This window comes from Gaetbulibacter sp. M235, from assembly GCF_043876835.1.
GTDB lineage: Bacteria > Bacteroidota > Bacteroidia > Flavobacteriales > Flavobacteriaceae > Yeosuana.
This window is the reverse complement of record NZ_JBAWJZ010000002.1, coordinates 288,357-346,027: the sequence shown is the minus strand read 5'-3', so window position 1 is coordinate 346,027 and position 57,671 is coordinate 288,357. Positions and strand designations below refer to the sequence as shown.

At 31.4% G+C, this 57,671-nt stretch carries 56 protein-coding genes, 1 tRNA gene and 1 riboswitch (2 of these 58 cut by a window edge); of the genes, 34 read left to right on the top strand and 23 right to left on the bottom strand.

The features are described from left to right. Window positions 1-671 carry the 5' portion of a tRNA pseudouridine(38-40) synthase TruA gene (gene truA, locus V8G69_RS04270; protein WP_394880569.1) on the bottom strand. Its footprint begins 73 nt before the window's first position, so the window shows 671 of its 744 coding nt (coding positions 1-671); its start codon is at window positions 669-671; its stop codon lies off the left edge, out of view. 76 nt (window positions 672-747) lie between these two features. Here truA and V8G69_RS04265 point away from each other — a divergent pair, with 76 nt between their 5' ends. Beyond that, on the top strand, window positions 748-1,245 hold the full coding sequence (locus tag V8G69_RS04265) for a metallophosphoesterase family protein (RefSeq protein ID WP_394880568.1): 498 nt from the start codon (window positions 748-750) through the stop codon (window positions 1,243-1,245). Window positions 1,246-1,302: 57 nt separating this feature from the next. On the opposite strand, the gene V8G69_RS04260 is transcribed toward V8G69_RS04265, so the two are convergent. Continuing rightward, on the bottom strand, window positions 1,303-1,713 hold the full coding sequence (locus tag V8G69_RS04260) for a DUF4293 domain-containing protein (RefSeq protein ID WP_394880567.1): 411 nt from the start codon (window positions 1,711-1,713) through the stop codon (window positions 1,303-1,305). A 198-nt stretch (window positions 1,714-1,911) separates the two neighbouring features. On the opposite strand from V8G69_RS04260, the gene rho reads away from it, so the two are divergent. Next, a complete protein-coding gene (gene rho / locus V8G69_RS04255; protein ID WP_394880566.1) occupies window positions 1,912-3,594 on the top strand; it encodes a transcription termination factor Rho in 1,683 nt (560 codons plus the stop codon). Window positions 3,595-3,724: 130 nt separating this feature from the next. Here rho and rpsT read toward each other — a convergent pair whose 3' ends face one another. From rpsT to proS, 3 genes are all read right to left on the bottom strand, one after another. Further along, on the bottom strand, window positions 3,725-3,979 hold the full coding sequence (rpsT, locus tag V8G69_RS04250) for a 30S ribosomal protein S20 (protein ID WP_394880565.1): 255 nt from the start codon (window positions 3,977-3,979) through the stop codon (window positions 3,725-3,727). A gap of 24 nt (window positions 3,980-4,003) precedes the next feature. After that, a tRNA-Glu gene (locus tag V8G69_RS04245) sits at window positions 4,004-4,075 on the bottom strand. Window positions 4,076-4,224: 149 nt separating this feature from the next. Next, window positions 4,225-5,703: a proline--tRNA ligase gene (gene proS, locus V8G69_RS04240; RefSeq protein ID WP_394880564.1), complete on the bottom strand. Its 1,479-nt coding sequence runs from the start codon at window positions 5,701-5,703 to the stop codon at window positions 4,225-4,227. Window positions 5,704-5,802: 99 nt separating this feature from the next. Between proS and V8G69_RS04235 the strand changes: the two genes are divergently transcribed. The 8 genes from V8G69_RS04235 (at window position 5,803) to V8G69_RS04200 (ending at window position 13,876) form a co-directional block, all read left to right on the top strand. Further along, window positions 5,803-6,906 (top strand): hypothetical protein, encoded by a 1,104-nt coding sequence (locus tag V8G69_RS04235; RefSeq protein WP_394880563.1) that lies wholly within the window; start codon window positions 5,803-5,805, stop codon window positions 6,904-6,906. 28 nt (window positions 6,907-6,934) lie between these two features. Further along, window positions 6,935-8,449 carry an OmpP1/FadL family transporter gene (locus V8G69_RS04230; RefSeq protein ID WP_394880562.1) on the top strand — a complete coding sequence of 505 codons (1,515 nt, stop codon included), beginning with the start codon at window positions 6,935-6,937 and terminating at the stop codon, window positions 8,447-8,449. Window positions 8,450-8,621: 172 nt separating this feature from the next. Continuing rightward, on the top strand, window positions 8,622-9,302 hold the full coding sequence (folE, locus tag V8G69_RS04225; protein WP_394880561.1) for a GTP cyclohydrolase I FolE: 681 nt from the start codon (window positions 8,622-8,624) through the stop codon (window positions 9,300-9,302). Window positions 9,303-9,320: 18 nt separating this feature from the next. Beyond that, window positions 9,321-10,802, top strand: a complete 1,482-nt coding sequence (cysS, locus tag V8G69_RS04220) for a cysteine--tRNA ligase (protein WP_394880560.1) — start codon at window positions 9,321-9,323, stop codon at window positions 10,800-10,802. Between the two features lie 59 nt (window positions 10,803-10,861). Beyond that, window positions 10,862-11,083 (top strand): membrane protein insertion efficiency factor YidD, encoded by a 222-nt coding sequence (yidD, locus tag V8G69_RS04215; protein WP_394880559.1) that lies wholly within the window; start codon window positions 10,862-10,864, stop codon window positions 11,081-11,083. Window positions 11,084-11,414: 331 nt separating this feature from the next. Next, window positions 11,415-11,987: a Crp/Fnr family transcriptional regulator gene (locus V8G69_RS04210; RefSeq protein ID WP_394880558.1), complete on the top strand. Its 573-nt coding sequence runs from the start codon at window positions 11,415-11,417 to the stop codon at window positions 11,985-11,987. 55 nt (window positions 11,988-12,042) lie between these two features. After that, on the top strand, window positions 12,043-12,771 hold the full coding sequence (locus V8G69_RS04205; protein ID WP_394880557.1) for an MBL fold metallo-hydrolase: 729 nt from the start codon (window positions 12,043-12,045) through the stop codon (window positions 12,769-12,771). A gap of 97 nt (window positions 12,772-12,868) precedes the next feature. Continuing rightward, window positions 12,869-13,876, top strand: a complete 1,008-nt coding sequence (locus tag V8G69_RS04200) for a hypothetical protein (protein WP_394880556.1) — start codon at window positions 12,869-12,871, stop codon at window positions 13,874-13,876. A gap of 157 nt (window positions 13,877-14,033) precedes the next feature. Here the strand turns inward: V8G69_RS04200 and V8G69_RS04195 are convergent, their stop codons facing one another. After that, window positions 14,034-15,494 (bottom strand): aminoacyl-histidine dipeptidase, encoded by a 1,461-nt coding sequence (locus V8G69_RS04195; RefSeq protein WP_394880555.1) that lies wholly within the window; start codon window positions 15,492-15,494, stop codon window positions 14,034-14,036. A 72-nt stretch (window positions 15,495-15,566) separates the two neighbouring features. On the opposite strand from V8G69_RS04195, the gene V8G69_RS04190 reads away from it, so the two are divergent. Continuing rightward, entirely contained in the window at window positions 15,567-16,637 is a 1,071-nt protein-coding gene (locus tag V8G69_RS04190) for a DUF3810 domain-containing protein (protein WP_394880554.1), read from the top strand. A gap of 8 nt (window positions 16,638-16,645) precedes the next feature. Here the strand turns inward: V8G69_RS04190 and V8G69_RS04185 are convergent, their stop codons facing one another. Both V8G69_RS04185 and V8G69_RS04180 read right to left on the bottom strand, forming a co-directional pair. After that, entirely contained in the window at window positions 16,646-17,431 is a 786-nt protein-coding gene (locus V8G69_RS04185; RefSeq protein ID WP_394880553.1) for a DUF6503 family protein, read from the bottom strand. Between the two features lie 114 nt (window positions 17,432-17,545). Beyond that, window positions 17,546-20,158, bottom strand: coding sequence for a T9SS type A sorting domain-containing protein (locus V8G69_RS04180; RefSeq protein WP_394880552.1), 2,613 nt, complete (start codon window positions 20,156-20,158; stop codon window positions 17,546-17,548). 37 nt (window positions 20,159-20,195) lie between these two features. Here V8G69_RS04180 and V8G69_RS04175 point away from each other — a divergent pair, with 37 nt between their 5' ends. The 4 genes from V8G69_RS04175 (at window position 20,196) to V8G69_RS04160 (ending at window position 25,542) form a co-directional block, all read left to right on the top strand. Then, window positions 20,196-20,996: a TrmH family RNA methyltransferase gene (locus V8G69_RS04175; RefSeq protein WP_394880551.1), complete on the top strand. Its 801-nt coding sequence runs from the start codon at window positions 20,196-20,198 to the stop codon at window positions 20,994-20,996. A gap of 113 nt (window positions 20,997-21,109) precedes the next feature. After that, entirely contained in the window at window positions 21,110-22,342 is a 1,233-nt protein-coding gene (locus V8G69_RS04170; protein WP_394880550.1) for a M48 family metallopeptidase, read from the top strand. Window positions 22,343-22,756: 414 nt separating this feature from the next. After that, window positions 22,757-24,655 carry a DEAD/DEAH box helicase gene (locus V8G69_RS04165; RefSeq protein WP_394880549.1) on the top strand — a complete coding sequence of 633 codons (1,899 nt, stop codon included), beginning with the start codon at window positions 22,757-22,759 and terminating at the stop codon, window positions 24,653-24,655. Window positions 24,656-24,768: 113 nt separating this feature from the next. Continuing rightward, window positions 24,769-25,542 carry a carboxypeptidase-like regulatory domain-containing protein gene (locus V8G69_RS04160; RefSeq protein ID WP_394880548.1) on the top strand — a complete coding sequence of 258 codons (774 nt, stop codon included), beginning with the start codon at window positions 24,769-24,771 and terminating at the stop codon, window positions 25,540-25,542. A gap of 7 nt (window positions 25,543-25,549) precedes the next feature. Here V8G69_RS04160 and V8G69_RS04155 read toward each other — a convergent pair whose 3' ends face one another. Then, window positions 25,550-26,077, bottom strand: a complete 528-nt coding sequence (locus tag V8G69_RS04155) for an SRPBCC family protein (protein WP_394880547.1) — start codon at window positions 26,075-26,077, stop codon at window positions 25,550-25,552. A gap of 184 nt (window positions 26,078-26,261) precedes the next feature. Between V8G69_RS04155 and V8G69_RS04150 the strand changes: the two genes are divergently transcribed. Next, window positions 26,262-26,942: an NAD-dependent deacetylase gene (locus V8G69_RS04150; RefSeq protein ID WP_394880546.1), complete on the top strand. Its 681-nt coding sequence runs from the start codon at window positions 26,262-26,264 to the stop codon at window positions 26,940-26,942. On the opposite strand, the gene V8G69_RS04145 is transcribed toward V8G69_RS04150, so the two are convergent. Together V8G69_RS04145 and V8G69_RS04140 are read right to left on the bottom strand one after the other, a co-directional pair. After that, window positions 26,937-27,545: a YkgJ family cysteine cluster protein gene (locus V8G69_RS04145; RefSeq protein WP_394880545.1), complete on the bottom strand. Its 609-nt coding sequence runs from the start codon at window positions 27,543-27,545 to the stop codon at window positions 26,937-26,939. The genes V8G69_RS04150 and V8G69_RS04145 overlap by 6 nt on opposite strands. A 97-nt stretch (window positions 27,546-27,642) precedes the next feature. Further along, complete coding sequence (locus V8G69_RS04140; RefSeq protein WP_394880544.1) at window positions 27,643-29,280, bottom strand: ABC-F family ATP-binding cassette domain-containing protein; 1,638 nt, start codon at window positions 29,278-29,280, stop codon at window positions 27,643-27,645. 129 nt (window positions 29,281-29,409) lie between these two features. On the opposite strand from V8G69_RS04140, the gene V8G69_RS04135 reads away from it, so the two are divergent. Both V8G69_RS04135 and V8G69_RS04130 read left to right on the top strand, forming a co-directional pair. After that, the gene (locus tag V8G69_RS04135) at window positions 29,410-29,856 is read left to right on the top strand and encodes a KTSC domain-containing protein (protein WP_394880543.1); all 447 of its coding nucleotides are present in this window, start codon (window positions 29,410-29,412) and stop codon (window positions 29,854-29,856) included. Window positions 29,857-29,929: 73 nt separating this feature from the next. Beyond that, window positions 29,930-30,493, top strand: coding sequence for a hypothetical protein (locus V8G69_RS04130; RefSeq protein WP_394880542.1), 564 nt, complete (start codon window positions 29,930-29,932; stop codon window positions 30,491-30,493). Here the strand turns inward: V8G69_RS04130 and V8G69_RS04125 are convergent. From V8G69_RS04125 to V8G69_RS04115, 3 genes are all read right to left on the bottom strand, one after another. Beyond that, on the bottom strand, window positions 30,490-32,058 hold the full coding sequence (locus V8G69_RS04125; RefSeq protein WP_394880541.1) for a serine hydrolase: 1,569 nt from the start codon (window positions 32,056-32,058) through the stop codon (window positions 30,490-30,492). The genes V8G69_RS04130 and V8G69_RS04125 overlap by 4 nt on opposite strands. A 40-nt stretch (window positions 32,059-32,098) precedes the next feature. Next, complete coding sequence (locus V8G69_RS04120; RefSeq protein ID WP_394880540.1) at window positions 32,099-33,325, bottom strand: glycosyltransferase; 1,227 nt, start codon at window positions 33,323-33,325, stop codon at window positions 32,099-32,101. Between the two features lie 72 nt (window positions 33,326-33,397). Next, window positions 33,398-33,871, bottom strand: a complete 474-nt coding sequence (locus tag V8G69_RS04115; RefSeq protein ID WP_394880539.1) for a heme-binding domain-containing protein — start codon at window positions 33,869-33,871, stop codon at window positions 33,398-33,400. A 41-nt stretch (window positions 33,872-33,912) separates the two neighbouring features. Here V8G69_RS04115 and V8G69_RS04110 point away from each other — a divergent pair, with 41 nt between their 5' ends. Beyond that, the gene (locus V8G69_RS04110; RefSeq protein WP_394880538.1) at window positions 33,913-34,482 is read left to right on the top strand and encodes an adenylosuccinate lyase; all 570 of its coding nucleotides are present in this window, start codon (window positions 33,913-33,915) and stop codon (window positions 34,480-34,482) included. Window positions 34,483-34,495: 13 nt separating this feature from the next. On the opposite strand, the gene V8G69_RS04105 is transcribed toward V8G69_RS04110, so the two are convergent. Then, window positions 34,496-35,476, bottom strand: a complete 981-nt coding sequence (locus V8G69_RS04105) for a DUF1028 domain-containing protein (RefSeq protein WP_394880537.1) — start codon at window positions 35,474-35,476, stop codon at window positions 34,496-34,498. Between the two features lie 137 nt (window positions 35,477-35,613). On the opposite strand from V8G69_RS04105, the gene purB reads away from it, so the two are divergent. Continuing rightward, entirely contained in the window at window positions 35,614-36,957 is a 1,344-nt protein-coding gene (gene purB / locus V8G69_RS04100) for an adenylosuccinate lyase (protein ID WP_394880779.1), read from the top strand. A gap of 2 nt (window positions 36,958-36,959) precedes the next feature. Next, window positions 36,960-37,136: a hypothetical protein gene (locus V8G69_RS04095; protein WP_394880536.1), complete on the top strand. Its 177-nt coding sequence runs from the start codon at window positions 36,960-36,962 to the stop codon at window positions 37,134-37,136. 64 nt (window positions 37,137-37,200) lie between these two features. Here the strand turns inward: V8G69_RS04095 and V8G69_RS04090 are convergent, their stop codons facing one another. The 4 genes from V8G69_RS04090 to V8G69_RS04075 are packed head-to-tail and all read right to left on the bottom strand — an operon-like array spanning window position 37,201 to window position 39,340. Further along, window positions 37,201-37,746: a DUF4252 domain-containing protein gene (locus V8G69_RS04090; protein WP_394880535.1), complete on the bottom strand. Its 546-nt coding sequence runs from the start codon at window positions 37,744-37,746 to the stop codon at window positions 37,201-37,203. A 17-nt stretch (window positions 37,747-37,763) separates the two neighbouring features. Beyond that, window positions 37,764-38,324: a DUF4252 domain-containing protein gene (locus V8G69_RS04085; protein ID WP_394880534.1), complete on the bottom strand. Its 561-nt coding sequence runs from the start codon at window positions 38,322-38,324 to the stop codon at window positions 37,764-37,766. Window positions 38,325-38,364: 40 nt separating this feature from the next. Beyond that, the gene (locus tag V8G69_RS04080; RefSeq protein WP_394880533.1) at window positions 38,365-38,844 is read right to left on the bottom strand and encodes a hypothetical protein; all 480 of its coding nucleotides are present in this window, start codon (window positions 38,842-38,844) and stop codon (window positions 38,365-38,367) included. Continuing rightward, entirely contained in the window at window positions 38,831-39,340 is a 510-nt protein-coding gene (locus V8G69_RS04075; RefSeq protein ID WP_394880532.1) for an RNA polymerase sigma factor, read from the bottom strand. The genes V8G69_RS04080 and V8G69_RS04075 overlap by 14 nt, the downstream gene beginning before the upstream one ends. Before the next feature lie 146 nt (window positions 39,341-39,486). Between V8G69_RS04075 and V8G69_RS04070 the strand changes: the two genes are divergently transcribed. Together V8G69_RS04070 and V8G69_RS04065 are read left to right on the top strand one after the other, a co-directional pair. Next, complete coding sequence (locus V8G69_RS04070) at window positions 39,487-40,995, top strand: S41 family peptidase (RefSeq protein ID WP_394880531.1); 1,509 nt, start codon at window positions 39,487-39,489, stop codon at window positions 40,993-40,995. A gap of 70 nt (window positions 40,996-41,065) precedes the next feature. After that, the gene (locus V8G69_RS04065; protein WP_394880530.1) at window positions 41,066-42,550 is read left to right on the top strand and encodes a S41 family peptidase; all 1,485 of its coding nucleotides are present in this window, start codon (window positions 41,066-41,068) and stop codon (window positions 42,548-42,550) included. 49 nt (window positions 42,551-42,599) lie between these two features. On the opposite strand, the gene V8G69_RS04060 is transcribed toward V8G69_RS04065, so the two are convergent. Continuing rightward, window positions 42,600-44,537, bottom strand: a complete 1,938-nt coding sequence (locus tag V8G69_RS04060) for a TonB-dependent receptor plug domain-containing protein (protein ID WP_394880529.1) — start codon at window positions 44,535-44,537, stop codon at window positions 42,600-42,602. Window positions 44,538-44,603: 66 nt separating this feature from the next. Further along, window positions 44,604-44,798: riboswitch (cobalamin riboswitch) on the bottom strand. A 210-nt stretch (window positions 44,799-45,008) separates the two neighbouring features. Between V8G69_RS04060 and V8G69_RS04055 the strand changes: the two genes are divergently transcribed. From V8G69_RS04055 to V8G69_RS04030, 6 genes are all read left to right on the top strand, one after another. Then, the gene (locus tag V8G69_RS04055) at window positions 45,009-46,163 is read left to right on the top strand and encodes an ABC transporter substrate-binding protein (RefSeq protein WP_394880528.1); all 1,155 of its coding nucleotides are present in this window, start codon (window positions 45,009-45,011) and stop codon (window positions 46,161-46,163) included. Next, window positions 46,164-47,195: a FecCD family ABC transporter permease gene (locus V8G69_RS04050; protein WP_394880527.1), complete on the top strand. Its 1,032-nt coding sequence runs from the start codon at window positions 46,164-46,166 to the stop codon at window positions 47,193-47,195. Next, the gene (locus V8G69_RS04045; protein ID WP_394880526.1) at window positions 47,196-47,990 is read left to right on the top strand and encodes an ABC transporter ATP-binding protein; all 795 of its coding nucleotides are present in this window, start codon (window positions 47,196-47,198) and stop codon (window positions 47,988-47,990) included. It abuts the gene before it with no gap. A gap of 86 nt (window positions 47,991-48,076) precedes the next feature. After that, window positions 48,077-49,399: a DNA recombination protein RmuC gene (gene rmuC, locus V8G69_RS04040; protein WP_394880525.1), complete on the top strand. Its 1,323-nt coding sequence runs from the start codon at window positions 48,077-48,079 to the stop codon at window positions 49,397-49,399. 11 nt (window positions 49,400-49,410) lie between these two features. After that, window positions 49,411-49,755 (top strand): 6-phosphogluconate dehydrogenase, encoded by a 345-nt coding sequence (locus V8G69_RS04035; RefSeq protein ID WP_394880524.1) that lies wholly within the window; start codon window positions 49,411-49,413, stop codon window positions 49,753-49,755. Between the two features lie 9 nt (window positions 49,756-49,764). Beyond that, complete coding sequence (locus V8G69_RS04030) at window positions 49,765-50,307, top strand: acyl-CoA thioesterase (protein ID WP_394880523.1); 543 nt, start codon at window positions 49,765-49,767, stop codon at window positions 50,305-50,307. Here the strand turns inward: V8G69_RS04030 and V8G69_RS04025 are convergent. From V8G69_RS04025 to V8G69_RS04015, 3 genes are read right to left on the bottom strand one after another with little or no spacing between them, the layout of a single operon-like run. Further along, on the bottom strand, window positions 50,304-52,814 hold the full coding sequence (locus tag V8G69_RS04025; RefSeq protein WP_394880522.1) for a TonB-dependent receptor plug domain-containing protein: 2,511 nt from the start codon (window positions 52,812-52,814) through the stop codon (window positions 50,304-50,306). The genes V8G69_RS04030 and V8G69_RS04025 overlap by 4 nt on opposite strands. After that, window positions 52,798-53,706 (bottom strand): FecR family protein, encoded by a 909-nt coding sequence (locus V8G69_RS04020; RefSeq protein WP_394880521.1) that lies wholly within the window; start codon window positions 53,704-53,706, stop codon window positions 52,798-52,800. The genes V8G69_RS04025 and V8G69_RS04020 overlap by 17 nt, the downstream gene beginning before the upstream one ends. Window positions 53,707-53,753: 47 nt before the next feature. Beyond that, window positions 53,754-54,278 (bottom strand): RNA polymerase sigma factor, encoded by a 525-nt coding sequence (locus V8G69_RS04015; protein ID WP_394880520.1) that lies wholly within the window; start codon window positions 54,276-54,278, stop codon window positions 53,754-53,756. Between the two features lie 110 nt (window positions 54,279-54,388). Between V8G69_RS04015 and V8G69_RS04010 the strand changes: the two genes are divergently transcribed. The 5 genes from V8G69_RS04010 to V8G69_RS03990 form a co-directional block, all read left to right on the top strand. Continuing rightward, entirely contained in the window at window positions 54,389-55,462 is a 1,074-nt protein-coding gene (locus V8G69_RS04010) for a hypothetical protein (protein ID WP_394880519.1), read from the top strand. A 152-nt stretch (window positions 55,463-55,614) separates the two neighbouring features. Then, window positions 55,615-55,992: a hypothetical protein gene (locus tag V8G69_RS04005; RefSeq protein WP_394880518.1), complete on the top strand. Its 378-nt coding sequence runs from the start codon at window positions 55,615-55,617 to the stop codon at window positions 55,990-55,992. 18 nt (window positions 55,993-56,010) lie between these two features. Continuing rightward, entirely contained in the window at window positions 56,011-56,583 is a 573-nt protein-coding gene (locus V8G69_RS04000; protein WP_394880517.1) for a T9SS type A sorting domain-containing protein, read from the top strand. Window positions 56,584-56,598: 15 nt separating this feature from the next. Continuing rightward, window positions 56,599-57,447: a DUF5777 family beta-barrel protein gene (locus V8G69_RS03995; protein WP_394880516.1), complete on the top strand. Its 849-nt coding sequence runs from the start codon at window positions 56,599-56,601 to the stop codon at window positions 57,445-57,447. Between the two features lie 10 nt (window positions 57,448-57,457). Further along, window positions 57,458-57,671, top strand: partial view of a hypothetical protein gene (locus V8G69_RS03990; protein ID WP_394880515.1) — the 5' portion only. Its footprint extends 149 nt past the window's final position; only the first 214 of its 363 coding nucleotides appear in the window; the start codon lies at window positions 57,458-57,460; its stop codon lies beyond the right edge, outside the window.

The following is a 57,671-nucleotide window of genomic DNA, read 5'->3' as shown; positions in this document are numbered from 1 at the left end:
TCACTCCTGTCTTTAGATTTTATAATAGTGTGCAAATCTGAAATTTCCATTTTACCAATACCAATATTAATCATTGTACCAACAATGGCACGAACCATGTTACGCAAAAACCTATCTGCTTTAATGACGAAATGAAGCTCGTCTTCCTTAATTTGCCATTCAGCTTTCATAATCTCACAATTATACGTTTTTACATCGGTATTTGTTTTTGAAAAGCATTGAAAATCTTTATACTGAAATAAAATCTTTGATGCCTCATTCATTTTCTCAATATCCAGGTCTTTTGTAAAAAAATAAGCATTTTCAAAATTGAAGGCATTTTTTTTAAAAGCAATTCTATATCTGTACGTTCTGCTTGTCGCATCAAAACGTGCATGAGCTTCGGCTTTTACTTTAAAAATATCATGAATCGCGATGTCCTTTGGCAAAAAGGAATTTAGCTTAAAAACTAGATCTTCTAAATCAAATATAATTTCAGAATCAAAATGAGCAAACATTTGCAAAGCATGCACACCTGTATCTGTTCTTCCTGCACCAACAATAGCCATTTTATCTTTCAAAATGGTAGATAAAGCATTTTCTAAAACTTCTTGTACAGAAATAGCCTTAGGTTGATTTTGCCAACCATGATAGTCTTTGCCATTATAAGAAAGTTCAATAAAATACCTCAATCTAATTTGATACTTTTGTTAAAAACAACAAAGATAAATAGATTTACGAGTTTAGATTTACCATTAACACTTTATAATGATAAAAATATTATTGCTTTCTGATACCCATAGCTATATAGATGACGATATTTTGAAATATGTAAAAGAAGCAGATGAAGTTTGGCATGCCGGTGACATTGGAGATATTGTTGTAACTGATGCTATCAAGAAAATTAAACCTTTAAAAGCGGTTTTTGGCAATATTGACAATGCATCTATTCGCTCAGAATTTCCAGAGCATAACCGGTTTATGTGTGAAGATGTCGATGTATGGATTACCCATATTGGTGGATACCCAAAAGCTTATGATGTTAGAGTTAGAGAAGCCATAAAGAAAAATCCTCCAAAACTATTTATTTGCGGACATTCACATATTTTAAAAGTAATACCCGACAAACAATTAAATTTGTTGCATATGAATCCTGGTGCAGCTGGTAAACATGGATTTCATAAAGTAAGAACCATGCTTAGGTTTACTATTGACGGAGCAAAAATTGATAATTTGGAAGTTATAGAGTTTAGTAAACGTTATTAAAAAACCCAAAGCTTTCACTTTGGGTTTTAACGCACTAATACTACTAAGATGTTAGGTTTATCGCAATCGATCTACAGATTTTACGAGATCTTCATCCTTCTTAATGGCCTTATTGGCTAAGGCCAAAAACACGATAGAAATAACAGGAAGAAACATCCCAATACCTTTCTCAGAAACAATAGTTTCTCCAGATACATTTAGAGATTGATACACAAAAAATCCTAGTAAAAAAAAGTTTAATATGATGTTAAGTCGCCCCAAAACAAATTGAAGTTTCCTTTTTTTAAACATAAAAATCGATATTAAAGACAGTATTGCAGAACCTAAGAACAAACTTAAATACAATACTTCTTTAAAAGCATACACTATAGTTCCGTCTTTTGTTTCCCACAATGGAAATACAAAAATGAGTCCAGCAGAAATTCCTGCTGCCAAAATAAGATATATAGTTTGTATGCGTTGTAACATTTGCTTTTAAAAAACTAGATGGCAAAAATAATAGTTTCTTTTATAAAATACACTTAAATAATAAAAATAAAGTTGTATTATTGCAGTAATAATTCTCAACAACCACTACGGTAGGTTGTTAATTCTTCAGATTAAAAATCATTTTTTTCAGAACAACTCAAATTATATTCAAAATTATAATATTCAAGTAAACATCAAATGTTTGAAATTTCACAATTAAACGAAAAAAAACTCTCTGACTTACAGGAGATTGCACAAAAATTGAACGTTCCAAAATATCGTTCATTAAAAAAATCAGATTTAGTTTATCAAATTTTAGATCATCAAGCTACCAACCCAAAATCTGTAGCTGAAGTTATAAAACCAACAGAACCAAATAATGAAAATAAAACTGCTGCAAACAAACCAGCAGAAAATAGAGACAAAAAGCTTAGAGCTCGAATTAAAAAGCCAGTTAAAAATGTCGCAAATAAGACTGCTGAATTGCCTTTTGAAAATAAAGTTCCTGAAATTCAGGATAAACCAGCTGCACCAGTTATAGAAAAAAAGATTGACGAAAAACCAAGTTCAGATTCAGCAGCTAGGCCAACTAACGAAAACAAACCAAAGGACAATCAAAAAGCCCATCCAAAAAGAGAACACAATCCCCAACAAAAAAACCCAAATAAAAATCCAAATGCTGGAAATAGTAGCAATGGGAATAATAGCAATGTAAATAATGGCAATAAAGATAACAGAAACCGTTATCGTGAGCCTGATTTTGAATTTGATGCCATTATTGAAAGTGAAGGTGTTTTAGATATTATGCAAGATGGATATGGTTTTTTACGTTCATCTGACTATAATTATTTATCATCTCCAGACGATATTTATGTGTCTCAATCTCAAATCAGACTATTTGGGCTAAAGAAAGGTGACACCGTTCTTGGTCATGTAAGACCTCCGAAAGAAGGCGAAAAATATTTCCCTTTAATTAAGGTTATTAAAATTAATGGTCAAAGTCCAGATGTTGTTAGAGATCGTGTGTCATTTGAGCATTTAACACCATTATTCCCAAAAGAAAAATTCAATTTAGCTGAAAAACAAAGCACCATTTCTACTAGGATTATGGATTTGTTCTCTCCAATTGGAAAAGGACAAAGAGGTATGATTGTGTCACAGCCTAAAACCGGTAAAACCATGTTACTTAAAGATGTCGCAAATGCTATTGCTGCCAATCATCCAGAAGTATATTTAATGATTTTATTGATTGACGAACGTCCAGAAGAAGTAACAGATATGCAACGTAATGTACGCGGTGAAGTTATTTCATCCACTTTTGACAAAGAAGCTCATGAGCACGTAAAAATTGCTGATATTGTTCTTGAAAAAGCAAAACGATTGGTAGAATGTGGCCATGATGTTGTTATTCTGTTAGACTCAATCACACGTTTGGCAAGAGCATACAATACCGTGCAACCTGCTTCTGGTAAAATATTAAGTGGTGGTGTTGATGCCAACGCACTTCATAAACCAAAGCGTTTCTTTGGAGCTGCTAGAAATATTGAAAATGGAGGTTCCTTAACAATTATAGCAACTGCTTTAACTGAAACAGGCTCAAAAATGGACGAAGTGATTTTTGAAGAATTTAAAGGAACAGGTAACATGGAATTACAATTGGATAGAAAAATATCTAACCGTAGAATTTTCCCTGCTATCGACCTTACTTCTTCTAGTACTCGTAGAGATGATTTGTTACTAGATGCCAACACCATTCAAAGAATGTGGGTAATGCGCAAATATTTAGCAGATATGAATCCTGTTGAAGCTATGGAATTTATAAATGATCGCTTTAAACAAACCAGAAATAATGAAGAGTTTTTAGTATCTATGAATGGTTAATTAAAGTTCATTCTAAAAAAAATGCTTTGAGTTATCAAAGCATTTTTTTTTGTGCTATACTATTCAAAATTTGTCAAATAAAAAACCTCTCAAAAAGAGAGGTTCTTCAATATTATTTATCTAAAATTAATTATGCTAAAGAAGCTATATGCTTAGCTAAACCAGATTTAAGGTTAGCAGCTTTATTAACATGAATAATGTTTTTCTTTGCTAATTTATCTAACATAGATGAAACTGAAGGAAAAAAAGTCTCTGCCTCATTTTTATCAGTTAATTCACGTAATTTTTTAATAGCATTACGAGTTGTTTTATGCTGATATTTATTTACTAAACGTTTAGTTTCGTTACTTCTAATTCTTTTTAACGATGACTTATGATTTGCCATTTTAAATTTTGTTTTTTTTAATTGTAGCCCGTAGGGGAGTCGAACCCCTCTTACCAGGATGAAAACCTGGCGTCCTAGCCGATAGACGAACGGGCCATTTGTTTATAACTATGTAAATTTATTTTTCATTAATCTAAACTTACAGTGCTTTTCAAATAACTCTCAATGTTTCCATTGCGGATGCAAAAATACAACTATTTTTAAATGTCGCAATAGCTAGATAATATTTTTTTAAAAAAATATTATTAATACGCTTTTGCGAACAATACTCTACGTTTTGAAGGCAATCCTGAGAACACACAAACGCCTTCTTCTTCCTTGGTTTCCAATGGAATACATCTTATAGTAGCTTTTGTTAGCTCTTTTATTTTAGCTTCTGTCTCATTTGTGCCATCCCAATGTGCGGAAATAAATCCTGCTTTTGTTTCTAAAATAACCTTAAATTCTTCAAAAGTATTCACTTCTGTTATGTGAGTATCTCTATATTTTAATGCTTTATTAAATAAAGCTTGTTGTATTTCTTCTAATAATTCTTGTACAGTAGGTATTAAACTATCTAAAGAAACTGCTTCTTTTGTTAAAGTATCTCTTCTTGCAATTTCAACAGTTCCATTTTCTAAATCTTTTGGGCCAATTGCAATACGCAACGGTACACCTTGCAATTCGTGTTGTGCAAATTTAGCTCCTGGTCTTTGAGTATCTCTATTATCATACTTTACAGAAACACCTTTAATTTTTAAATCTGATGATATCTTATTAGCAACTTTTGAAATTGATTCCAAATCGTCTTCATTCTTATATATTGGAACAATAACAACTTGATTAGGAGCTAAACTTGGAGGCAAAACCAATCCGAAATCGTCACTATGGGTCATAATTAAAGCTCCCATTAGGCGAGTTGAAACTCCCCAAGAAGTAGCCCATACATAATCTTGTTTTCCTTCTTTATTGGCGAATTTAACATCAAAGGCCTTAGCGAAATTCTGACCAAGAAAATGTGATGTACCCGCTTGTAAAGCTTTACCATCTTGCATTAAGGCTTCAATGCAAAATGTTTCTTCTGCTCCTGCAAAACGCTCACTTTCCGTTTTTACACCTTGAATTACAGGAATAGCCATAAAGTTTTCTGCAAAAGTTGCATATACATTATTCATTAGTTTTGCTTCAGTTATTGCTTCTGCTTTTGTTTCATGCGCCGTATGCCCTTCTTGCCATAAAAATTCTGCCGTACGCAAAAATAAACGTGTACGCATTTCCCATCTTACAACATTTGCCCATTGATTTATTAAAATTGGTAAATCTCTATAGGACTGAATCCAATTTCTATAGGTATTCCAAATAATAGCTTCACTGGTTGGCCTTACTATTAGTTCTTCTTCTAATTTAGCTTCTGGATCAACTCTTAATTTTCCAGGTTTGTCAGGATCGGCTTGTAATCTATAATGTGTTACTATGGCACACTCTTTAGCAAACCCTTCGGCATTTTTTTCTTCGGCTTCAAATAGACTTTTTGGAACAAATAATGGAAAATAGGCATTTTGGTGACCTGTTTCCTTAAACATTCTATCTAATTCTGCTTGCATTTTTTCCCAAATAGCGTATCCGTAAGGCTTAATAACCATACAACCTCTTACTGCTGAATTCTCAGCTAAATCAGCTTTCACAACAAGTTCATTATACCATTTTGAATAATCCTCTGCTCTAGTAGTTAGTTTTTTGCTCATATGTGTGTTTTGGCACAAAAATTGTGACTATGTTAAATAAAAAAATAGTTCAACAAAACTAACTATTTTTGTTATGTTCAACAATAAAATAATAGAGATATGCAATTTATTAACTACCTAAAAAGAAAAATTCCATTTATGGCCAGCGTAAGTTTGCTATTTGGTTTATCATCATGTGGTTCTTACCAATATGTTGGAGTTGATAACGATGGCATTTATGGTTCTTCAAACCCTCACGTAGAATATCAAGAAGCCGTTGTTGAAGTTCAAAATAACAAGTCTGGCAATAATTATTATAAAAACTACTTTAGAGAAAAGTCTTTAGAATATGACAACTTAGTGAATGACAATGCCATTTTTACAGATATTGATGAATATCAAGGTGCTTATGTAGAAAATGATACTATAGACAATAATTATCAAGGCTATGCTGGTTGGGGTCAAAACAATAATAATGTAACCATAAATTATATTGATAACGGTTTTAACAACTGGGGTTGGAATGTTGGTTTTGGCTTAGGTTGGAATAATTATTATTGGAACCGATGGAATAACTGGGGTTGGGGATACTATGGCTCATATTATCCTTATTACGGTTATTATCCTTATTATGGTGGTTTCTATTCAAGCTGGTCTTATTACAATCCTTATAGATATTATAATTATGGGTATCCATATTATAACAATTACTATGGCTATAATAATTATTACAGACCCAGAAATGTATCATACAGTTCAAGCAGAAGAGGAAGTATAGCTACAAACTACAATTCTAATTCAAATAATCGTAGAAGTTCAGTAAACAACACCACTTCTAGATACAATACATCTTCTAGACACAATACATCAAGAAGAAGTAGCACATATACCAATTCAAATTCTGTAAATAGAATTAATAGTACAGGTAATAACGTTTACAATAATACACAAAGAAGAGCTTCAAGCATCTCTTCTCCTACATCAAACTCAACAACTCGTTCATCTTCTACTATTAGAAGAAGTTCTCAACCTACATCTACTTATAATAATTCAAGTATAAGAAGAAGTTCAGGATCTGCTTCAACTCCGTCAAGTAATTATAGCTCTGGCAGCAGCAGTAGAAGTAGTAGTAATAGTTCTGGAGTTTCTAGATCTTCAAGTAGTAGCAGTAGTTCTGGAAGCAGAGGAAGTTCAGGATCATCAGAAGGTAGAAGACGCGGATAATTTTTAAGACAAATCAAAAAAATTTAATATGAAAAAGTTAAACTTATTATTCATAGGCATCTTTTCTATGTCCTTTATGTACGGTCAGGATATTTCAGATGCACTTAGATATTCACAAGATGAAATTCAGGGAACTGCTAGATTTAGAGCTTTAAGTGGGGCTTTTGGAGCGCTTGGAGGAGACTTAAGCGCTGTTAGTTTAAATCCTGCTGGTTCAGCAGTTTTTACTAGAAGTTATGCTTCTTTTTCGGTTTCAAACTTAGACACCAAAAATGATTCAAAATATTTTAATGGTCTAGCCAGTTCATCTGATACCAAATTTGATGTTAATCAAGGTGGAGGCGTTTTTGTTTTTGCAAACAACGATACTAATTCACCATGGAAAAAGTTTTCATTGGGTATTGAATACGATAAAACAAGAAACTTTGATGATAATTGGGCTGCAAAAGGAACAAATACGAACAATAATTCTATTGATTTATATTTTTTAAATTATGCCGATGGTTTAAGACTAGATGAGATTTCTACTTTATCGGGAGAATCCATTTCAAATGCATACTCTGAAATTGGCGATTTATATGGGTTTGCACACCAACAAGCTTTTCTTGGTTATGAATCTTATATTCTGGAACCAGATTCAAATGATGATGCAAATACAACGTATTTTTCTAACCTTGCTAATGGTACTTTTAACCAAAATTACACTTATGCATCAACTGGTTACAATGGAAAAATAACTTTTAATGCAGCTGTTCAATATGAAGACAACTTATATTTAGGTATTAATTTAAATTCACATTTAATTAATTATGAACGTACAACATTGCTCTATGAAACGAATTCAAATAATGGTTCTTTAATAAATGAAATAGAATTTGATAATACTTTATCAACAACTGGTACTGGTTTTTCTTTTCAATTAGGAGGTATTTTGAAACTTAGCAATGAATTTAGAGTTGGATTAACCTATGATTCACCAACATGGCTTACTATTGAAGAAGAAACAAGTCAATATATAGCAACTGTATACAGCACAGATAGTCCTGTAATAATCAATCCTCAAATTGTAAATGTTTATCCTAGCTATAAATTACAAACACCAGGGAAATTAACTGGTAGTATAGCTTATATTTTTGGTGAACAAGGTTTATTTAGTTTTGATTACTCTCGTAAAGATTACGGTTCTACTAAATTTAAACCAACTTCTGACTCTTTTTTTGCAAGTCAAAACAACATAATGAGCAATGAGTTAACTGATGCTTCAACCTATAGATTTGGTGCAGAATACAGGGTAAAACAATTTAGTTTCAGAGGTGGTTATCGTTTTGAAGAAAGCCCTTATAAAGATGGAGTAACAGTGGGAGATTTAAATGGATATTCGTTGGGAGTTGGATTTAATTTTGGCAATACAAAGTTAGATATTACTTATGACCAAGCTAAAAGAAGCTATCAAAATCAACTTTACAATATTGGTTTAATTGACGCCGCTATGGTAGACAATAAAAATTCAAACATTACGCTTTCATTAGGTTTCAATATTTAAAATCTTTTAAAATATTATATTAAAAGCTTGAGCTAACTGGTTCAAGCTTTTTTATTTAAATAAATTCATTAATTCTATAAAAGCACAATACCTATTAATTATTAGTTAATTCAAAACATAACAAAAGTGAATTACTTATCTTTGCAGACTAAAAACTTGATTTTTATAACAAATGAAAATTGATAACACCATAGACGAATTTGATGCTTTAGGAAACGATCACATTGGTACTTCATCAAATACACCAATGCGAAATGATGCTTTTAAACTTTCAAATGAAGAAAAAATAGAGATTATTAAGGATGATGTACGTCATATTATGGAAACATTGGGTCTTGATTTAACTGATGACAGCTTAAATGGCACACCAAATAGAGTTGCCAAAATGTTTGTTAAAGAATTATTTAGTGGCTTAAATCCTGAAAAAAGACCAAGCGCATCAACATTCGAAAATAAATATAAATATGGTGAAATGCTTGTTGAGAAAAACATAACTGTTTATTCTACTTGCGAACATCACTTGCTTCCTATCGTTGGTAAAGCCCATGTAGCATACATTTCAAACGGAACTGTTGTTGGTCTTTCAAAAATGAATAGAATTGTTGATTATTACGCAAAAAGACCTCAGGTCCAAGAGCGTTTAACCATCCAAATAGTTAAAGAACTTCAAGAAGTTTTAAACACTCAAGACGTTGCTTGCGTTATTGATGCCAAACATTTATGTGTGAATTCAAGAGGAATCAGAGATATAGAAAGCAGTACAGTTACCTCAGAATTTGGTGGAAAATTCAAAGAAAAAGCAACTCGCAGAGAGTTTTTAGATTACATTAAGTTAGATACAAAGTTTAGTTAAAAATACCCTTCCAAAATCATGCAACTTTATAAGCAGCATCAAATAAAAATATACAATTCACTTACCGGACAAAAAGAAACATTTACACCAATTAACGAAGGCCATGTTGGCATGTACGTTTGCGGACCAACGGTTTACAGTAATGTCCATTTAGGAAATGTTAGAACTTTTATGTCTTTTGATGTCATTTTTAGATATTTAAAACATTTAGATTATAAAGTTCGTTATGTTAGAAATATCACTGATGCCGGTCATTTAGAAAACGATGCTGATGCTGGTGAAGACCGTATTGCAAAAAAAGCGCGTTTAGAACAAATTGAACCTATGGAAGTGGTTCAACGTTACACCGTTGATTTTCACAACATTCTAAATACATTCAATTTTTTACCGCCAAGTATCGAACCTACAGCAACAGGACATATTATTGAGCAAATTGAACTTATCAAAACTATTATTGACAACGGATTTGCATACGAAATAAATGGCTCCGTATATTTTGATGTACATAAATTTAATGAAACACACGATTACGGTAAATTAAGCAAGCGTAAACTTGAAGATTTAATTCACAATACACGTGAATTGGATGGTCAATCAGATAAAAAGAATCCACAAGATTTTGCACTTTGGAAAAAAGCTGAACCTCAACACATCATGCGCTGGCCATCTCCTTGGAGTGACGGTTTCCCTGGTTGGCATTTAGAATGTACAGCTATGAGCACCAAATATTTAGGTGAGCATTTTGATATTCATGGTGGTGGAATGGATTTAAAATTTCCTCATCACGAATGTGAAATTGCACAAAATGAAGCAGCCAAAGGGCAAACACCAGTAAATTACTGGATGCACGCCAATATGCTGATTATGAATGGTAAAAAAATGGCAAAATCTACTGGTAATTATATTTTACCAGGAGAAATTTTTACTGGCGAAAACAGTAATATTACCAAAGCCTTCTCTCCTAGTGTGGCTCGTTTTTTTATGCTCCAAGCGCATTACAGAAGCATTTTAGATTTTACCAATGATGGATTATTAGCAAGTGAAAAAGGATTTTATCGTTTAATGGATGCCATCAATCTTTTAGATAGTTTAAAAGCGTCTCCAACTTCAAACATAGACATAACTTCGTGGAAACAAAGTTGTTATGATGCTATGAATGACGATTTTAACACACCAATTTTAATTGCAAATTTATTTGAAGGCGTAAAATATATCAATCAAATTAAAGAAGGTTCTGCCACAATAACTTCTCAAGATTTAGTGATATTAAAAGATACCATCAATGCTTTTGCATTTGATATTTTAGGATTGGAAAATAGTTCAAAAAACGAGTCTGGAACTGATAAATTATCTGGAGCTGTTGAAATTCTAATCAAACTAAGACAAGAAGCCAGAGCTAACAAAGACTTTGCGCTTTCTGATAAAATTAGGAATGAATTAACTGCTGTTGGTATTGAACTAAAAGATGGTAAAGAAGGCACTTCTTTTTCGGTTAATTAAAATGTTGACGTGTTATTAGAATCTGAAACAAGTTCAGATTGACAATACTACACTACACTATGAAAAAAATACTTATTGCACCGTTTTTGTTTCTAATAAAAGTATATCAACTTTTAATATCACCGTTAACGCCTGCAACTTGTAGATATCATCCAACATGTTCTCATTATGCTAAAGAAGCTTTAGAAAAACACGGACTTTTTAAAGGTGGTTGGTTAGCTCTAAAACGTATTTTTAGTTGTCATCCTTGGGGAGGTTCTGGTTATGACCCGGTACCCTAATTTTGTCAGAAAAAAATTATAACTTCGTTTAACGTATGATATAAAACATTATAACGATTTCATTCATAATAGTTGTGTGTAATGCTGGAAAATACGTACTGATTTTAAGAATAAGTGCAATTATATCAATTATTCCAAATTTGATAAAAACAATAAAACGAGGTAAAAGCCAGCGTACGGCACCACATAAAATTTATGCTTAAATTTGAACTAAAAAGGAAACCGATTAACATCTAACAAGCGATTTGCGTGTCAGAAAATCTATCGATTTTATGTCGCACAAATCTTATAAAAATCGTTACCTGCAATTGAACAACGAATACAAACATGAATGAAAACTGTTCTATTTGATGCCATAAAGGAAGTAATAATTGTTTCTGATAAAGAAGTTGAAGTTTTAACTTCTGCTTTTAAAATCATTACTAAAAAGAAAAATGAATACTTGGTTGAAGAAGGTGCTTTGTCCCCAAACCTATATTTTATAACCAACGGATATGTAAGGTGTTTTTACTTAGATAATGGCAATGAAATAACAACTCAAATTTTATCTACTAAAGATTTTGTGACTTCATTTGAAAGTTTTTTAAATAATGATTCCTCAAAAGAAAGTATTCAGTGCATCTCTGATTGTACATTATTGTGTATATCAAAGACTGACTATGAAAATTTGTACAAAGAAGTTTCAAATTGGTCATTTTTTTGTAAAAGCGTATATGAAAAATATATTACAAAAATTTCAGAGAGAGTAAACTCACTTCAGAATCTGTCGGCATCAGATAGATATTTAAGGCTATTAAATACTCAGCCCAATATTGCTTTAAATATAGCTGTAAAGCATTTGGCTTCTTACCTTGGCATAAAACCTCAATCATTAAGTCGCATTCGAAAAGAGGTAATTAAGTAACATAAGTGATTTTTTTAGAAGCAGGTTGCTCGTAATTTTGAAAAAAAGTAAAATTATGAATAGCATAATCCCTATTTCACTTTGGTCAAGAGGCATGATAAATTGTTTCTTGATTAAGGGAGATAAAAAACACATATTGGTTGATACAGGCGTTCCAAATAGTGAAAAGAAAATCATAAGACAACTGAATAAATTTGGTATCGATAAAAAGGATATTGGATTAATAATTATTACTCATGCCCATATTGACCATTTTGGAAGTGCCTTCAAACTCAAACAAATTTTAAAAGCACCTATTTTGGTTCATCAACTAGACGTTGAATCATATAGAACAGGTAAAGCTGATATTTCAACTATGAAACTTAACAAACCTCAATGGTGGCTTTTCAAACAAATAATTAAAAATCAAAAAACAGAACCTTTCGAGCCTGAAATTTTAATTGAAGGAGATACTGAATATGATTTAAAGGAATGGGGAGTTAAAGGTAAAGTCATTCACACCCCTGGACATACTCCTGGTTCTCTATCAATAGTTTTAGAAAATGAAGAAGTTATTATTATGGATATGATGGCTTCTGGAATCCTACTAGGCGGAATAATGTTTCATAAGCGAGTAAAGCATCCTCCTTTTCATGATAATTTAACTGAACTTAAAAAGAGTTTTGATAAAATATTATTGGAGAAAGGGAAACGATATTATCTAGGACACGGTGGGCCAATAGATAGAGCACAAGTGATAAAATATTATGACAACCATCTTAAAAAAACAGGTAGCTCAGCATAAAAGTAGACAATTGTCCATATCCAGTAGATACGTGTAATGCTTATTAAACCATCAACTCTTTTTTAAGTCTAAAATTAAACCACTAATTAAACTAAATATGAGTAAATACAACTTAACTTTTCTTATCATACTATTTTTATTCTCTTGCAATTCAGATGATAATAATTCTATTCTCGAAAATTCAGATACTACTACAGACATCACAAAGCCTAAAGGACTATATACCAGTTCTTTTGGAAATGAAACTGCTTTAGATAATAATCAAGTTAATGGTTCGTTAATTCGCGTAAAATGGAGCGAAATAGAACCAAATGAAGGAGTTTATGACTTTTCAAGCATAGAGCAATTTCGTAAAATTATTAAAGCAAGAAATTTAAAGTGGAGTCTTGGTATTCTAGCTGGTGGAGATAGCCCTTTATGGTTGACAGAATCTATTGGCGCTGATTATTTTGAAATAACAGGAGTTGATAATACTGTAAAGAGAATCCCTAAAATTTGGGATACTAGGGTTAATGAAAGGCTCGCTTTACTTGCGGAAGCACTTTCGAACGAATATAATGAAGATGAAGATTTGGTTTTAGTATATGTTCCACAAATGACTGCAAATGGTATAGAAGGTCATTTTAATGGTGTAACAACAGATGAGCTTTTAGATGCTGGACTAACTTCAGACAATTGGGTTAATAGTGTAAAAGAAACAGCTAGGATATTTGCAAATGCTTTTACAAAAAAGGCAATAGCAGTTGAAGTCCACGACATAATGGAAGATACCTCAATTCCTAATAGAATAATGACAGACTTATGGAATGACAGCACTTTAAATCATCGTGTTGGAGCTGCAATGTGGTGGATTTCAGGGAAGACAACTTATCAACCTAACCTTATAGATGCCCTTACTGTATTTCAAGGAGATATATATGCGCAAGCTATTGGAAGGTCAGATCAAACAGAAAGATTTAAAGATAATGATTATACTACTATATTCAGTCAAGCACAAACAATAGGAATTAGATATATTGAACTTTGGGAATATGAATTTGTCAACGATACTTTTCCACAAGAATTTGATAGCTTTAACAATTATGCAAATACTAATTTTGAGTAAATGCACTACACACAACACCATGTAAAATTAATGGCTTGCTTCTATCCTACTTGGAAAATTCCGATAAAATTTTCCGCTGGCAACTATCTATTTACTAAATTAGTGGCTTAACCACGCCACAAATCTTATACATAAACGTTAAACGAAATAAGTTTTTTTATTTTTCAGGTATCTGCTTTAATATCTCTAAAACAAACTTCCAGTATTTTTGTACTGATGAAATTTGTGCACGTTCATCAGGTGAATGCGCTCCTTTAATATTTGGTCCAAAACTAATCATATCCATAGTCGGATAATTAGTTCCTAGAATACCGCATTCAAGACCGGCATGACAAGCTGCTACATGAGGTTTCGCTCCATTCATGTTTTCATAAAGATTTGCCATCAGTTTTAAAATTGGAGAATCCATATTTGGTGCCCAACCAGGATAATCACCTGAAAATTCCACTTCACAACCAGTCAACTCAAAACAAGCACGAAGTGTATTTGCCAAATCCATTTTTGAGCTTTCAACAGAAGATCTTGTTAAACAAGCAATCATAATCTCACCATCTTTCACCACTACTCTAGCGATGTTATTTGATGTTTCCACCAAATCAGGAATATCGGCACTCATTCTATACACACCATTTTGAGCAGCATACAAAGCCCTTGTTAAACCTTCCTGAACGCCTAAATCCATAATCATTTTAGGTGTTTCAATTTTAGAAATAACAATTTCTAAATCAGGTTCCATAGTTTTTAATTCTGCTTTTATACTGTCTGCTTGTTCTTTCATTTCCAAAAGAAAAGCTTCTTCATGAATGGCATCAATTGCTACAACAGCGTTACTTTCTCTAGGTATAGCATTTCGCAAACTTCCTCCATCAATTTCAGAAATACGTAATCCAAAATTCTCAAAACCATCAAATAACAAACGGTTCATTATTTTATTGGCATTGCCTAATCCTTCGTGAATTTGCATTCCTGAATGTCCGCCTTGCAACCCTTTAACCGTAATTTTAAACCCGATTTTAAATTCTGGGGTTTCCTCCTCTTTGTAAGTTCGCTTTGCTGTAACATCAATACCACCAGCACAACCAACTCCCAACTCATTATCTTCTTCTGTGTCTAAATTTAATAAAATACCACCAGAAAGCAAACCACCTTTTAAACCCATGGCGCCTGTCATACCAGTCTCTTCATCAATAGTAAACAAAGCTTCAATTGACGGATGTGGAATATCTGTGCTTTCCAATATAGCCATGATAGTTGCAACACCTAACCCATTATCTGCCCCAAGCGTAGTTCCTTTAGCTTTTACCCAATCACCGTCTACATACATATCAATGCCTTGGGTATCAAAATCAAAAACAGTATCATTATTTTTTTGATGAACCATATCTAAATGCGATTGCATCACTACGGTTGTTTTAGATTCCATTCCTTTGGTTGCTGGCTTCTTTATAATAACATTACCAACTTCATCAACCAAAGTTTCAAGACCAAGTCTTTCACCAAACTCTTTTGCAAAAGCAATAACGCGTTCCTCTTTTTTTGATGCTCTTGGTACAGCATTTAAATCGGCGAATTTATTCCAAAGTTGTTTTGGTTCAAGTTGTCTTATTTCAGAATTCATAATGTTTAAATTAAGTTTTACAAAGGTAACATATCTAATCAGGATTAATAAACATTTCCTTATTTTTGAAGCATGCTAAAACACAAAAAATTCCTTATTGCCCTTTTAATAATCCCACAATATCTATTGATAAAATGGGTTTCAAATTATCCAGAATTTATTGAGAGATATTATAGTAATGGCATATACCCTTATATTTCAAAGCTTTTTAGGCTTATGTTGGGTTGGATTCCTTTTTCGTTTGGTGATTTTGTATATGCTTTTGCTATTATTTATATTTTCAGATGGATTTTTAAAAATTTTAAACGAATAAAAACAGACACTAAAAATTGGTTTATTGATGTGTTTTCAGCCATATCAATCGTCTATTTTGCATTTCATTTGTTTTGGGGATTAAATTATTACAGATTACCACTTTATAAAAGTCTTGGTTTAAAATCTGAATATACAACGGAACAACTTGTAGAAGTGACTAAAAAACTCATTGAAAAATCGAATAAGATTCATGCAGAAATTATTAAAAATGATAGCTTACCTATTAACATTCCTTATAGCAAAAGAGACATTTTAAACATGGTTCCTTTAGGATATAATAATTTAGAGAAAGAATTTCCGCATCTTGAATATTCTACAAAAAGCATCAAAAAATCATTGTTCAGTTTACCATTAACCTATATGGGTTTTAGTGGTTATTTAAACCCTTTAACCAACGAATCTCAGGTTGATGCCTTAATTCCAGCCTATATTTTTCCAACAACTACAACCCATGAAGTTGCTCATCAATTAGGCTATGCCGCAGAAAACGAAGCCAATTTTATTGGTTGTTTGGCAGCTATTAATCATGATGATATTTATTTTAAATATTCTGGGTATACTTTTGCACTTCGCTTTTGTTTGAATGAAATTTACGGACGTGATGAAGAATTATTTGACTCTCTTTCTGAAACTGTTAATAAAGGTATCCTTATAAATTATAAAGACATGCGTGAGTTTTGGGATTCATATGAAAATCCGGCAGAACCACTTTTCAAAAAATCTTACAACACCTTTTTAAAAGCCAACAAACAATCCAAAGGCATGGAAAGTTATAGTTATGTAGTAGCTTTATTTGTAAATTACTTTGAAAACACCCCTATTCAATAAAATTTGGTTTATTCTACAAGTTCTGAATTCTCTGGTTTAACAAAAACTGTTGAGTCTGGTTTTTCTTTAGAAACCATTACATCAATAAATTCAACATCATTTCGTTTCTCAGTAATTTTTCCATCAACCACATTATACCATTGAATAGTTTTTGGTAACAACAATCCGTTAACATGTTGCCATTCGTTATACTTTATATAATGAAAATCTTTACTTTTTTCTTTTGAGAAATACGTCACTGTATATCCTAACCAAGTCATTTGAAAGGTTTCAGGATCATAATACATAATATATTCATCATCAGAAGACTCTCCTACTCCACTTTCATAAGATATTTTAATCCCTGGGTATTGTTTGCCATCAAATTCCAAAGCTGTAACGTTTTCATAATGAATGCCATTATCAGCCAACACAAAAGGCATCGCATAAAAATAAAACATAAGATTATAATAAAACTTCGGATTGCCCTTATAAGCTATTGTATCCTTATTAAGTAACCAAACGGCTTTTCCGTCAAAACCAATGCTGTGATTTGGCATCTCAATACGTGATTTTCTATTTTTTAAATTAACCGTGGTTATTTCATTACCATCAGGTTTTGGCATTGTAAAGGAGAGTGATTTCATATCATTCCAAACATCTAGACCTCCATGGGTTTTAAATACTTTGGAAATAGTTTCAGGATACTTTTTAGTTTCAACTATTGTTGGTTGAATATCTTCGTTTTCTATTTTTTTTGATTGCTTACAAGATATTGCTGAAATAATCAGAATTGAAAAAAGTATATGTTTCATGTGATTCAAATATTAGTTAGAGCTTTTTTTGTCGATAGTCAAAACAACACATTACAAAAAAGCTTTGGATTTAATTAAATCCAAAGCTTTAATAATTATCATATTCAACTTTATTTATTTTTTAATCAGTTTTTTTATCACTTCATAATCGTCTTCAATGATTTTTAAAAAATACAATCCACTTTTTAAATTAGACACATCGAGATTAACAGAGTTTTTTTGCAACTTTCTGGTTTTGTTAAGAATCAATTTTCCTTGAATATCATAGATGCGAACATTAATGACATCACTTAAGCTTTTATTGAATTTTAGCTCTACAGTGTTTTTTGTTGGGTTTGGAAAAACTGTAAAGTCAACATTATTTAACTTCTTATTTGAGAGGGTTTCAACAAATTCTGTTTCAAACGTATTGGTTACCACTGCTGGATTAAAATCAAAATAAATCTCAGCAGTATTAGGTATAATGTCACCAACTTTATACCCTGCTAAAGGTTTTATTTTATAATATACATAACCATGACTATTAGGTTCGTCATCACTTTCACTTGGCAAATTAATGCTATCAAATTTCCAATTAAGTTGATTATTGGTTCTAGTAAACACGTAATCATGGCTTGCACTGAGCATTTGAATGGTTGATTTATCTAATTTTGAATCTACAGTATTATCAATAGAAACATTTATAGCGTCAGCAGTTCCAACATTTTGAAACCTTATGGTGTAATATAAATAATCACTAGATGAAAAATCATCATAAAAAATTTCTGAACCATGAGATTCTGCAATATCGTTTGGGTCGTAGGAACCTACTACTGTTTCGATTAACGTAGATGTATTGTTTGATATATCTAAATCATCAACCGAATAAATTACTGTACTTGTTAACAAATCTCCTAAATTCACGGAAACAGGCGCATTCATATTTACCACAACATGTTCTGCCTTGTTTGGTTGTAAATTATTGAAATTTAAAATAAATCCCGTTGGAGTATTGGTGATTGAATTTCCTGAATCTAAAAAAATTACATTTTTAAACGTTATCAAATCATCTTTAATAAATTCGACAGAACCAGAAGTTACCGTTTCAATCCCTAAATTGCGAATTATCAAATTTGTGGCATAATCAAATCCAGGGCGTGGTGGATTAACTTGAGTTAAGTAAACTGCAACATCGCTACATTCCTTAATTTTAGTAACTGGAAAAACATAGTTAACCCTACTTCCATTAGCAACACTTACATTCTCGTATAAATAAGTTGTTAAATTATAACAATCATGGAATTCATCATATATACTGTATCCAATATCATATGTATCTGTTTCTACATTACTTATAATATTAAAAATTCCAGTTGAAGAATATAAAACATGTTTAATCCCATCATTATTTTTTTCATAAGTAAGGGTTCCACTTAAAAAATTGATTTCATCATTATCAAAAGTAGTATCACTATTAGCATCATAAAAAGCATTGATTTCTATAACGCCTGCTTGAGAGCAATCTCTTACTAATAGATCTAAAGTGGTAATTGTTGAACAACCTGTTAAAAGATTTTCAACTCTTACATATATTGTTTGTGGAGTAGCAAAATTGGTAAAATATGTTGGCAATGTATTTGTATTAACTTCAGCATCAGCTTGTGTTAAATGATATGATATTGAAACATCTGTTTGCTCTCCAATAATTTCTGCATCTTTAGAACTCAAATCGAAGGTTTCTATTCCATCTTCATTGTCATCACAAATCTCATAAGCATCAAGTAGACTCACAACTGGTGGAGTAAAAACTAAAAAACTAAAAGATGTTATTGCATAGCTTCCTTTGGTGTTTTCATCAACCCTAGCGAAAATGGTTTGTGAATTCGACACATTATAAATGGTAGGTAATGGATTTGTTTTGGTCTCCGCATCGGATTGGTTTAAATAATAGGACACCGTAAAATTATCCGAGTTCTGATTTCCTAAGATTTCAGCATTTTTACTCTCTAAATCAAATGTATAAATAGCATCAAAGTCATCATCACAGATATTAACACCAACCGGTGTATTAGCTTCAGCAAATAAAACTCTTAAATAAAAATATGAGGTTACTTCAACATAGCCAGTGTTTTTATGCTCTACTCGTGCATAAATATAATCTGCATTAGTCTTATTCACAAAACTAGAAGGATTAGAAATAGCATTAATACCATTAACAGCATCTTGTTGTAACTCATGATAAGTAATAACATAATTACTTTCATCATTTGTTCCACAAAATAAATTCACAGAGGTTAAGTCGAAAACAGCTATCCCGTCAGAATCATTATCATAAACATCTAAACTTGGTATATCTGTTACCAGCCTTTTAACCTCTATAGGATCTTCATTCGTCAAATATTCATAAGTTCCCCCAGAATTGATTGCATTTGCTCTAAAATAAATAATTTGTGGACTAGATATATTGGTATAAACTTCAGGATTAGCTATTGGATTTGTTTCGTTATCTCTATCTTCTTGTGTTAAGTAAAAAACTAAAGATTCATAATCTTCTGGAACTTCTCCTTGTGGTGGACATAAAGAATAAAACCCAAATAAATCAACTAAATTAAAAACCGAAAAACCATCATCATTATCATCACATGCATAAGCTGGTGTATATCCACAAGGTGGAGGTAGTCCTTGAATTTGGGCAAACGCTGAAATTGATAAAAAAATGAATAGAACGAAAAGTAATAGATGTTTCATAATTGTAGTAAATTTGCAAATCAAACATAGTAAATAATTGGCTACAAAATCAATATCTAGCATACAAAACCAATTTATTCGACAATTGGTTCAATTAAAAGACAAGTCTCGTGAACGAAAAAAAACAGGTTTATTTTTAATTGAAGGTGAGCGTGAAATTTCGCTTGCCATTAAAGGAAAGTACAATATTGAAACCGTTTTATTTTGTCTTGATTTTATTTCTGAAAAACAAATCAGTGAGTTTTCAAATCAACAAATTGACTTCATTGGAATTTCAAAAGAAGTCTACGAAAAACTTGCTTACAGAGATACTACTGAAGGTATTCTTGCTGTTGCCAAAAGTAAAAATCATTTGATTTCTGATTTAAAATTCAAAACAAAAAGTCCATTGATTTTAGTAGCCGAAGCACCAGAAAAACCTGGTAATATTGGAGCACTTTTAAGAACTGCCGATGCTGCCAATGTAGATGCTGTAATTATTGCTAATCCAAAAACCGATTTATACAACCCAAATATCATTCGCTCTAGTGTAGGTTGCGTGTTTACCAATCAAGTGGCAACAGGAAACACTTCAGAAATAATTGAGTTTTTAAAAACTAAAAACATCCGTATTTTTTGTGCGGCTTTACAAGCGTCAGTAGCATATCATACCCAAGATTTCACAAAATCTACTGCAATTGTTGTTGGCACAGAAGCAACTGGATTGAGTGATGACTGGCTAAAAGAATCCAATCAAAACATTATTATTCCAATGCAAGGAGAAATAGACTCTATGAATGTATCTGTTGCTGCTGGAATTCTTATTTTTGAGGCCAAAAGACAACGTAATTTTAAATAATTCGTCATTACGAGAAAAGTATAACCGAAGTAATCTCATAAATTGAAATTATAATAAAAATAGATTGCCACGACTTTTTTAAAAAAGTCTCGCAATGACAAAAAATATAAAATATGACTCCAAATATTCTTTTCTACATTATTATAGCAATTATTATCATAAATTTTGTAGTTGATAAGGTTTTAGACGCTTTAAACGCTAAACATTATAATGATAAACTTCCACAAGATTTAAAAGATGTTTATGATGAAGCTGAATACAAAAAATCACAAAACTATAAAGCTACAAATTACAAATTCGGACTTTTAACCTCTACTTTTTCAATAGTATTGACTTTAGGTTTTTTGTTTTTTGATGGTTTTGAGTTTGTAGATAACATTGCTAGAAGTTATACAGAAAACACCATACTTATCGCTTTAATTTTCTTCGGAATTATAATGATTGGAAGTGATATTTTAACCACTCCTTTCTCTTACTACAGCACGTTTGTTATTGAAGAAAAATTTGGTTTTAACAAAACAACTAAAAAAACCTTTTTTCTAGATAAGCTAAAAGGCTGGCTCATGATGGCCATTGTTGGTGGTGGTATTTTAGCGCTTATTATCTGGTTTTATCAGCTTACAAAAACTCAATTTTGGTTGTATGCTTGGGCTTTAGTAGCTGTTTTCATTTTGTTTATGAATATGTTTTACGCAAAACTTATTGTACCAATATTTAACAAACAAACACCTCTAGAAACTGGAAATTTAAGGGACAAAATTTCTGAGTATGCACAAACAGTTGGTTTTAAACTAGACAAAATTTTCGTGATTGATGGATCAAAACGAAGCACCAAAGCCAATGCTTATTTTTCTGGTTTTGGAAGCGAAAAACGTGTCACCCTTTATGACACTTTAATTAATGATTTAGATGACGACGAAATTGTTGCGGTTTTAGCACATGAAGTTGGGCATTACAAAAAAAAGCATATCATTTTTAACCTCTTCACTTCCATAATGTTAACTGGAATCATGCTTTATGTATTATCGCTTTTTATATCCAACCCTATATTATCAAATGCTTTAGGTGTTGAAACACCAAGTTTTCACATTGGTTTAATAGCATTTGGATTGTTTTACTCACCTATTTCTGAAATTACTGGGTTAATCATGAATTTATTCTCCAGAAAATTTGAGTATCAAGCTGATGATTATGCTAAAAACACTTATAAAGCAGAACCATTAATTACATCTCTAAAAAAATTATCAAAAAATAGTTTGAGTAATTTAACACCACATCCTGCGTATGTATTTATGCATTATTCGCATCCAACGTTATTAGAACGGATTACTAATTTGAGAAAGTAAGTTTCTCTGGTTAGTCATTACTAGAAATGAGGTATGAATGACGAAGTAATCTTAAGAAATATAACTGATTTTAAAAGATTGCCACAGTCGTTCCTCCTTCGCAATGATGATTGCTGGCAGATGCGTTAACGATTGCAGCGGCATCCTTTTTCATGTTGGCTCAAATGAATTTTTTGAGTAAATTTTTATCAAGAACATAAAAAAGATATAGCGAAAAGCGTGTTAAAACGCCCAAAATCAAAGATTTACCATAATAATAGGTAATCAGAAATAAAACACTATCTTTGCCGCTTGAAATCCAGAGATGGATTTAAATTCCTCAGAGTGAGGATGTGTTACTAGAAGGTTAGTGTTAAGTATGTCGATTCGCTTCTTATGTAACACCACATAATAAAATCGAATACTTACATAAGAATGAACACATTCCAAGAACTGGGTCTAAATGAAGACCTATTACGCGCTATTACTGATTTAGGTTTTGAAACCCCTAGTGATGTACAACAAAAAGCCATTCCAATTTTAGTTGAAAAAGAAATTGATTTGGTTGCCTTAGCTCAAACCGGAACAGGAAAAACTGCTGCTTTTGGTTTTCCAATGCTACAAAAAATAAATGTAGATAGCAGAACTACCCAAGGCCTTATTTTATCGCCAACTCGCGAACTTTGTCTGCAAATCACTAATGAAATAAAGCTTTATGGCAAATACTGTAAAGGATTAAATGTAGTTGCTATTTATGGTGGATCTAGTATTACAGATCAAGCAAGAGACGTTCAAAAAGGAGCACAAATTATTGTGGCTACCCCTGGACGTATGAAAGATATGATAAGCAGAAGATTGGTTGATATTTCTAAAATAGAATATGCTGTTTTAGATGAAGCCGATGAAATGCTTAACATGGGATTTTATGAAGATATCACTGATATTTTATCCCATACGCCTGTCGATAAAAACACTTGGCTATTCTCGGCCACAATGCCACAGGAAGTTTCAACCATTGCAAAAAAATTCATGCATAATCCAGTTGAGATTACTGTTGGAAATAAAAATGAAAGCACCAATCAAGTAACTCATGAGTATTACTTGATAAACTCAAGAGATAGATATGATGCTTTAAAGCGTTTATCTGATGCCAATCCAGATATTTTCTCGGTAGTTTTTTGTAGAACCAAACGTGACACTCAAAAAGTTGCTGAACAACTTATCGAAGATGGGTATAGTGCTGCTGCATTACACGGTGATTTAAGTCAGAATCAACGTGATTTGGTAATGAAATCTTTCAGAAACAAGCAAATTGAAATGTTAGTTGCTACTGATGTTGCTGCTCGTGGAATTGATGTAGATGATATTACACACGTTATTAACTATCAACTTCCTGATGAAATTGAAACCTATACTCACAGAAGTGGACGTACAGGTAGAGCCGGAAAAACCGGTGTTTCTATGGTTTTGGTTTCAAAAAGTGAGGTTAGAAAAATAAAAAGTATTGAGCGTATCATTAAAAAAGACTTTGTTAAAAAAGAAATTCCTGATGGTATGGAAATCTGCGAAGTGCAATTAATGTCACTTGCTAACAAAATACACAATACAGAAATCAATCATGAAATTGATAAATACTTAACCAGTATTAATGAATTATTTGCAGAATCGACTAAAGAAGATTTGATTAAAAAATTCTTCTCAGTTGAATTTACACGTTTTTATAACTATTATAAAAAATCTAAAAATTTAAATATAGAAGGCTCTCCTTCCGATGAAAGAGAATTTTCAAAAGAATCGGATTCTACTCGATATTTTATTAATGTTGGAAGTAAAGATGGCTATGATTGGATGAGTTTAAAAGATTTCTTAAAAGACGTTTTAGAACTTGGTAGAGATGATGTTTTTAAAGTTGAAGTAAAAGACAGCTTTTCTTTCTTTAATACTGAAAAAGAATTAAAAGAAAAAGTGTTGGCCTTTTTCACCGATTATAAGCATGAAGGACGTTTTGTTAACGTAGAAGTTTCTGAAAACAGAGGTGGCGATAGAAATAGAAGCAGAAGCCGTGGACCAAAACGTGATGATAGAAAAGGCGGAGATAAAAGAGGAAGCGATAGACGTTCAGGTTCTAGAAGTGACTTTAGCAACAGAAGTGAAAGAAGAAGTCCTTCTGGTGAGTCTTCAAACCGTGGAGAAAGAAGAAGTCCTTCAACTGAATCTGGAAACCGAAGTGAAAGACGACGTCCAGAAAGCGGTTCGAAACCTAGACGTTCTGGTAGTTCAGACTCAAAGTCAGGAGCTCCAAACTTTGAAAGAGCAAGACGTTCTAGAAGATAATTTAAAACCTCTTTGATTTTGTCAAAGAGGTTTGTTAATTTTAAGTCAAAAATATTGCAATGGTATAAAACTTGGTACTTTGTTTACTATTTTTACACCTAATTAAATTTTGAATGAAAAAGCACCTAATCCTCTTTACATGTGTACTTATAACTGCATTTTGTTTTTCTCAAGAAACAGCTACGGTAAAAGGAGTAGTAATAAACAGTGCTGATGATTCTCCTCTTGAAAGCGTTAACATTGTTAATTTAAATCAGGTTGTTGGTACATCAACCAATGCGAAAGGTGAATTCGAGATTAAGGCAAAAGCCAATGATACTTTGCATTTTTCATATTTAGGTTTTAAGTCTATTAAAGTTAGGGTTACCAATGACTGGATTAAGTTTGGCAGCTCAAAAATTGAATTAACCGAAGTCGCTTTGGCCTTAGAAGAAATTGTAATAAATCAATTGAAACTTACTGGTTATTTGGAGGTTGATATTAAGCAAGTACCAATAAACAATAATTACCGCTATAGTATTTCTGGCTTACCAAGTACAGGGTATGAAGCCAGTTCTCCATCAGCAATTACAAGGGTTTTAGGTTCTATTTTCAATCCGGCAGATTTCTTAAATAGAATGTTTGGTAAAAAACCTAATGAAATGCGAAAACTTAAGAAAATGAAGCAGGATGATGAAATTAGAAACATTCTAGCTTCAAGGTTTGACAGAGAGATGTTAACCGCTTTACTACAAGTTGATAGAGTTGATTTAGATGAAATTGTAAGTCAGTGTAACTACTCAAAAGGGTTTATTCAAACGGCTAATGATTTACAAATATTAGATGCCATTAGTGAGTGTTATGAGGAGTATAAATTGTTAAGCAGAGGTAGAACCAACAGATTATAGTTTTAAATTATTCTTTTTCCAACAACGCTTTCAAACTTTTTAAACCCTCTTCAAAATCTTTTCCTACAACTTTATCCATATTATAAAAAAGCATAAATAGGTTTGATGGAAACTTATTATAACCAGAAAAAATCCAGGAAACTTTAGTTTGCATAAGCCCAAAATCTTCAACTTTAATTATGGCTTTAGAAATTGATTTCCATGGCTTTTCGAAACGCAGCTCTGTCTCAACCACATCATTTTCATTAATAAATGTTATTTCCTGTTCTCCTTTTCCAACCTCATCATTTCCTTCCCATTTAGCTATAAAACCAACTTCTCCGTCAACTCCAAAAAACTCTTGCTTCATGTTTAAATCTTTCTTTTTCCATGGAGACCAATAGTCTTGATTTTTAATAAATTTTAAGAAACGAAAAACTCCAATATAGGGCCTATCAATAATTATGCTTCTCTTAATTACATACTCCTTAGGAGCAATAATAGCTATAATTACAATTACACTTATAATTAGTAAACTAAGTGCAAAAAACATCATAAAAAGTAAAGTTTGGTTGGTTACATAAAGTTAATAAAATAAATAAATAAAACATGTATTATTCATTTTATAAATTGAGTGAGTAGATGACTTTAAAAGCCAAGAGTACTATTTTAACTTTATTTAAACCATTTTTAAACAATACATAAACGGAAAGCACTATCTAATTTATTATTTTTAAAGCATGAAACATATAGTTATACTTACTGGAGCAGGTATGAGTGCTGAGAGCGGACTAAAAACTTTTAGAGATGCCAATGGTTTATGGGAAGGACATAACGTTACTGAAGTTGCTACTCCAGAAGGTTTTCATGCAAATCCAGAATTAGTATTAGAATTTTATAATCAAAGACGAAGACAGCTACAACAAGTAGAACCAAATTTTGCTCATTATGGCATAGCGCAACTTGAAAAAGATTATACAGTTTCTGTAATCACACAAAATATTGATGATTTACACGAAAGAGCTGGTAGCAAAAATGTTATTCACTTACATGGTGAATTACTTAAAGTAAGAAGTACTTTTGACATTACTGATATACAAGAATGGAAAAAAGATTTACTCCTAGGAGATATTTGCAAAAAAGGTTATCAATTAAGACCACATATTGTATGGTTTGGTGAAGCTGTACCAATGATTGAAAAAGCCATAGATATTTGCATGACAGCAGAAATTTTAGTTATTATTGGAACTTCCATGCAAGTATATCCAGCTGCTAGTTTAATACATTATGTGCCTCATGGAACACCAATTTATTTTATTGATCCAAAACCTACTTTAGAAAGCAAACAAAACCTAACGGTTATAGCAGAAAACGCTACTGTTGGTATAAAACAATTTATTGAACTTATAAAAATTCTATGATGCGTTTTTAAATCCTTTTGGAAAAGGTCTGTAGCTGTAATAATGCAACACTTCTTCAATAGCTATTTTTAATGCTTCATTAATTGGTAAAATGGTATTACCTAGGCGAAAATCAATCTGATTAAGTTTCATATAATAATCTGTAAAAACAGGAACGTAAAGTCCTTTATTTATGACTTCATCAGTATTTTTTACAATAATACTTTGATCTTCTTTAATAATTTTGCAGGTAGCCAACCTTAATTGCCCATATTTATCCTTATTGGCAGCATACCCAAATAACCTGCAAATTAGCCCACGATATTTATAATTTCCACAACTTCCATTATGACTGTCCAATAAGGAAAGTGGTTGATATATATAGCAAATTGAATTAGATGTATTATTTAATTCATCAAGCGTTTTTTGAGCTAGTCCATTTAAAAAAAGATGAAAAGCCCAGGGAAAAAATTCCAAAGGAGATGCTTCAATATCTGGTTTTGTACAACATTTTCCACAACCAGAAATGCAGTGCAAATTGGTTTTAATTTGAAATTTAGAAATTTCGCTATCAAGACAATCAAACAAATGTTCAACACGTCTTACTTTAGACTGTATGGACACTAATTATCTAAAGAAAGTAATAAAAAAAAGAGGTTTCATATCACGCAAAATTTTATTCAAATGTAATACAATAAAATATATAATTTCTAAACGCAGATTATTTTTTTAAATCAATCTGTTTTAAATTTTCAATCCTATTTCTAATTAAAAAATCATCAATAGTTTCAAAATGTTCAATAACACGTTGATCTTTAAACTCAAATACTTTTTGTGATAATCCCTGAAGGAAATCCCTATCATGAGACACTAAAATCAAAGTTCCATCAAAAGACAAAAGTGCTTCTTTTAATACATCTTTTGATTTTAAATCAAGGTGATTTGTAGGTTCATCCAGAATCAATAAGTTAACAGGCTCTAAAAGCAGTTTAACCATAGCTAATCTGGTTTTTTCTCCACCGGAAAGCACACTTACTTTTTTATCAATATCATCGCCTTTAAACATAAATCGCCCTAAAATATTCTTTATTTGTGTACGGATATCTCCTTCAGCCACTTCATCTACCGTTTGAAAAATAGTTAAGTTTTCATCCAATAAAGATGCCTGATTTTGAGCAAAATAACCCACTTTCACATTGTGACCTAAATGACAGGTGCCTTCCACATAAATTTCACCCATAATAGCTTTAATCATGGTTGATTTCCCCTCACCGTTTCTACCAACAAAAGACACTTTTTCTCCACGAGAAATTGACATATTTGCATGCTTAAACACCACATGTCCATCATAAGATTTTGACAAATCTTTCACAGTTACTGGGTAATCGCCAGAGCGTTGTGCAGGTGGAAAACGCAATTTTAAAGCAGACGTGTCAATTTCATCAATTTCAATAATCTCAAGCTTTTCAAGCATACGCTCACGTGAATTAACCTGATTAGTTTTAGAATACGTGCCCTTAAATCGTTCAATAAAAGCCATGTTATCTGCAATAAATTTTTGCTGTTCGTTAAATGCTTTTATTTGATGTAAACGTCTGTCTTCACGCAATTGCAAATAATGTGAGTAATTGGCTTTATAATCATAAATACGTCCCATGGTTACCTCTATGGTTCGGTTTGTTATGTTATCAATAAAAGCTTTATCGTGAGAAATAACCATAACAGCTTTTGCCTTATTAATTAAAAAATCTTCAAGCCAAATAACCGATTCTATATCAATATGATTGGTAGGCTCATCCAATAAAATTAAATCTGGTTTTTGTAATAAAATTTTAACTAACTCGATACGCATTCGGTAACCTCCACTAAATTCGCTTGTAAGTCTGTTAAAATCTTCTCGCTTAAAACCTAAACCTCGTAATGCTTTCTCTACTTCAGCATCATAATTTATATCTTCAAGTGCATAGTATTTTTCACCTAAATCAGAAACTTTTTCAATAATAGACATATAAGAGTCAGATTCATAGTCTGTTCTGGTTTCTAGCTCTTTATTGAGACGCTCCATTTCATCTCTCATCTCAAAAATATGATTAAAAGCTTTGGAAGCTTCTTCAAATACCGTACAATTATCTTCAGTTAATAAATGCTGTGGTAAATAAGCTATAATGTTGTCTTTAGGAAAACGAATATTACCACGAGTAGGTTTTTGCTCGCCAGCAATTATTTTCATCATAGTAGATTTTCCTGCTCCATTTTTACCCATTAGAGCAATTTTATCATTCTCATTAATGGCAAATGACACATCACTAAAAAGTATTTGCCCTCCAAATTCTACTGCTAAAGCATCAACTGAAATCATAATATTTTTTTTAAAGGCGCAAAGCTAAGAAAAAGCAGATTAGTAAAAAGAAAAAATACATTTATAAAAACTATTCACTTTCAATACATTAAAAGTAGTATCTTCGCGCCTTGTTAAAAAAACCACCCTATGAAACGAATTAACGAATACAAGAAATTATTTAATGTTGAAAAGGAAATTGATCTTAAACAGTTAAAGACTTCGTATAGAAATTTGGTAAAAGAATGGCATCCTGATAAGTTTCAAAAAGGTGATGATTTAGCAATTGAAGCTGAATTGAAAAGTAGACAAATCATAGATGGATATCATTTTTTGGTGGGCATTGCTCCTGAAACCATAAATGCAAATTTAGATGCTTTCAACGAGACAATTTCAAGTCCTATTATAGATTGGCAACACAAAGGAATGGTTTTAGAAGTAACCTTTTTAAACGGTGATACTTATGAGTTTTTTGGGGTAAACAAAGCTTTATTCATCAAGTTTTGTCAGGCCGATAAACTAACTCGTTTTGCAAAACGCAATATTTTCAACACATACACTTACAGAAAAATTAAAAAAAGTGAAGTAGAAGCTTAATTTTATTTAGTTACAAAAACTAAGCAACCTTTTCTGTTTTTTTCATCTATTGATTATAAAAACCACATCAATTATGAAAATTAAACTGTTTGCTTTTACCGCGATCGCTTCAATCTTATTTATTGTATTTAGTTGTGATACTAATGATTCTTCAAACTCTAAAAACATTAAAGAATATAAAGCGAGTTTAGAAAATTGGAATTATTTAAAATTAATTAGCGGAGCATCATACAGATATGAAATTAGCACAGGATCTGTTTTTGGTTTTGGAAGCAAGACCCAAATAACAGTTGAAAATGACATAGTTGTTTCAAGAACTCACGAATCATATTCAATATATGATAATGACAACAATTACTTAGGTTATGACAACAGATTGATTCTAAATTCTTATACGGAAGATATAGAAAACCTTGGAGCTAATCCTGAAGGCGCTTTACCTCTCACAATTGACCAATTATACGATACATGCTTCAGTGATTATTTATCTGTAGATACAGATTCAAACACCATAACATTTAATGTAGACGATTTTAATATTATTAAAAACTGTTATTACATCCCTAATGGCTGTCAAGATGATTGCACTTTTGGAATAACAATAACAAATTTTGAATGGTTAGGCACTAGTAACTAATCAGCTTTAACCCTAACTAGATCCAAATCTTGAAAATCAAAACTGAAATCAATATTTGGTGAAATTCCTTTCATTTTAATACTTTGTGCAAGTCCATTTTCATCTAACGAAAACATGGCAAAGGCATCACAATTCATGTCTTGATATTCCCATTTAATAGCAAATGTATTAGCGTTGTAAAAATACATGGCTCCATTTAGCTTAGGAGAATGCTGTGATTTTATCCATAGCTGATTTCCTTTTTTAAAAACCTCCATTTCACCAAACCAAACATCTTTATAGGTTCCAATAAATTTGGTTTCATCAACTTTCATATTCTTATTAGTTTCAACAGTTTCCCATACTTTTTTACTTACTTCATCACCCCTTTCTACTCTGTCCTTTAAGTTTTTAGCCAACTTATCTGTCCATTTAAAATCATCCAATCCTAAGTAACTATCCTCTATAGCTGCGGACACTGCATAAAATAATCCGCCTCCACCGGGTTCTGTATTTGTTAAAACCACAATACCTAAATTGAGATCTGGAATTAACAAGGTTTTACTTAGCATACCAGGTAGTCCGCCTGTATGTGATACTTCCATATTCCCTTTCTTATCAGTTAAAAACCATCCTAATCCATATCCGGCAAAATGAGAATTATACCTTGGATTTCTACTGGCATCCATAGTTGTGTGGATTTTCCACATCTCACGTTGGCTTTGTTCTGTAAACAATTGGTTCTCTAAATTTTCTCCATATTTACCTTTGTTTAATTGAAGAAGCATCCAATTGCAAATATCATCCACGTTAGAATATATGCCACCAGCGGCGCCATTAATCATTTCTTTAAAATCTGGTAAAACTTTAAGAGTTCCAGAATCTCCATTGTGTGGAGAAGCCAGATTATCTTTGTTTAACATATTATCTAATGCTGCATAGGAATTATCCATTTTTAATGGCTCAAAAATTCTTTTTTTTATAAATTCTTCCCAAGTCATTCCGCTCTTTCTCGCTATCAATTCTCCTGCTACCAAATACAGTAAATTATCGTAATCCCATTTGGTTCTGAACGCAGAAACTGGTTTAAAATACTGAAAACTTGATAGCAAATGATCTATTGTGAAATCGGATCCATCTGGAAAAAACATTAAATCTCCCATTCCAAGACCTAAACCGCTTCTGTGAGTTAATAAATCTTGAATATTAAAATTCTGTTGTACATAAGGATTGTACATTGTGAATTCAGGAATATGATCTACAACTTTATCTGTCCATTTAATTTTACCTTCTTCAACCAAAATGGCCAATGCAGCCGTTGTAAACGCTTTACTATTTGAAGCTATTGCAAAATTTGTATGCTCATTTACTGGTTCATTAATTTTTGCAGACTTCACCCCAAAACCTTTTTCATAAATTATCTTTCCGTCCTTAACTATTGCTACTGCTGAACCAGCCACTTTAAAGGTTTCCATGGCATTGTTTACCAATGAATCAATTTGCGTACTTGAAAGTTGAGCAAAAAGGGCAACGTTAAAAAATACTATAAAAAGGACACTAGTAAATACTTGTTTTGATTTCATCATGATTAATAAATGTTTTTATGAAATTAACTATATGCTTATTTTAATCTAATTTTTTATTCTTTTCTTCAATCCATTTACTCATGTACTTTGTACTCTGAGCTGTTTGGTGCTGAAGCATTTGACCAGTAAAATTATCTAATCTGTGGACTTGTAAATTATTTAGTATTGAATTTAATTTGAACATAAAATCTGAAATAAAAAGTTGTTTATCATAACGTGCATTCATTATGTTAAATCCGTTTTTTTGCTTTCCGTTCCAAAAAATCTTATCCGTATATAATTCAATAGCTTTATCAGCAAATTTTTGAGCATCATCTTCTATAAACCCATTTGGTTCAAAATTACCAAACATGCCTTCTGCTGCAATAGTAGTCATGACACAAGGTGTTCCATTTAACATGGCGTCAATAAGCTTACCTTTTAATCCGGCACCAAAACGCAAAGGAGCCAAACATACTTTGGCATTTTGCATGACTGAATTTACATCTTCAGCAAAACCTTTTATGATAAATCCTTCGTTTTTGTTATTTAACTGAAGTGTTTTTTCTGAAGCATAAGCACCATAAACATGTATTTCAGCTTGAGGTAATTTTTTTCTTATTAATGGCCAAATTTCTTCTTTCAAAAATAAAATGGCATCATAATTAGGCGCATGCAAAAAATTTCCAATCGTTATGAAATGTTCCCTTTCCTTAAATTTTGGCAATTTTCGCTTGGTATCCATTGAAACCACATCGGTTAAAAATGGCAAATAATACATAAGATGCTCACTTACTTTAAATTGATTTTTTAATATTTCTATTTCTTCTTCAGAAATAATAATACTTAAATCACTTCTGTAAATGCTTGCCAATTCGCGCTTTGAGATGTCGTTAAAAAGATATGACTTATCAAAAAGCGCTTGATCTTTTAAAGCCATTTCTCTACCCTTTCTTAAGCAATGTAAATCTTCGGTATCTAAAATTCTCAGGGCTTTTGGACATTGTTCTTGAACGCGCCATCCAAATTGCTCTTCCATCATAAAACGGTCGAACATTACAATTTCGGGATTCAATGTTTTAATAAATTCATCAAAACTTGAATCGTTTAACAAGATATTTTCTTGGATTATCCCTAAAGAACTTAAATCAAACGCATTATCACTTTTAGCACAAGGACTGGCAAATGTTATTTGGTAATTATACGATTTAAAAACATCAATAAGTTGCATCATTCGGCTACCAGCAGCAGAACTTTTAGGTTCTGGCCACACAAAACCAATAATCAATATTTTTTTTGTTTCCTGAATGATAAATATGTTTTATTTAAAACAACTATGGTGTTTTTGTATAAGAAAAAATTATTCTGGTTTCGGCTCTAAACTATATTTCATCCTAACTTGTTTAGCCCAATCAACAACAGCTTTTATTTGAACATCAGATAATATGGCTTCTTTATGAACTAATGTGTAAGATTCTAAAGGCATTTCACTTTTCTCAACCATTTCAATAAATTCTTCCATTTTATGATCTTTACGCTTTACTGAATTACCTACCCAATTTGAAAAATTAAAATGCTTTTTCCCATCATTCACATGTTCAGCTAACCAATAATTAACTGGTGTAATATTATTATACCAAGGGTATCTTGTTACATCGCTATGGCAATCATAACAACTTTCTTTTAAAATGATTTGAACATCTTCTGGCGGATTTGTTTCATCTAAAAAAGGTTGAATGGAAGCTAAATCTCCTTGATTCTTTTCAGGATGAAAAAATTGAGCAATTACAAGTAGTACTAATAAGAGTAAAAGGATTTTTTTTATTGTTTTCATTTTGGGTAATTTTAGAACTTTAAATTTAGTAAAATTATTTAATGACCTTAGAAGAATTACACAAAGAGTTAAGTTATATAAATGCCTTACGGGAAAATAGGGTGAAATTTGCAAAATTAGTTTTAAATGACTTGAGTTTATTACCAAAGTTAATTGCTATTTTGTTTATGGTAGATGACAAAGTATCGTGCAAAGCTGCTTGGGTTTTTGAATTTGTTTGTGATGAATATATTTATGCCATCATTCCTTATTTAGATGAATTTACCAGCAATATCAATAAAGTCCATTTTGATTCTGCTGTTAGGCCCGTTGCCAAAGTTTGCGAGTTTTTAGCAAAAACATATTATTCGAAACAACCTAATACCATAAAAAAAACGCTTTTACCAAAACATAAAGAACTAATCATTGAAAATTGCTTTGATTGGATGATAAGAGATGAAAAAATAGCAGTAAAAGCCTTTGCAATGAACACGTTATATCTTTTTGGAAAAGATTATAAGTGGATTCATCCTGAACTTGTTCAAATATTAGAACAAGATTTCCAAAATCAAAGCCCAGGATATAAAGCAAGGGCAAAACATATATTAAAAAAGATTAAAGCAAAAAAATAATCAGTTTTAATCTTTACAACTTCATCACTTTATTTAATTCTTCTTCTGAAATAACAAGTAGTTTATTTTTAATTAATCTCGAAGTTAAAGTTTTCCAATTAGCATCTTGATTAAAAATACCCTTTAAAATAGGATGAGCCTTTTCAAATTCCTTATTATTCAACAAATTAATGGCATACCAGTATTTCATTTCCAAATTATCTGGAAACAAATTTTGGGCACTTAAATATAAGGTTTCTGCCTTTTTAGTGTCTCCAGCTTCCATAGCTAAATCTCCTTGATTCATAAAATCATAGGCTTTATGAAGCTTTACCAATCGTTCTAATTCTTCTACCGGATTTGGGTTATCCTCTACTCTTAAATCCATTACAATATCTTCCCAAGAATTTCCCGTAGCTACAGGTTTAACAATTAAAATAGCTGCCGATTGACTTCCTCTAATATCTCCTTTTTCCCCTTGGGCAGCTTTTAAAGTAGCAATAATTCTATCACTAAAATCTCCCGTTGTTGTTTCAAAAGCTTTTGCCATAGCATCCCAAACTGTATTATTAAGCATCATATTGGCTTGAACCGAAAAGTTTTTACCTTGCCTATGTCCTGCTGCTTCAATACAAGAACTACCAGTATGTGTAGCCACTTCTCCTTTGGTATTTAAAAAAGCAACTTGTCTAAACATTTCGCCACTATCATCGGTCAATAAGGCATCTAAAGCCTGTTGTGGAGATAAGCCTTGTTCCATTAAAGCTAAGCCTTTTGGTCCGTAACTAGGGTTTACAAAGGATTGTGTTGCCACCACACCAACACCAGCTTTTCCGTAAGTTACTACACTACCAACACTAAACCAATGTGATTGTACAGCTACAGCAATATTGCCTGTTACAGTATCTCTGGCAACAATAGAATACGTATGAGCCAATGGTTCTGAAGTTTTATAAACTTGAGAAAACAAGGATTGAGACAAGAATACAGCAAAAATGAATTTAAAAAATTTCATGACAACATATTTTATTAACTGATACTAATATAGTTAATTAACGCAACAAAATAATGAATGAAAAAATCGTAAATTGTAATTCGTTATTAGAATTACAAATACCTATCTTTGCCAATTCTTTTAAAAAAGCACAACACATGTCATTATCAGAACTTAATGCCATCTCTCCAATCGATGGAAGATATAGAAATAAAGTTAATGAGTTAGCTCCTTATTTTTCTGAAGAAGCACTTATAAAATACAGAGTTTTAGTTGAAATAGAGTATTTCATTGCGCTTTGCGAAATTCCTTTACCTCAGCTTAAAACGGTTTCAAAAAGTGTTATTAATGATTTAAGAGCCATTTATAAAAGTTTTTCTACTGAAGATGCTTTAGCAATTAAAAAAATTGAAAGCATTACTAATCATGATGTTAAAGCTGTTGAGTATTTTATAAAAGAAAAATTTGATGCATTAGGATTATCAGAATTTAAAGAATTCATTCATTTTGGATTAACGTCTCAAGACATAAACAATACAGCTATTCCTTTAAGTTTAAAGGAAGCCATTGAGAACATTTATATTCCTGAATACACTATTATTCTTAATAAATTAAAAGACTTATCAGCAGATTGGTCAAAAATATCCATGTTGGCAAGAACTCATGGTCAGCCTGCTTCACCAACACGTTTGGGAAAAGAAATTGAAGTTTTTGTAGTACGCTTAGAACAACAATTTTCATCATTAAAAAAAATACCAAATGCAGCAAAATTTGGTGGCGCTACTGGTAATTACAATGCGCATCATGTTGCTTATCCAAATATTGACTGGAAAGCTTTTGGTTCTAAATTTTTAAATGAAACATTAGGTTTACACCATTCATTTCCAACCACTCAAATTGAGCATTATGACCATATGGCTTCTTTATTTGATAATTTAAAACGTATCAATACCATTTTAATTGATTTGAATCGAGATATTTGGACGTATGTTTCTATGGATTATTTTAAACAGCGCATAAAAGCTGGTGAAGTTGGAAGTTCTGCCATGCCGCATAAAGTAAATCCTATTGATTTTGAAAATAGTGAAGGCAATTTAGGAATTGCAAATGCTCTTTTTGAACATTTATCTGGAAAACTCCCTATATCAAGATTACAAAGAGATTTAACGGATAGCACTGTTTTACGTAATATTGGAGTTCCTTTCGGACATACCTTAATTGGTTTTAAATCTACTTTAAAAGGATTAAGTAAATTATTATTGAACGAAGCGAAGTTTGCTGAAGATCTAGAGAATAACTGGGCAGTAGTTGCTGAAGCGATTCAAACTATATTAAGACGTGAAGGTTACCCAAATCCTTATGAAGCATTGAAAGGATTAACAAGAACTAATGAAAGAATAAATCAAACATCTATTTCAAATTTTATTAATACTTTAGATGTTAGCGATACAATAAAAGAGGAATTAAACCGTATTACGCCTAGAAATTATACTGGAATTTAATTATGCTATCAGACAAGCAGTCTTTAATACTTTGCGGAATAATGGGTATTGGTATTTTTGTATCAGGAGTCCTGGAAATTTTAGATAATTTTATTACCAAAACCATCCTTACACTTCTCTTTCTAGTTATTTTAACTAATTTAATTATTACTATTTCAAGAAAGAAAGAAAAAGAATAGAAGAAACTTTATAAAAACAAAAAGGCTTGCAAAATTGCAAGCCTTTTTGTTTTATTTATATAATCTACTGCTTAAAGAAATCCATGATGCCTCCAAGTTGTGACGAATCGATATCTGAATTTTTCATAGCATCGGCTAAAGTCATCATTTTTTCTGGACTCATGTTATCTCCAATTACTCGAACAATTCCAAAACCCATGTCTTTTGAACTGGCAAATACAATAAATTCATCTGCGTTTTCATCATCGCCCAAATATTTTACAGTCACTTTTGCCTTTCTATCATTAAATTCTATTAAATCATTGTATTTTTTATCTTTTAGAATAGTCTTTACTTTAGCCAATTCAGCATTAAAATCAGCTTCTTTAGATTTATCAAGTCTATACCCTAAAAAGTTTAGTCTTTTAACCGAATTATAGGCTTCCTTTTGTACATCTGTAAATTTAGACTCATCTAATTTCACTATAGAAACTGGTAAGTCAATTGAAGTGAAATTTGTTGATTCTTGATTATCAACAAAATAACGCTGTAATGAAACACCATCATTACAGCCCACTAAAAGTAGAGCTGTAACAAAGGTGATTAATATATAATTGATTGTTCGTTGCATGATTGATTAGTTTTTTGTTACTGTTTTTTCTCTAAATGTTGTCCACCAGGGATATTCATTTTTTCAGTAAGTTTTGAAATTTCGTTTAAGTCAATGTCTCCTGTTAAAGATACTACAACTGTTTCAAACTTTCTTTGTTCGCCATTAACATTTACCGTTTTTCCTCCCATTGCTTTATCAATACCATTTACAAATATTAATAGTTCTTTAACATGATCTGAATCTTTTCCTTCTTTTACATAAAATTTCACTTCTGTTCCTTCGTCTTTTACTTGCATTAATTCTTCTAATGAACTTGAACGAGATTTTACCCATTTTGTTAAATCGGCCGAAATAGTTTTATCACCTGTTACTAAAGTTTTAAAACTTGTTATACTGTTAACCATATCCATAAATGCTTTTGCTTCTGGGTCTTCAACATTGATTCCCATTTTAGCAATCATTTGAAACATTTTTGGTTTAATAGATACATAGGTTACATCTGTGCTTTCACTATATTTCTCAAAAACATCTTGTGCCATTGATATAGCTGGCGTTAGCATGATTGCCATTACGAATATTACTAATCTTTTTTTCATTGTATTTGCGTTTGTGTTATTAAAAGTTTTCATTGTGCTGTTAATTATTAGGTTTGAATATTATGTTTCTTGTGTTTTCAATTTCATTAAGGTAACCAAGTGTTGCGGTTCCTTTATTCATTTCATTAAGATATCCTACAGTAGAAGTACCTTTATTGAACTGAGTTGAGATCATAGCTAACGATTTTACTACTTCGTTATATGCTAATTGCGGGTCATCATACGTTCCTAAATCATCCTTTGTTGTGTTTGATTTGAAATAAAACCCTATCATAAGAACTGCTACTGCTGCGACCGAAATCCATTTGTAATTAAAAATACGTTTAGTTTTTAATGGAATGTCTTTAGTAAATTGTTCTTTTTGATTTACTGAAAAGTAAGCAAACATAGGTTTGTACATTTCTAAATGTGGCTCTACAGTCTCCTGAGAAAAATAGTTTTTTAACTGTTGCTCTTCCTTTAGAGAGGTTTCTCCGTTTTCGTACTTTTCAAGTAACTTTTCTATATTATTTAATACCATAACTGTGTGTATTAGTTAATCTTTCTCTTATTGTTTTTCTTGCTCTTGATAGAGCTACTCTTACTGCTGTATTGTTCATATCCAGCATTTTACATATTTCTTCTAGTTCATATTGTTCTATGTCTCTCAATTGAATAACCATTTTTTGTTGTTCTGGCAATTCTTCCATAATCCTTCCTACCCAATCTAAACTATCTTTAAATTCAACCTCCTTTTGTAACGATATGCTATTGTCTTGATAATTGCTATGCACAATTTTTAAATTTTGTGACTGCTTTGATTTTAGCTTATCTAAACAAAAATTCTTTGTCATTGTCATAGAAAATGCTTCAACATTTTTGTACTCTTCAAACTTTGACTGGTTATTCCAAAGTTTTATCAGAACTTCTTGTGTAGCATCTTCAGCTTCTTCTGTAGAGACTAACAATCGTTTTGCTAAACGAAACACTTTATCTTTAAAAGGCATGACAACATTTAAAAATTCTGTCTGCGTCATTTTGTTTATAATTTGGTTTGGTTAGTTTAAAATGCTTTATTAAGACGTTTAAAATTACGACGAACAACTTTCAAATTTGTTACAAATTATTTTTATAATAAAATAATGTCAGTATTTTTACCGTTAGTCAAATTAATCATAATGTTATGAAATCAGAAAAATTGCCCATAAAATTACTAGTATCAATATTTTTCATTTCGATTATATTCAATTGTAGTAAAAAAGATGACATTGTTGTTGAAGAGCCTCAACCCATTGTATTAAACAATGAGATTAATGATTTCATCTGGAAAGGATTAAATGAAATATATTTGTGGCAAGGTGATGTTCCTAATTTAGCCGATGACAAATTTACAACTCAGGATGACTATTATACGTTTTTAAATGAATATAATACTCCTGAAAATTTATTTGATGGATTGTTATATCAAAAAGATGTAGTAGACAGATTTAGCTTTTTGGTAGATGATTATGTTGAACTAGAAAACTCATTAAATGGAAACTCTAATTCTAATGGATTAGATTTTGGTTTAGTTAGATTATCTGGGTCTGATGATGTTTTTGGATATGTAAGGTATGTAGCCAATGATTCAGACGCTGCTAACAAAGACATTCATAGAGGCGATTTTTTTCTAACTGTCGATTCACAACAGCTTACTATAAATAATTATTCAGATTTATTATTTGGTAATAATAATGATTACACATTGGGAATGGCTACTATTACTAATAATAGTATAGCTCCAAACGGAAAAACAGTGCAACTCACTAAAACCAATTTTACAGAAAACCCGATATTAATTAACAAAGTTATAGATGCTGACGGAATAAAAGTCGGTTATCTAATGTATAATCAATTTATAATAGATTTTGATAATGCCTTAAATGATGCCATAACACAATTAAAATCTGAAGGAATTACAGAATTAGTATTAGATTTAAGATATAACCCTGGAGGATATGGAAGTTCTGCAATTATTCTTTCTAGTATGATTACTGGTCAATTTAATGGAGAAATTTTCTATACTGAAAAATGGAATTCTAAATATCAAGATTATTTTGAGCAAAATAACCCTGAATTTTTAATAAATCGTTTTACAGATAAACTTCAGAATAATACGCCTATAACAGAACTAAATTTAAATAAAGTTTATATACTAACTACAGAAGGCAGTGCTTCTGCTAGCGAATTGGTTATTAATTGCCTAGATCCCTATGTGAATGTTGTTCAAATTGGAACAACTACCTATGGAAAGTATGTTGGATCAATAACCTTGTATGATTCACCTAATTTTGACAAGGCAAATGCCAACCCAAATCATAAGTATGCAATACAACCTATTGTATTAAAGTCAACAAATGTTAATGGTGTTTCCGATTATTATAATGGCATTGCTCCAGATTATCCAATAACTTATGAAACAGCATCTGGTGGTGTTTATGAAGGTGAAGACCTATTAAATTTAGGTGTTTTGGGTGATGCAACTGAACCGTTTTTAGAAAAAGCATTATCCCTTATTACTGGCACAACCTCCAAAACATCCCTATCAAAAACAAAAGCTATCATAGGGTTTGATTACAAAACCATTGCAGATTCAAAAGATTTTACTCCTCTTGGAAAGAATATGTTTATCGACTTAAAATCTAATAAATAACTTAATCTCACTTTTTAATATCTTTTCATTACTAGTATGTTTTTTTAAATGATTATAAAATTAAAAGCAAATGAAAATATCAAAAGCCCTGATTTTTTTAATTTCATTATCTTTTTTAACAACAAGTTGTTTTGAGGATAATGATGATAATGTAACAACTAAAAATGAAATAAATGATTTTGTTTGGAAAGGCATGAATCTTTTTTATTTATACAAAGAAAATGTACCAAACCTTGCTAATGATAGATTTTCATCTAATGATCAATATGCTAATTATTTAAATGATTATTCAACTCCTGAAGATTTATTTGAAAGTTTAATTTTTCAAAGACAAACCGTTGACAAATATAGTTGGATTGTTGATGATTATATTGCTTTAGAACAATATTTTAGTGGTATTTCTACAAGTAATGGTATGGAGTTTCAATTGTTTTTACAGCCTAACAGTACATCGCAAATATTTGGTATTGTAAGGTTAGTTTTACCAAATAGTGATGCTGAGAATAAAGGTGTTAAACGTGGAGACATGTTTAGTACAATAAATGGCACAGCTTTAACAACATCAAACTACAATAGCCTATTATCTGCAGATAGTTATGCCATCAATAATGCTACTTATAATGATAATGGAACAACAGACACATCAGACGATTTTGTGGTTTCAGGAACATCATCTATTACACTTAACAAATTAGAATACAGTGAAAATCCTATTTATAAAACTGAAATTTTAAATGTTGCTGGGAAAAATATTGGATATTTAATGTATAATGGTTTTACAGCTAATTATGATAGTCAGCTAAACGATGTATTTGCCGATTTCAAAGCTAATAATGTACAAGATTTAATCTTAGATTTAAGATATAACCCTGGTGGTTCAGTAAATTCTGCCATTCTCTTATCAAGTATGGTTACTGGTCAGTTTAATGGAGACGTTTTTAGCACAGAACAATGGAATAGTGAATTTCAGGCCGCTTTTGAAAATGAAAACCCTGAATTATTAATAAACAGATTTACTAATAACGATGATGGCACTGCTTTAAATAGTTTAAATCTATCAAAAGTTTACGTACTAGCAACTGCATCTTCTGCATCTGCCAGTGAACTAGTTATAAACAGTCTTGATCCATATATAAATGTTGTACATATTGGAGATTATACTGAAGGAAAATATCAAGCATCTACAACTTTATACGATTCAGACAATTATGGTCGTGATGGTGCAAACCCAAATCACACCTACGCTATGCAACCACTTATTTTTAAATCACTAAATAAAGTAGGTAATACAGACTACTTTAATGGATTAAAGCCAGATATAGAACTTAAAGAAAGCTACTTAAATTTAGGTGTTTTGGGAGATGTTAATGAAACGCTTCTTGCAGCTGCTTTAGCTGACATTGAAAATACAGGAAAAACTGCAAGTATTAAAACTAAAACAAGTCCTTATTTAAACTTAATTAAAGACAGTAACAGTTTTATTCCATTTAATGATGACATGCATATTGACAAGAAACTTCCTCATGACATTATAAACAAAATAAATTTCAATTAAATATAAATCACCAATGGTTAACAGTAATAATTAGCCATTGGCGTTTATTTTACAAACTTATATTTAAACCCAAACTTACATTTCTGCCAAGTGTAGAGTATCCATATAACTCTTCATATTTTTCATTTAAAATATTGGTTACATTGGCAAAAAGCGTCACTTTATTATTTATCAATTTATGGCTGATATAAAAATCAAGCAAACTGTAACTTTTTAATACAATTTTATCTGTTGTATAAGTAATGTCGTTAAAAAAGGCATCTGTTCTAGCATCGTTAAATTGATATGACAAACTCATAAACGCTCTATTTGAAACATTGTATAATATTGAAGCATTCACTTTAAATTCCGGGATTCGTAAATTCAAATCATCTTCAACTTTTGTATAAGTTGCATTACTTTTTATTTTTAGTTCTTTTGATAAAACAAAATCGCCTGTAAACTCAATTCCACTGGAGTTAAATGAATCATCTACATTTTCATATTGATACACATAACTTCCTAAATCTACAAAATTGATAAAGTTTGTCTCTTTTCTATTAAAATATACAATACTAAAAATAGCTTTGTCCTTTATATTTAGTTCAGTTCCCAACTCAATAGTAGCATTTTCTTCTGGTTTTAAATTGGCATTTCCATAAGTTGGCTCGAATAATTGATATAACGAAGGCGTAATATAAGCTGTACTGTAACTGGTTAGCGCTTTTATATATCCAAAATTCGTAGTCTTTTTAAAAGATGGATTTAAACTGTAAACCAAATGAGAGCCATATTCAGAATGATTGTTTAACCTCGCTCCTGCATTGATATTCAATCCAAAATCTGAAATATAAACCATATTGGCATAAGGATCTATAATGGTAAACTTCGCATTATCTGGATTTATGTTTTGTTCAAAATCTGAACTTCCATAAGGAATGGCAAAGCTTTCCATATTGTTTTGCTGAAAATTCAAACCCAAAACCGTATAAAACTTTTCATTGAATTGATATCTGTTGAAAATATCGCTCACAAAACTTTCTGCTTTATAAATTGCAGGATAACTCGAGTTTATAGTTCGCTTTGTATTGTTATAAGCTGCATTTAATGTAATGTTACCGTTTTTATATTTAAATTCTGGAGAAACACCTATACGATATTGATTTGTTTCAGAAACATCGTCTATTTCTGGGCCAGAATAAGTGTCATCAAAATCTGCTTTAAAATCATCAAAATTTCCATAAGCCTCAATTTTAAAATTATTTGAAAATTGATATCCTAATTTCAATAGACCATTTACTGAATTAAAAGCATCTTTATCTGGTTCAATTCCTGATGATAATGATGATAATCCATTTGTAAATTGATTACCAAAACTAGCCAAATAGTTAAACTTATTTAAAGTTCCATTAATTGAAACCGAATTCCTAAAATCTTCGGCATTGTATGATTTATCATTTTGAGATTGATTGCTGCCAATAACACTTCTGAAATTTGCCGAAATGGACCTCTTTGAAGCTTCTTTCAACTTAATATTAATTACTGCAGTTGCCGCCCCAGAGCCATAAAGTGTACTTGAAGCTCCCTTTAAAATCTCAATACTTTCAACTTGTTCAGCATTTAGTAATCTTAAATCATAATCATTTGAAATTTGTGAAGCATCGGTTAATGCAATACCATCAATCAAAACAACAACTTGTCTGTTACGTCCACCTCTAATATAGTAGTTCAAGTTTTGGCCTGCATTACTTTTGGTGCCATTAATTTCAATTCCAGCCGTTGCATTTATAATACTTGCAACAGATTTTCCTTGTAAGTGCTGTAATTCTTCTTGTGTGATTTTGGTAATAACTTTACCTGAATTTTCTCTTTTTAGCTTAAATTTTGAATCAGTTATTACAACCTGATCTAATTGTTGTACTTGCACTGAATCGATTTGCTGTTGTGCAAACCCTACTAATGATATACCTAAACACAGTACACCAAAAGCATTTACTTTTTTGTTCATTTTAATTAATAATTACTCGAGAATCGCATGAGTTAACATACGCAAACTTTTATCCCGAAAGTTTAACTTATTTATTTTGAAAATGGCAGGTCTCCTGACTTGCGTCCTCATGTTGGTCTTCCCAAAGATTTCTCTTCAGTGACATTGAAGTTGAACATGAAGCTTTATAGCTTACAGTTGCGGGAACAGTCCTGGATTTACACCAGATTCCCTTTTAATTTTTTCACAAAAGTGAATAAAACCAAATTTCATTGCAAAAGTATCGATAACTTTTAATTTAAAAATACAAAGCTTACTTTTTCTTTGTCATTTTATAAATTAAATACCCAAAGCCAACCAAAAAATGAAGTATTATTACGGCTGCAACTATATATATTGTTAAATTTGAACTGTCTCTCATGACTGTGAATTTATTCAAAAATATTAACTAAATTTTTAAGCTATAGTTACATTTGTTACAAACCTTAATCAATGAATTTCAATTATAAATTTCTTTTTTTCATCTTAATAATCTCTTTATCAAGCTGTAAAAATGACCAGAAAAAACAGTCCACAGATTTTCCTTCAAATGCAACTGTTATAAAAAATGAATATGCAAAAGGTTTTGAGGTCACAGATTTTGGGGTTTACAAAGTATTGACAATAAAAAGTCCTTGGCCAAATTCTAAAAAAACCTATAATTATGCACTAGTTCAAAAAGACATGCTTTCAAAAATCTCATTAAATGCAAATGATTTTGATGCTGTTATTACAATTCCTATTGAAAAAATAGTAGTTACTTCAACTACACATCTTCCTTCTTTAGAATTACTGCATGTTGAAAAAACATTGGTAGGTTTTCCTGAAACTGATTTTATTTCTTCTGAAAAAATTAGGCAGTTGATTGATAACGGAAACGTTAGGGAACTTGGTAAAAATGAAAGTATAAATACCGAAATACTCCTCGAAACAAAACCCAATCTTGTTGTTGGATTTGGAATTGATGGTAATAACAGAGCTTTTGAAACCATTAAAAACTCAGGAATCCCAGTAATTTATAACGGTGATTGGGTAGAAAATTCTCCACTTGCAAAAGCTGAATGGATTAAATTTTTTGGAGTATTATTTAACAAAGAAAAAGACGTCGATTCCATTTTTAATTCCATTGAAAAAAATTACTTAGAGGCCAAATCTTTAGCGAAAAATGTAAAGAACAAACCAACCATATTAAGTGGTGCCATGTATAAAGACATTTGGTATTTACCAAGTGGCACAAGCACAGAAGCTCAACTATTAAAAGATGCCAACACTAATTATTTATGGCAAGACTCTGAAGGTTCTGGTAGCTTACAACTAAATTTTGAATCGGTTTTTGAAAAAGCCAAAAATGCCGATGTTTGGCTGAGTCCTTCAAATTTTTCAAGTTTGGAAGCCCTTAAAAATGCTAATATTCACAACACCATGTTTAAAGCTTTTCAAAATAAATCCATATATTCTTTCACCAACACAACAGGAAAAACTGGTGGGATTTTGTATTTTGAATTAGGTATGACGCGACCTGATTTGGTTTTAAAAGATTTGATTAAGATTTGTCATCCAGAATTGTTAGAAGATTACGAACCATATTTTTTTAAACCCTTAGAATAATTGTTACATAATAAAACATATACCAAACCCTTTGTAGCATTAACTATCGTTTTACTACTATGCTTTTTTTTAAATATAAGTTTAGGTTCTGTTTCCATTCCTTTTACTGATGTTTTTAAAAGCTTAATTGGCAGTTCAACCACTAATCCATCATGGCAATACATTATTCAAGATTACAGATTACCTAAAGCTTTTACCGCTATAATTGTTGGGTCTGGTTTAGGAATTTCTGGTTTGTTAATGCAAACCTTATTCAGAAATCCGTTAGCTGGTCCTTTTGTTTTAGGAATTACTTCTGGCGCAAGTTTAGGTGTAGCTTTAGTTATTATGGGAGCATCTATTTTTAGTGGCTTTTTTGGTGTGTTTTTAATATCTAAATGGAGTTTGGTTATTGCTGCAAGTATTGGCAGTTTTCTAGTGCTTTTAACGGTTTTAATAGTTTCAACCAGAGTAAGGGATACCATGGCAATTTTAATTATCGGACTCATGTTTGGTAGTATTACTACAGCGGTAGTAAGTGTGCTTTCTTATTTTAGTTCTATGGAACAATTGCAACAATATATCTTTTGGGGATTCGGCAGTTTGGGCAATTTATCATGGCAAGAACTTGCAATCATGTTTATGATTTATTGCTTAGGAATTTTATTAAGCATTGCATCTGTTAAAGCTTTAAACACATTGCTTTTAGGAGAAAATTATGCTAAAAGTCTAGGATTAAATATTCAAAAAAGCAGATTGCTAATCATTGTTACTACAAGCTTATTGGCAGGTACTATTACAGCTTTTGCTGGTCCTATTGCATTTATTGGGTTGGCAATACCACATATAACCAGACAGATTTTTATTACTTCAAATCATAAAATTTTATTACCTGCTGTGTTTTTGCTAGGTGCCATTATTATGCTTATTTGTGATTGCATTGCCCAATTACCTGCAAGCGATTACACTTTGCCTATAAATGCCATTACATCTTTAATTGGCGCACCTGTTGTTATTTGGTTATTGGTCAGAAAAAGAAAAATGTTGTTTTAGATGGAAAAAAATAATCCAAATATTGTTTTAAGAACAGAAAATCTATCTATTGGATATCTCTCTAAAAAGACAGAAACCATTGTTGCTTCTAATATTAATATGAGCCTTTACGAAGGCGAATTGGTTGGTTTGGTTGGTGCCAATGGCATTGGAAAATCTACATTATTAAGAACGCTTAGCAATGTTCAAAATTCCATAAAGGGAGTTGTATATATTAATGATAAAAACATTAAAACCTATCAACCATTAGATTTGGCAAAAGTGATGAGTTTGGTCTTAACAGAACCCATTGCCTCAAAAAACCTAACTATTTTTGAATTGGTAGCTTTAGGCAGGCAGCCTTATACCAATTGGATTGGAAACATTTCGGAAAATGATATATTCGAAATTAATAAAGCGTTAGAACTAACAAATATTCAGGATTTGAAACATAAAAAGTGTTTTGAGCTTAGTGACGGTCAATTGCAAAAAGCTTTGATTGCTCGTGCCCTGGCTCAAGACACCAATTTGATTATTTTAGATGAACCTACTACTCATTTAGATATTTACCATAAAGCATATATTTTAAAACTACTTCAAAAATTGGCCAAGGAAACCAATAAAACCATTTTGTTTTCTTCACACGAAATAGATTTATCTATTCAATTATGTGACAAAATGATTGTTATGACTAAAGATTATGTTGAAACCGATGAACCTTGTAATTTAATATCAAAAGGAGCTTTCAACACCTTGTTTCCTAAAGACCTTATTTCATTTGATAAAAAAACAGGGAATTTTAGAGTGAAAAAATAAAAAGTAAATTTTTCTTCAAATCTTACGTCTACCTACTTCTTATCTTCTCTCTAAAACATTTATATTTGGAAAATATCTTTTTATAAATGAACGAGAGTATTATACTAATTTTAGCAATTCTTATTTCAGGTGTCATTGGTGCCCATATTGGCATTACTTTTTCTAAGCTTAAAAACAAAAGCGAACTAAGCTCTTTAGAGGAAAGACTTAAACAAACTCATTTAACCAATGAAGATTTAAAACAAACTTTAAATAAAATTGAAATTGAGCGTGAAGATATTAGAAAGGAAAAAGACTTTTTAAATTCTGAATTAACACGAAGAAATACCGAATATGAAAATTTACATCAGCTAAATTTAAAGCGCGATGAAGAATTAGAAAAAAGGCAAGAAGAATTACGAAAAGATTTCGAGTTGCTGGCAACCAAAATACTGGATGAAAAATCGGAAAAATTTACCCTTCAGAATAAAGAAAACATCAAAAATATTTTAAATCCGCTTCAAGAAAAAATCAAAACTTTTGAAGAAAAAGTAGATTTAACCCAAAAGGAAAGCATCAGTATGCATTCCGCTTTAAAAGAGCAATTACTTGGCTTAAAAGACCTTAACCAACAAATGACCAAGGAAGCCACCAACCTAACAAGAGCTTTAAAAGGTGATAGCAAAATGCAGGGAAATTGGGGTGAATTGGTTTTGGAGAGAGTCCTGGAAAAATCTGGTTTAGAAAAAGACAGAGAATATTTTGTACAACAAAGTTTTACATTGCAAGATGGTTCTCGTGTATTGCCCGATGTGGTGTTGCATCTTCCGGATGGAAAAAAAATGATTATAGATAGTAAAGTGGCTTTAACCGATTATGAGCGTTTTGTAAATGCTGATGATGATGATAAATCACAATTTTTAAAAGCACATGTTAATTCCATAAGAAAGCATGTTGATCAACTTTCAGAAAAAAACTATCAAGACTTATACGACATAGAATCACCCGATTTTGTATTGATGTTCATACCAATTGAGCCTGCTTTTGCAGTGGTAGTAAACGAGGATAACAGCATATACAATAAAGCTTTTGAAAAAAATATAGTTATCGTAACTCCATCTACCCTTTTGGCAACACTTCGCACCATTGACAGTATGTGGAACAATGAAAAACAACAACAAAATGCTATTGAAATTGCACGACAAGCAGGAGCTTTATATGATAAATTTGAAGGTTTAATGACCGATTTAATTGGTGTTGGCAAAAAAATTGACGCTACCAAAACAGATTACAACTCAGCCATGAACAAACTGTTTGAAGGCAAAGGAAATCTTATTAACAGTGTTGAAAAACTTAAAAAAATGGGAGCCAAAGCCAAAAAAGCACTTCCTGAAGCTATTATAAAACGTGCAGAAGAAGAAATGGACTAAATTTATAAATCATGAAAATTCTAATAAAAATTGGCATTGGTATTATTGTCGCTATTATATTGTATTTCTGCTTTCTTTATTTTGTAAGCTATAGCGATGGTGTAAGGGCAGGAGAATTAGTTAAATTCAGCCATAAAGGTGTCTTGTTTAAAACTTGGGAAGGTGAGATAAGTCAAGGCGTTTCTGAAGCTCAAACATTTGTTTTTTCTGTTGAAGATAAGGAAAGACAAGTCATTAAAGACTTAAACAACTATCAAGGTAAAATGGTCAAGCTTCATTATTTTGAACGCTATAAAAAATTATTCTGGTTAGGAGACACTAAATATTTCATTACAAAAGTTGAAGTACAAAATTAAATACATCATATGTTTAAAAATATTGAAGAGTCCCAAGTAACAATCACACAGTTAATGCTACCATCCCACTCCAATTTTAGTGGCAAAATTCATGGTGGATTTATATTAGGGCTTATGGATCAAATAGCTTTTGCTTGTGCTTCCAAACATTCCAGACATTATTGTGTAACAGCATCGGTTAATAAAGTAGATTTTTTAAATCCCATTGAAGTTGGCGAATTAGTAACACTAAAAGCTTCGGTGAATTTTACAGGAAGAACCTCCATGGTTATTGGTGTTAGAGTTGAATCTGAAAATATTCAAACTGGTGAGAAAAAACACTGTAATTCTTCTTATTTCACTATGGTGGCAAAAGATGAGGAAGGACGTAATGTTGAAGTTCCTGGTCTTATTTTAAAAACAAAAGATAGTATTCGTCGTTTTGCACGTAGTATAGAGCGCCAAGAACAAGCAAAACACAGAGTGAGCAGATTTAAAAGAGCAGAATTTGAGTTAGGAGATTATCCTGAAATCATAAAAAAATACAATGCTTTGGTTGAATTCAATAATTAAAAAATCAATCTGATGACAGCATTGGGCGTTATTCCTAATGAATTTTGTACGGTTTCATTAATTGTACCCTCATTCAAACGATAAAAGCTATTTATCTCATTTTCTCTGTTCAACACATTCCAAACCGATACCCCTAAATTCACCTTGGTGTTTTCACTGATTTTAAAATCATAAATAGCTGAAATATCCAAACGTGTATAATCCTTTAAATTTTCTGAGTTTGGAGCATCATAATTTACTTCGTTATCTGTTATTTCACCACCCCCTAATAGCGGTGTGGTTGGTTTTCCGGTATGCCAATTAAATCCGGCCGAAACCTTTAAGTTTTTTAATTTATAGGCAGAGCCCAAGGTTATAACATGAGTAACATCAAAATTACTTGGAAATGGTATACTAGAAAACTCCTTAAAGAAATAATTGTTATCCATATAAGAATAACTCAACCATGCATTTAAATTACTAATGCTTTTTCTCAATAATACATCAAAGCCCTTTACATCATAATAGCCTATAGACTTTACAAACTCATACTGATTTTGAAATCCTTGACTTTGGGCCGTAACTCCTCTAACTTTTTTATAATATCCCTCAACATTAAACAGCCAACCATTATTATTATAACTTATTCCGGTAGAGATTTGTTTACTCTGAATCACGGGGATATCATCATTGTTGGATAATTGCCACCTGCGTTTTTCAATTCCTAAAAAGTCGTTTTGAAAATTGATGACTTGAGAGGTATTTTGATGTTTATACTCCCCTTGTATTTCCCATGTGAAATTGTCGAGGAATTTATAGCTAAAACTCAACCTTGGCTCCCAGATTGTTTTATTAAACTTTTCAAGATAATTATATCTAATTCCAATATTAAAATGGGTGTTTCTATTTAATGATTTATAACCAACTTCTGAAAAAATGCCATGTGCTCTTAAGACTTCTGAAACCAATAATCTAAACAATGGGTTATCTACATCATCAAGATTGGTAACCTCAGTTTCCACAAAATGATAGCCACCCAAAAATTGCAACCTGTCATTGAAACTACAATTAACTTTAAACTTTGTGCTTGTTTCTGAAACTACATTTTCTTGAAGAAACTGTTGTGAGTCAATAATATTGGCATTTATTGATTTCAACTTATAATCTGTCTCATATATTTCAAAAAAAGTTTGCAGTTTTTTACTCCAATTACGTTCATAATTTAAAGAACCTGCCACACTAAATTGGGACAAACTACTTTGACGAGACTCTTCTTGTTCATTAATGATGGCATTTTCAGTAAAAAAAAGTTTGTTGTAAACATTTATAAAATTAAGTCGCAACCGGTCTTTCTCACTAATCTTATAAATCCAACGCAATGAGGTGTCATAAAAGTCAAACGATTTGTCTGAATTGGTGATGCTGCCCGTGTTGTCTTCTACCTCGGTATTTTGAGAAATCCTATCAAAAAAAGCTTTGTATGTTGGGGTTTCTATTAAATCGCTGATTGATTTTCTGGCAGCAATTTGAATGGAAGATTTATTGCCCAATGGTACATCTACAAATGCATTTGCGTTGGTTAAATTAACCCCAACAATTCCTTTAAATTTTGAATTGATGCGCCTGTTGGTTTGCATCTCAATGATACCAGAAACGCCATCTGTATAGGCAACATTACTTCCATTTTTTCTAACAGAAACATGCTCTGTTATTTGTGGGTTGTACACGGATATCAATCCGAAAAAATGCCCCGATTGGTACATTTTAATATCATCCCACAAGATTAGATTTTGGTCGTGTGTTCCACCTCTTATATTGATGTTGGAAACTGTTTCATTAATACTTTGAATCCCGGGTAAACTTTGTACGGATTGCAAAACATCTGCTTCTATCAACCCGGGTAAAATATCAAAATCTGAAAAATTGATTTCATAGGATCCATTGTTGATTTTGTTTATGCCATTTACAATATAGTTTGAAATTAAAACCTCTGTAAGCCTCTGAAAATTTGGTGTTAACAAAATGTCTTTACACTCCTCACCTTCAAAAGCATTATAAGACTCATATACAGCAATATAACCCAAGTATCTAATCTCTATGGGTTGAGATATATCTTCTGTTTTTAATTGAAAAAAACCGTTTTTATCACTGGTAGTAGCATTCCCTTGTGTTTGTATTGTTGCAGTTGTCAATGGTAATAATGTTTCCTTATCCTTAATATAACCACATACAAATTTGTTGGTTTGAGGTTTTATTAAAACTATGTTGGAACTTATTATGGTAAAAGTGAGACCCGTGGCTTTTTGAAGATAAGCAAGTGATTCCTCAAGTGAAAACGTTTCATTTGGCTCTTTAATCACAATGTTTTGGACTATGTCTTCGGCATAATTAAATTGCACCTGATATTTGGTTTCTAAAATAGAAACAATCTCAACTAATGGCTTAACCTCATTACTATTTTGAGAACGCAAACCACTAAATGAAATAAGGAATATAATTAAAACAAATTTCCTAATTCTTTTTTTCATGAATAACTACGAGGTTTGAAGAACTCCTTACATAGGTTAAATTCATGGGGTGGGTCACTGCTATTAAAGCGTTCTCTAAATTATCATGAACAAATCCCCCGGTAAATAAGCGGTTAGAATCTAAATTATAGCTTATTTCTATATTATACTGCCTTTCTAACTCTGCAAAAACCTCTTTTATTGGAATGGCATCAAACACACTTCTGTTTTCTGTCCACTTAGGAGCTTGTGCCACTGTCTTTCCTTGTGTGAATTTTCCATTTAAAATTTGATAAGTGTCACCAACTTTTAAAAACCGTGTTATAGTATCTGAGGTTACTTTTACAATCCCTTCAAAACATTTCACTTCAAAATATTGATACCGATCTTTTACGTTAAACTGAGTACCTACAACCGTTATAACTCCCTGATCAGTAATAACATCAAAAGTTTTACCTTTGGTCACCTTAAAATAAGCCTCTCCATTAAGTTTTAGTTTTCTGTTATCTTGCCAGTTTCTTTTATCAAATTTAACTTGTGTTAACGCATTTAAAGTAACCAATGAATGATCTGGCAACTCAATGGATTGCTTTTCACTTGCAAAGGTTTGAACTTGTGTTAAGTGATTAAAAAAGAATGTGAAATAAACACCTAAAGCTATGATTACAATGCTTGCAATTTTTAGCAAAGGATTCAACCAATATAATTTTCTAACAGGAATATTTTGTCCATTATAGTTAGTTTTAAAAGATTTAAAATCATCTATGTTAGAGAAATTTGATGCCCTAAAATACTTTGCACTTTCAATGATTTGTTCATTGTATTGTGCGTCATCAAGCTTATTGAATAGTTGCTTTTCTTCTTCAGAAAGCTCATTATTCAACCATTTTTTTACTAAATCTTCTGAGTTCATGAATCATTCACTTTTATATATAACAACTAAAAAACTAAAACTCCTTATTATTTTAATCTAAAACCTTCTAATTCTTTTTTAAGAATATTAAAAGCACTATAAATCCTATATTCTACGACTTTTTGTGTAATTCCCAACATATCTGCAATTTCGCTATGTTTTTTTCCTTCAACCTTATTCAGCAAAAAAGCCACACGTTGTTCTTCAGTTAGACTTGCCAAAACGTTTTTGTAACGTTCTAAAAATTGTTTCTTCTCCAAAATAAATTCCGGAGATTCATTGGTGTGTTCTTTTGGGATATCCTGTTGGTATTTTAATACTATTTTTTGGTGTTTAATCTCATTTAGCATCATATTATTCGCAACTGTAAATAAAAACGATTTTGCTTTACTTAATGTTACCTTTTTACAGTTATCCCAAAGTTTAATAAACGCTTCCTGAGCTTTATCGTTGGGACTGAATTGCTCTCCATATTTATAATACAAATAATCATGCAGATCTTTTGAATATGCATTGTAAATGCGTTCAAAAACTGCTTCTTTACAAATATGTTCTTCTATTTCAGGTGACACTCTATTCTATTTTATGTTAAATATATAGAAATATTTTTTACAAAGTTTTCAGGATTTTTTTAAAGTTGGTTGTTTTATTAATAAATCCCCTAAAAGGACAACACAATATTATGGAAACACCATTTAATAAAATACTAAGCATCACCTTACTGCTAATGGTCTTAGGGGTTTCTTGCAGGAAAGAAGAAATTATATCCATACAAGAACCTGCCGATAAGGTATTGGTCGCCAATTCCACTGTTGCCATTCAAATGAAAAACACAACGAGCAATGATGGTTCAAACGACAATATTATTGACAAATCAAACTGTTTTAATATTAAATTTCCTTTTTCCGTTACCGTAAATGGAACCCAAATAACTGTAAACTCTGATGATGATTATAAAATTATTGAGTTCATTTTTGATGATTCTGATGACGATATTGATATATTAAGCATTACATATCCCATCACAATCATTCTTGACGATTTTACTGAAATCACCATTAATAACGATTCTGAACTCCGCAGTTATTCTATTAAATGTAATGGTGAAGATGAAGCAGATGATGACATTGAATGTCTGGATTTTCAATACCCCATTACCGGTTCTTTATTTAATAAGGACAACGAAATCATAGATACTGTTTCATTTAACTCAGATAATGATTTAAATGATTTTCTTAAATATTTAAATACGTCATACTATGTTACTCTAAGCTTCCCTATTAATGTTACACTTTTGGACGGAACAATGATAGCCATCTCTAACCTAGATGAGCTATATAGCACCATTTTAACCCACAAAAATGATTGTGATGAAGATGATGACTATGATTACAATGATGATGACTGTAACGATTGTAATATTGACCAATTAGCTCTTTTATTAACCAGTTGTTCTGATTGGACTATTGATAAATTAGAACGCTACAGTTATGATTACGACACCTATTATGATGGTTATATCTTCAACTTTTTTAATGATGGCACTATATCTGCCACAGAAGGAGGCTATACCTATTTTGGAACATGGGCTCCTTCTGGCTCTGGAAACAATTTAGTAGTCGTCATAAACATCACCAATTTGCCTTATTGCAATAATAATTGGGTTCTACATGAAATATCTCAATATTCTAACAGCAAGATTGATCTTAGGGTTGGCGAAAGCGATAGAATGCGGTATAAAAATAATTGCAACTAAACAAATCAATGTTCTTAAAAATATAAGCTAGTAGAAATGCCTTATGAAAAAGAAAATTTCATTTATCAATCCTTAAAAAGGAATTTGATTCCTAGCTAAAATACTGCTTCAGCTTAAGGTTGAAGCAGTATTAATCAAAAACCGACCAAATCATGAAAAAGAAAATAATAGTCTTATTGGTATTTATTGTTGCTGCTATTCTCGCATACAATTATGTGTTTCAAAGTCACAGAAATATTGAAACCGAAAAAGCAGAATTTACCGTAACCTCCATTGAAATTATAAATGAGTTTTCAATCGACCCCTTCAAATCAGAAAAAAAATACCTCAACAAGACCATTGAAATAACAGGCAAGGTAACTGAACAATCTGAAAAGGTGGTTTCCTTAGACAATATGGTGTTTTGCCAGTTTACAAATCATATTAATACTGTATTAAAAAATAATACCCAAATCAAGGTTAAAGGTCGGTTTATTGGCTATGACGATTTAGTTGAAGAAATAAAACTAGACCAATGTATTATTAATTAATCCATTAAAAACAAGATTATGAAAACAGCATTACTACTATTTGTTTTTGCCATGTTTGGCATTCAAGCACAAACAACCTATAACCTAGATTGGGAAATGGGTATTGGAACCAACATTGACCTCACCATTAAAGTTGGCGACAAGGTTAAATGGAATTGGACAGATGAGTTCCCTCATACAGTACAAAGTGACGCAGGAAGTGCCGAAACTTTTAATAGTGGCACTAAAACAGGCATAGGGAGCAGTTATCTATTTACATTCACAGTTATTGGCACAAATCCTTATCATTGCGGGTTCCATCCACTTACTATGGCAGGGACCATTACCGTAGAAAATGCATTAGGGGTTGAAGCGTTTTCGCTTAAAGATTTTTCGGTTTCACCTAATCCTGCATCTACAGAGCTATTTTTAAAATTACCACAAGGAATCTCTGTAAAAACAATTTCAATCTATGACATATTGGGAAAACAACTCTATTTCAATAATCGTATTGAAAGCTCAATCAACATTGCACGTTTAACCAAAGGAATGTACTTCTTAAGAGTTAGCTCTGAAAATATTAGCCATACAAAACGATTCATTAAATCTTAAAACAATAAAACATATATGAAATCTATATCTCTTTTCTTTATTATTTTTCCAATGCTAATTTTTTCCCAAGAAGATTTGCTAAATGAAATCAATACCGATTCCATAAGTTATCAATATGAAACAGCTGCTTTTAAAGGATTGAAAATAGTAAATTTTGAATCCACGAAATTAGTAGGAAAAAAAGATTTCACATTCATAGTTTCACACAGGTTTGGAAGTATTGAAAATGGTATTAACACGTTTTTTGGTTTAGATGATGCGGTAACCCGTTTAAATTTTGTCTTTGGAATTTCTGACGGATTAAATATTGGTTTTTCCAGAAGTTCTTTCCAAAAAATTTATGAAACTTCTCTAAAATATAGACTTCTAAGACAAGAGAAAAATGGTTTTCCTTTTACTATTGTTGGTTTTAATGCCCTTTTGATCAATACGTCTTTGGATAAAGATAATCTACCTCAATTAGAATTTAAACATCGCGTGGGTTATACGGCCCAACTATTAATTTCCAGAAAAATTAACACAAACTTATCTCTTGAACTTGCACCTACTTTTTTTCATGACAACTATGTCGTGGTTGATGAGCAGGATAATTCTCAATTCGCTTTAGGCTTTGGAGGAAGATATAAACTTGGTAAACGCTGGTCTTTTAATGCCGATTATGGATGGCATTTAAACAGGGCCAGCAGTTCTCCTTTTAAAAATCCTTTTTCTATTGGATTAGATTTAGAAACAGGCGGGCATGTATTTCAAATGCATTTTACAAATGCACAACCCATGAACACCAATGGATTTTTAGGACAAGGAACTGGTGATTGGACAGACGGCACTATTTTTTTCGGATTTAATTTAAGTAGAACATTTTAAAACAGATATAATGAAAAGAATATTTATAACATCCTGCCTATCATTAATAATGTTCATCTCTTGTACAAATGCCAGTGAAGATGATTTAATCGATGCTCAGCCAATACCAACATTAGTTACCTATAATGCCCACATCAAAAAAATTATTGATACTAATTGTATTGGCTGCCACAAAAACCCTCCAATAAATGGTGCCACTATTCCTTTATTGACCTATCAAAATG

Coding starts and splice junctions, on each gene's coding strand:
- V8G69_RS04265 (WP_394880568.1), top strand. CDS start 748: ATGATAAAAATATTATTGCTTTCTGATACCCATAGCTATATAGATGAC.
- V8G69_RS04260 (WP_394880567.1), bottom strand. CDS start 1,713: ATGTTACAACGCATACAAACTATATATCTTATTTTGGCAGCAGGAATT.
- rho (WP_394880566.1), top strand. CDS start 1,912: ATGTTTGAAATTTCACAATTAAACGAAAAAAAACTCTCTGACTTACAG.
- rpsT (WP_394880565.1), bottom strand. CDS start 3,979: ATGGCAAATCATAAGTCATCGTTAAAAAGAATTAGAAGTAACGAAACT.
- proS (WP_394880564.1), bottom strand. CDS start 5,703: ATGAGCAAAAAACTAACTACTAGAGCAGAGGATTATTCAAAATGGTAT.
- V8G69_RS04235 (WP_394880563.1), top strand. CDS start 5,803: ATGCAATTTATTAACTACCTAAAAAGAAAAATTCCATTTATGGCCAGC.
- V8G69_RS04230 (WP_394880562.1), top strand. CDS start 6,935: ATGAAAAAGTTAAACTTATTATTCATAGGCATCTTTTCTATGTCCTTT.
- folE (WP_394880561.1), top strand. CDS start 8,622: ATGAAAATTGATAACACCATAGACGAATTTGATGCTTTAGGAAACGAT.
- cysS (WP_394880560.1), top strand. CDS start 9,321: ATGCAACTTTATAAGCAGCATCAAATAAAAATATACAATTCACTTACC.
- yidD (WP_394880559.1), top strand. CDS start 10,862: ATGAAAAAAATACTTATTGCACCGTTTTTGTTTCTAATAAAAGTATAT.
- V8G69_RS04210 (WP_394880558.1), top strand. CDS start 11,415: ATGAAAACTGTTCTATTTGATGCCATAAAGGAAGTAATAATTGTTTCT.
- V8G69_RS04205 (WP_394880557.1), top strand. CDS start 12,043: ATGAATAGCATAATCCCTATTTCACTTTGGTCAAGAGGCATGATAAAT.
- V8G69_RS04200 (WP_394880556.1), top strand. CDS start 12,869: ATGAGTAAATACAACTTAACTTTTCTTATCATACTATTTTTATTCTCT.
- V8G69_RS04195 (WP_394880555.1), bottom strand. CDS start 15,494: ATGAATTCTGAAATAAGACAACTTGAACCAAAACAACTTTGGAATAAA.
- V8G69_RS04190 (WP_394880554.1), top strand. CDS start 15,567: ATGCTAAAACACAAAAAATTCCTTATTGCCCTTTTAATAATCCCACAA.
- V8G69_RS04185 (WP_394880553.1), bottom strand. CDS start 17,431: ATGAAACATATACTTTTTTCAATTCTGATTATTTCAGCAATATCTTGT.
- V8G69_RS04180 (WP_394880552.1), bottom strand. CDS start 20,158: ATGAAACATCTATTACTTTTCGTTCTATTCATTTTTTTATCAATTTCA.
- V8G69_RS04170 (WP_394880550.1), top strand. CDS start 21,110: ATGACTCCAAATATTCTTTTCTACATTATTATAGCAATTATTATCATA.
- V8G69_RS04165 (WP_394880549.1), top strand. CDS start 22,757: ATGAACACATTCCAAGAACTGGGTCTAAATGAAGACCTATTACGCGCT.
- V8G69_RS04160 (WP_394880548.1), top strand. CDS start 24,769: ATGAAAAAGCACCTAATCCTCTTTACATGTGTACTTATAACTGCATTT.
- V8G69_RS04155 (WP_394880547.1), bottom strand. CDS start 26,077: ATGATGTTTTTTGCACTTAGTTTACTAATTATAAGTGTAATTGTAATT.
- V8G69_RS04150 (WP_394880546.1), top strand. CDS start 26,262: ATGAAACATATAGTTATACTTACTGGAGCAGGTATGAGTGCTGAGAGC.
- V8G69_RS04140 (WP_394880544.1), bottom strand. CDS start 29,280: ATGATTTCAGTTGATGCTTTAGCAGTAGAATTTGGAGGGCAAATACTT.
- V8G69_RS04135 (WP_394880543.1), top strand. CDS start 29,410: ATGAAACGAATTAACGAATACAAGAAATTATTTAATGTTGAAAAGGAA.
- V8G69_RS04130 (WP_394880542.1), top strand. CDS start 29,930: ATGAAAATTAAACTGTTTGCTTTTACCGCGATCGCTTCAATCTTATTT.
- V8G69_RS04125 (WP_394880541.1), bottom strand. CDS start 32,058: ATGATGAAATCAAAACAAGTATTTACTAGTGTCCTTTTTATAGTATTT.
- V8G69_RS04115 (WP_394880539.1), bottom strand. CDS start 33,871: ATGAAAACAATAAAAAAAATCCTTTTACTCTTATTAGTACTACTTGTA.
- V8G69_RS04110 (WP_394880538.1), top strand. CDS start 33,913: ATGACCTTAGAAGAATTACACAAAGAGTTAAGTTATATAAATGCCTTA.
- V8G69_RS04105 (WP_394880537.1), bottom strand. CDS start 35,476: ATGAAATTTTTTAAATTCATTTTTGCTGTATTCTTGTCTCAATCCTTG.
- purB (WP_394880779.1), top strand. CDS start 35,614: ATGTCATTATCAGAACTTAATGCCATCTCTCCAATCGATGGAAGATAT.
- V8G69_RS04095 (WP_394880536.1), top strand. CDS start 36,960: ATGCTATCAGACAAGCAGTCTTTAATACTTTGCGGAATAATGGGTATT.
- V8G69_RS04090 (WP_394880535.1), bottom strand. CDS start 37,746: ATGCAACGAACAATCAATTATATATTAATCACCTTTGTTACAGCTCTA.
- V8G69_RS04085 (WP_394880534.1), bottom strand. CDS start 38,324: ATGAAAAAAAGATTAGTAATATTCGTAATGGCAATCATGCTAACGCCA.
- V8G69_RS04080 (WP_394880533.1), bottom strand. CDS start 38,844: ATGGTATTAAATAATATAGAAAAGTTACTTGAAAAGTACGAAAACGGA.
- V8G69_RS04075 (WP_394880532.1), bottom strand. CDS start 39,340: ATGACGCAGACAGAATTTTTAAATGTTGTCATGCCTTTTAAAGATAAA.
- V8G69_RS04070 (WP_394880531.1), top strand. CDS start 39,487: ATGAAATCAGAAAAATTGCCCATAAAATTACTAGTATCAATATTTTTC.
- V8G69_RS04065 (WP_394880530.1), top strand. CDS start 41,066: ATGAAAATATCAAAAGCCCTGATTTTTTTAATTTCATTATCTTTTTTA.
- V8G69_RS04060 (WP_394880529.1), bottom strand. CDS start 44,537: ATGAACAAAAAAGTAAATGCTTTTGGTGTACTGTGTTTAGGTATATCA.
- V8G69_RS04055 (WP_394880528.1), top strand. CDS start 45,009: ATGAATTTCAATTATAAATTTCTTTTTTTCATCTTAATAATCTCTTTA.
- V8G69_RS04045 (WP_394880526.1), top strand. CDS start 47,196: ATGGAAAAAAATAATCCAAATATTGTTTTAAGAACAGAAAATCTATCT.
- rmuC (WP_394880525.1), top strand. CDS start 48,077: ATGAACGAGAGTATTATACTAATTTTAGCAATTCTTATTTCAGGTGTC.
- V8G69_RS04035 (WP_394880524.1), top strand. CDS start 49,411: ATGAAAATTCTAATAAAAATTGGCATTGGTATTATTGTCGCTATTATA.
- V8G69_RS04030 (WP_394880523.1), top strand. CDS start 49,765: ATGTTTAAAAATATTGAAGAGTCCCAAGTAACAATCACACAGTTAATG.
- V8G69_RS04025 (WP_394880522.1), bottom strand. CDS start 52,814: ATGAAAAAAAGAATTAGGAAATTTGTTTTAATTATATTCCTTATTTCA.
- V8G69_RS04020 (WP_394880521.1), bottom strand. CDS start 53,706: ATGAACTCAGAAGATTTAGTAAAAAAATGGTTGAATAATGAGCTTTCT.
- V8G69_RS04010 (WP_394880519.1), top strand. CDS start 54,389: ATGGAAACACCATTTAATAAAATACTAAGCATCACCTTACTGCTAATG.
- V8G69_RS04005 (WP_394880518.1), top strand. CDS start 55,615: ATGAAAAAGAAAATAATAGTCTTATTGGTATTTATTGTTGCTGCTATT.
- V8G69_RS04000 (WP_394880517.1), top strand. CDS start 56,011: ATGAAAACAGCATTACTACTATTTGTTTTTGCCATGTTTGGCATTCAA.
- V8G69_RS03995 (WP_394880516.1), top strand. CDS start 56,599: ATGAAATCTATATCTCTTTTCTTTATTATTTTTCCAATGCTAATTTTT.